Origin of the sequence: Pseudomonas capeferrum (genome assembly GCF_013523055.1) — a bacterium.
GTDB classification, from domain to species: domain Bacteria; phylum Pseudomonadota; class Gammaproteobacteria; order Pseudomonadales; family Pseudomonadaceae; genus Aquipseudomonas; species Aquipseudomonas capeferrum_A.
The window spans coordinates 229769-286156 of record NZ_JAAMQM010000003.1 but is presented as its reverse complement, the minus strand read 5'-3'; the positions used below and the strand labels follow the sequence as shown (position 1 = coordinate 286156).

The window sequence follows — 56388 nt, the reverse complement described above, 5'->3', positions numbered from 1 at the left end:
ATTTCGAGGCTTCGGTAGCTTCGGTACGGCCCGATGACCTGGCGACCATCGTCTACACCTCGGGCACCACCGGGCCGGCCAAGGGGGTGGAGCTGCCGCACTCCAGCGTGATCGCCTTCGCCACCATCGTCGAGTACTGGCTGACGTACTTCCCTGGGCAGCGGATATTGTCGTGGCTGCCGGCGGCCCATACCACCGAGCGGGTCGCCGGGCATTACCTGCCTCTGCTCAATGGCTGCACCATCACCTATTGCGACGACACCGCGAACATCATGGCGGCGGTCAAGCAGGTGCATCCGCATATCTTCTTCTCCCCGCCACGACTCTGGGAGAAGATCAAGCAGGGCATCGAGTCCCAATGGGCTACCTTGCCCGAGGATGATCGCCTGGAACTCCGGCAGGCGCTGCAGCAGTCGCTGGAAAGGGTGCGCCTGGAGCAGGCGGACCAGCCGGTGCCGGCAGCGCTGGCACGGGCTTGCGCGGAGGCCGATGCCAGGTTCTTCGCCCCGGTGCGCCAGGCGCTGGGCCTGGATGCCGAGGGACTGTTCGTCGGTTCCGGCGGTGCCATGGCGCCAACGGCCCTGGTGGAGTTCTTCCACGCCATCGGCCTGCCACTGGACGAAGCCTACGGCATGACCGAATCGGCGGCCCTGGGCACGCGCAGTCCGAAGGGCGGCAAGATCCGCATCGGCACGGTGGGCAAGGCGCAGCCGGGGGTCGAGGTGAAACTGGCTGCGGACGGCGAAGTGCTTATCCGTCACGCCGGGATCATGCGTGGCTACCGCAAGCAGCCGGAGGCCACCGCCGAGGTCATGGATGCCGATGGCTGGTTGCACACTGGCGACATCGGCACCTTGGATGCCGATGGTTACTTCCGCATCGTCGATCGCAAGAAGGACATCATCATCAACTCCTTCGGCAAGAACATGTCGCCATCGAGTATCGAAGGTGCCTTGACCAATGCGGGCAGCCTGATTTCCCAGGCGGTGGTGGTGGGCGATGCCCGCAACTACAACACCGCTCTGCTTACCCTCGACTCCGTGCACGTATGGGCCTGGGCCATGGAGCACCTGCCGCTGGCAGCCCTGTGTCGGCTCCCGGAAGTGCGCAAGGCAGTGGAGGAGGAAGTGGCGCAGGCCAACCTGCAATTGGCGCGAGTCGAGCAGATCAAGAAGTTTCATATCGTCGGCGGCGAATGGGCCCCGGGCTCCGAGGCCGTGACGGCGACCATGAAGATCCGCCGTCAGGCGATCCTGAAGAAATATGCCGATGACATCGAGACGATGTACGGCGAGGAAGAGAAGAACTGAATGTCCAGAGAAGCCAACAACCGTTTCAAGCGCGAGCTTTTCGACGAGGATCACGGCGCGGTCCGCGATGGCTTCCGCCGTTTCCTGCTCAAGGAGGTCCAGCCACACTACGCGCAATGGGAGCGTGATGGCATCGTCCCCCATGAAGTGTTCGAGGCGCTGGGCGAGAACGGCTACCTGTGCATGGCGGTGCCGGAGGAATACGGCGGCCAGGGCCTGGACGACTTCCGCTTCAGCCTGGTGCTGACAGAGGAGTGCCTGGCCCTGGGAATGACTTCTCTGGCTTCGGGCATCGCCCTGATCAACGACGTCGCCCTGCCTTATTTTCTCGACTATTCCAGCGAGGAGCAGAAACGCCGCTGGTTCCCCGACATGGTCGCCGGCAAGCTTGTCACCGCCATCGCCATGACCGAGCCCTGTGGTGGCTCCGACCTGGCGGCCCTGCGCACCACCGCGCGGCTGGACGGCGACGCCTATGTGGTGAACGGCTCGAAGACCTTCATCACCAACGGTATCAATGCCGACCTGGTGCTGACCGCGGTCAAGACCGATCCCGCCAACCGCCATGGCGGCATCAGCCTGCTCGGTATCGAGCGTGGCATGCCGGGGTTCGAGCGCGGACGCAATCTGGACAAGCTCGGCCAGCATGCCCAAGACACCGCCGAACTGTTCTTCAACGATGTGCGGGTGCCTTGCGCCAACCTGATCGGTACGGAGAACCAGGGCTTCGTACACATGATGACGAACCTGTCCCAGGAGCGCCTGAGCATCGCCAACTCCGCGGTGGCTTCGTCCCGCGCCGCGCTGGACTGGACACTCGCTTACGTCAAGGAGCGCACTGCCTTTGGCAAGCCGATCGGCACCTTCCAGCTCTCGCGCCAGGTTCTGGCGGGCCTGCGTACGGAAATCGAGATCGCCCAAGTCTTCATCGATCGATGCACCGGCCTCCATCTTACACACGAACTGACCGCCGAGCAGGCGGCCATGGCCAAGTGGTGGTGCACCGACCTGCAGGGGCGGGTCATGGACCAGTGTCTGCAGTTGTTTGGCGGCTACGGCTACATGACCGAGTTCCCCATCGCACGGGCCTGGGCGGATGCTCGGATCATGCGGATCTTCGGCGGCACCAACGAAATCATGAAGGAGATCATCGGCAAGGCCGAAGGGCTATCCGGCTGAAGCTGTTTTTCTTGCCGAACGTTCTTTGCCAAGCGTTTTTCTCTACAGCCTTTCATACGAATAACAAGGAGGCAGAAGATGCCCATGGCTGATCTCAATCGCCAATGGATCTACGCACAGCGCCCGAGCGGGGCGGTCGGGCTTGAACACTTCCGTTTGCAGGAGACACCAGTCCCGGTTCCCGGATCTGGCCAGGCGCTGGTTCGTCTGCGCGGGCTGTCGGTCGATCCGGCGCAACGCGCCTGGATGATGACCCGCACCTACCGACCCCAGTTGCAGCCTGGCGAGGTCATGGCGGCCTTCGGCATCGGTGAGGTCATGGAGTCCAATGTCCCTGGTCTGGTGCCTGGTGACCTGGTGGACGGTGATCTGGGTTGGCAGGATTTTGCCCTGGTCACGCCGGAAAGCGTGCGGGTGAGGAACAGAAATGAGTCGCTGGAGCACCTGATCGGTGTACTGGGTATCACGGGTCTTACCGCTTACTTCGGGTTGCTCGACGTGGGCCGGCCGCGACCGGGGGAAACCGTGCTGGTGTCGGGCGCGGCGGGTGCGGTGGGGTGTATCGCGGTACAGATCGCCAGGATCGCCGGTTGCCGGGTAGTGGCCGTTGCCGGGGGGGCGGAGAAGTGCCGCTGGCTGGTGGAGGAACTGGGAGTCGACGCCGCCGTCGACTACAAGGCCGGTAACCTGCGCGAGGCCTTGAAGGCAGCCTGCCCCAGGGGGGTGGATGTGTACTTCGACAACACCGGCGGCGAGATTCTGGAAATCACCCTGAGCCTGATGAACGCCCATGGCCGCGTGGCTTGTTGCGGCGCCGTGTCGCAGTACAACCAAGCAGACTGGGGCGGTGGCCCAAGCGGTGTGCCCGGTGTGCTGGTGGCCAAGCGCATCCGTATGGAAGGTTTTCTGGTGATGGATTTCTACAAGCAGCGCAAGGCTGCCGAGAGAACGCTGTCGGACTGGATCCGCCAGGGGCAGCTCAAGCCCTGCATGGATATCGTCGAAGGGCTGGAGAACGCCCCCCAGGCCCTGATCGATCTGCTCCGGGGAGCGAACCGGGGCAAGATGATGGTGCGTATCGGCACGCCGGATTAGAGCTGTGCTGGTTGCATGGCGGAATTGACCTTCAGACCTATCTGCGGAGATTGCAATGAACGCGTTCGAACCGATCAAACCGGAACAGGATCCTGCTGGCAAGCTTGCCGCAATGGTGGTCACCACGGCATTCGAGGATATTCCCGCCGAGGTGATCGAACTGGCGAAAAAGGCCATCCTCGACACCTTGGCCGTCACCATCGCCGGTTCCAACTGGGAGGTCAGCCCGCAGATCGTGCGGCAGGTGGTGGAGTGGGGCGGCGCGCCGCAAAGCCCGATCCTTGTCCATGGCCAGCGGGTACCGGCACCACTGGCGGCATTCGCCAACGGTGTCATGGCGCGTGGCATCGATATGGGCGACGTGCATGTGACCGGTGGCCATGTCACCGAATGGAATATCCCTGCCATGCTGGCCGCACTGGGTATCGCTGACAAGCCGGTAACGGGCAAGGAGTTCCTCGCCGCCTATGTGACGGGTGGTGAGCTGGGTGTGCGGGTCAACACGGCAATGAATGGCACTTCTCATGCTTCTTTTGGCGTGCCTGGCGAGTATATGGGGCCTCTCTGCGCCACAGCCTCGGTAGCGCGGCTGCTGGGCTTGAGTGTCGAGGAAACCTGGAATGCCCTGGGGATCGCCTATTCGAACCACGGCATGTCGGAAATGCAGAAGTACGCCGAGGGTACGCAGATGGCGCGGGTCCAGCATGCCTTCGCTGGCGAGACCGCGATCAAGGCGGCATTGCTGTCGCGTCAGGGCGTGACTGGACCGAAGGGGATTTTCCTCGGCGTGCCGGGCGGCTCGTTCCGGCATATCGGCTGGAGCGACGTGCGTCCGGAGATCCTGAGCGACGACCTGGGCAAGCGCTGGATCTATGCCGAGGGCTTGTCGATGAAGCCCTATTCGGCCTGCAAGTTCACCCATTCGTTCATCGCTGGCGCCATCGAGATCATGCGCCGCGATCGGCTCGACTACCGGGAGATCGCCAGCGTGCGCTGCATCGGCAGCGAGGGTGCGCGGATGACCATCGAGCCGAAAGAAGCGAAATGGAACCCGAAGACCGTGGGCGAGGCGCTGTATAGCACACCCTACACGGTGGCGACTGCGATCATCGGCGGCGATGTTTTCCTCGGCGACTTCACTGTCGAGGAAGTCAACCGGGCGGACAAGCGCGATCTGATGCAGAAAATCAGCGTGGAGACCGATCCGGCGATAACGGACCAGTTCGAAGGCTTCAGCGTCGAGATCACACTGCAGGACGGCCGCGTGTTTCGGCAGTGCACGCCCTATGTCCTGGGGCACACCCGCAACCCGATGAGCTGGGACGACCTGCAGCAGAAACTCGACAAGTGCGCCGCCTATGCTGCCGTGCCCCTGGCGCAAGCGAAGCTGAGCAGGCTCGTCGAACTGTGCACGGACCTCGACAAGATCGAGGACGTATCGGAACTGCTCGGTGCGCTCACACCCTGAACGCTGTCCTGATTGAGGAGGTGCCGCTATGCGTTTTTCGACGATCAATGTGGATATTTCCGCTCATATCGCCACGCTTACACTGAGCCAGCCCGACAGCCGAAACAGTCTCTCGGAGACCAGCCTGCGGGAAATGATCGAGGCGCTGGATTGGCTGCGCACACGGGATGAGGTGCGGGCATTGATTCTCACCGGCGCGGGGCAGGCGTTCTGCTCCGGTGCTGATCTCGGGAAAATGGATGCCGTCGATATCGATGGCCTGTCCCTCGGTGAGCGGGCTGCGGCGACCATGGATGCACTCGCCAATCCGCTCATTCTGGCGTTGCAGCAGTTTCCTCTGCCGGTGGTGGCTGCCGTGAATGGCGTTGCAGCAGGCGGGGGCGTGGCGCTGGCGTTGGCGGCGGACATTGTGATTGCCGCGTGCTCGAGCTATTTCCTCACGCCGTTTCTACCACGTTTGGGCATTGTGCCGGACATGGGGGCAACCTGGTTTCTGCCGCAACGGATCGGGCGTGCACGGAGCCTGGGGTTGCTGCTGCTGGGCGAGCGCCTGTCGGCGCAGAAGGCGCAGGAGTGGGGCTTGATCTGGGCTTGTGTCGAGGATGATGCGCTGTTGGACGAGGCGAGAACTATCGCCGGGCGACTGGCCCGGATACCGCCGCACAGCGCCCTCGAAGCGCGTCGCGCACTGGATGCGGCGGGCAGCCAGGATCTGGTGGCCCAGCTCGGCTATGAGCGCGATCGGCAACGCGAACTGCTGGACTCACCTGCCTTCAAGGAGGGTGTGAAGGCATTCTTCGAGAAGCGCGCGCCCGTCTTCGAGCGTTGATCCTGAACCCCCGCGCATATGAGCGGAGACACCGATGCAACTTGACGATTTGATGTTCAGGCCGGGTCTGATGCGCGGGCAGCGCATCCTGATTACCGGTGGCGGGACGGGACTCGGACGGGTCATGGCCGAAGCCTTTCTGATGTTGGGCAGCGAGGTCTATATCTGCGGACGGCGCGCTGCCGTGGTCGAACTGGCCGCCGCCGAGTTGATGGCACAGCATGGCGGTAAGGTCGTGGCACTGACCTGCGACATCCGCCAGCCCGAGGCCATCGCCAGCATGCTCGAGCGTGTCTGGGACGACGGCGGCGCGCTGACCGGTCTGATCAACAATGCCGCCGGGAACTTCATCAGCCGCACCGAGGACTTGTCGCCCCGGGCCTTCGATGCGATTGCCAGCACCGTCTTCCACGGCTCCTTCTACATCACCCTGGAATGCGGAAAGCGCTGGCTGGCGGCGGGCCAGAGAGCCAACGTCCTGTCCACGCTGGTCACCTGGGTCTGGAACGGCTCGGCGTTCACCGTGCCCTCCGCCATGTCGAAAGCGGGTCTGAATGCGATGACGCAATCCCTGGCGGTGGAGTGGGGTGGGCGCGGTATCCGCGTCAACGCCATCGCGCCGGGGGTCTTTCCAACCGAGAGTGCTGCCGCCAGGCTGGATCCCACTGGGGCCGCCAAACCCGGCGACGATGTGCCCATGCAACGCGCCGGGGAGATGTCCGAGCTGGCGAACCTGGCGGTCTACCTGATGGCGCCGGGCTCCGACTACATCAATGGCGAAACCATCGTGATCGACGGCGGGCTGTACCCGGCGACCGGCGGCAACTTCGCCAAGCTGACCAACTTGACCGACGAAGACTGGCGGCGCACCCGCCAACTGATCGACGAACGCAATGCCGCCGACAAGGCCAAGCGCACGACTTGAGCAGCAAACAGGGTATGGAGGCTGCAAATATGACATACAACTGTCTCGAACTGGACGAGCGGGGACCCGTACTCCGGGTCACGCTGAACCGACCGCAAGTCCTGAATGCGCTCAACCTCGAACTGGTCGACGAGTTGGGACGCCTCTTCACCGGCTTGTACGTGCGCGAGGATATCCGGGTCGTGGTCATGCGCGGTGCAGGCCGGGCTTTCTGTGCCGGACTCGATCTCACGGAACACGCTGCGCAGACCTCGACGCTTTCGGTGTCGGAGGGGTTGGCGTCTACCCGCCGCTACCGCGATATCGTCATCGCCATGCGCCGTTGCCCGCAACCGATCATCGGCCTGCTCAACGGGCCCGCCTGCGGCGGCGGCTTTTCCCTGGCCCTGGCGACGGATGTGCGTATCGCCACATCGACCCTGCGCATGAACGCCGCGTTCATCCGTATCGGCTTCAGTGCCTGCGACATGGGTCTCAGCTATTTCCTGCCGCGCATGGTAGGCAGCTCGGTCGCGGCGGAATACATGCTGACTGGGCGCTTCATCGATGCACAACGCGCTTACGAACTGGGGCTGGTCAGTCGCGTGGTCGCGCCGGAGCAGCTCGAGGAGGAAGCCAGTGCCCTGGTAGAAGATATGCTCAGAACCGCGCCTTTGGGGCTGCGCCTGACCAAGGAGGCGCTGGGTCATGCCATCGATGGCATGAGCTTGGAAGCGGTGATAGCCATGGAGGACCGCAACCAGACCCTGTGCGCCCATGGCGAGGATTTCCGCGAGTCCATGGCGGCGTTCATCGAAAAACGCCAGCCCCAGTACCCTACGGTAGGGTAGGCGAATGCCTGGGCCGAGAGAGGAGGATGTATGTCGATACAACTATCAGCCCTGAGCCATATCAGCGCGATCGTGGATGATGCGGCTGCGGCGGGGCGTTTGCTCGGCGATGTTTTCGACGCCCCGCTGTTGCAGCGTGCCTCTTCGTCCTCGCAACAGGAGAATGCGACGCGGATAGTGCATGCGGGGCTCGGTGACGTCCGGCTGCAATTCATCCAGCCGGGCTTGGTGGATGGACGGCTTCACCGGCAACTCAGGGAACATGGGCCGCAGGTTCATAGCCTGGCGTTTTTCGTCGCGGACCTGACGTCCGCGGAGGCCGCATTCGCGCAGGAGGGGATTGCCGTCCTCGATCGCTCGGACATTGATCTGCAGAGCGCCACGGGCCTCGTCGAGGCATCTGTCTGTGTGTTTGCAACGATGGCGCGTCTCGGTTTCAACATCGAGCTGATCGGGGCCACCGGCAGTTCGAGGGTAGCGGGCGACGATGAACTGCCGGGAGACGCGCTGTTCGGCAATTTGTCTCCCCTTCTGCATGTCGAACTCGCCGTCGATGACCTGGAGGACCCTTGTGCTCTGTTACAGCGGCTGTTCGACTCGGGGAAGGTCGAGGGTAGCTTTGCTGAGTTTCTCGGTGGCCTGGGTTCCCTCGATATCGTCCATGTGAATCTGGGCAATGTGGTTCTTCAGTACTGCCGCCCGAAAACCGAGGATTCCCCCTGGGCGCAACTGCTGGCGCGCCGAGGCCGGGCCATTCACAACATCACCTGGTTGGTGCGCGACATGCCCGAGACCGTGGCGGCGCTGACGCGACAGGGTGTGCAGGATCTGCGCAGTTTCTCGCTCGATTTCGGCCAACTGGTCGGTCGCGAGAACCTGCCGGAACATCTCGCTCCGCAGCGGATCGTCGATCTGATGCCGAGGCTCGGTTTTCATATGGAGTTGACCGAAGCCTTTGCAAGCAATATCGACGACTTCATCTTCAATCCTTTCGGCAACTGGAAAGCGCGTGCGCAGCTTTCATGATGGGGAGCGCAGCATGCTGGACAGGACGCTGATCGGTCATTGCCTGACGCCGCACAGCGTCGAGGTGGAAAAGGGCCGTCTGCGCTTTTTCGCCAAGGCCACGGGGCAGCTCGATCCTGTCTATCTGAACGAGGCCGCGGCGCGGCAAGCCGGTTACCGCAATATTCCGGCGCCACCGACATTCCTGTTCTGCCTGGAGAACGACTCCCCCGATCCCTGGGAACTGCAACGGCTGCTCGGTCTGGATCTGGGGCGTCTGCTGCATGGTGAACAGTCGTTCGTCTATCACCGGATAGCCTGTGCCGGTGATGTACTGACCTTCGAACCGCGGCTGAGCGACATTTATAGCCGTCGCGACGGGGCCCTGGAGTTTTTCGTGCGTGAAACGCGAGTCACCGATGCCATGGGCGAGCATATTGCCGATCTGCGTTGTGTGGGGGTGCAGCAGCATGACGGGAGGCCGGTATGAGTCGGGGTGCTGATAGTCCTGGTCCTCAACCACTTCGTTTGGCACCTATTGATCGGACCATGCTGGCGCTCTACGCAGGGGCGTCCAGTGACCACAACCCGGTGCATATCGACAGCGACTTCGCTCGGCGGGCGGGCCTGCCTGACGTATTTGCCCACGGCATGCTGTCGATGGCCTACCTTGGCCGTTTTCTCACAGACTGGATACCGCAGTCGCGGATTCGCCGGTTTTCCGTGCGCTTCGTCAGCCGGGTGGAGCTGGGTGCGGCGCTGCTATGCAGTGGCGAGATCCTCGATATTAACGAGCATGACGGGGAGCGCCTGGCGCGCGTCGAGGTGCGGGTGACCGGCGAGGCTGGAGAGCTGAAAGTGATCGGCGAGGCCTGCGTGGCACTCGCGCCAGTGGCCGGCACCCGCCTGCGATGAGGTTCAGTGCCCGCGGGCTTGCGTATCCAGCGCCTGCATGGCCCGTATCAGATAGCGTCCAACCGCATTCGGGGCCCACTGTCCCGAGGTGAGCAGGCGCTGGCGCACGAAGCGATAATCTTGGATGGGGGCCTTCAGGGATTGGGCCAGATGGACATCCCGCGCGGATAGCATGGCGAACCGGTGTTCCACCGAAGTATCCAGCCTGATCATGGCCTGGCTGTCCGGAAGCCAGACGGAAGCCAGGTAGGGAAAGGATGTCTGCTGGTATTCCACTAGCAGTTGGCCGATCTCACGGCTGAGATCATGCAGCGCACGGCGGGTTTCCGATGCCGGCGGTAGTTCGTCATGGAGCGCGCCGAGCGCGCTGTCGAGCTGGGCATGCGCATCGAGGACGGGAGGGAGCCAGCGGGCATAGGCTGATAGTGTCGAACGCGCCGCAGTGGCGGACTGCGGCAGGTTCTTCAGCTCGGCGATCGCGGCGCCCAGATTCTGTACCTGCTCGGTGATATCGCCGTGGTCGAACTGCGTGGCCATCCCGAGCAAGCGCGCCATGTCGTTTCTGTAGGCTTCGTCGTTGCCGATGTGGTAGGGAGTGCCGTTGAGGTTGTAATAGATCAACACGTTCGCCGTCACCGAGCTGGCCAGCGTTCGCATCTCCTGGATCTCATCCTGGCGACTTGCCGCGCCGTCGGCCATGGCCAGTGCAGAGGACATGAGCAGGGCCAGGTATAGGCAGCCAGGCAGTCGATGCCATCCATTCTTCTTGTGGTGTGTCATCAGGGTTCCCTCGTGGGTGTTCGTCCATAAGAAATCGATGTTCCAGGGCAATCGCATGAAGCCTGGTCATTCATCGGTGAAACCGGACGGCCTGAGAGAGTTCGCCCCGGTCGACACGGGCTGCGTTCGCTTTCACTTCGGTATCCTCGTAGCCAAAGGAAATGCCCAACAGCAAGCGATGTTGCGCTGAAACGCCGAGCTGCTCGCGCACCAGGTCGGGATACAGGGTCAGGGCGCCCTGGGCACAGGAATCGATCCCCCGTGAGGTCATCGCCAGTAGCAGGGTTTGGGCATACATGCCGCAGTCCGCTGCCTGGCGGATGTCGAAGGGCAACGGCAGGAAAATGAAGGCCACATGGGGCGCATCGAAAAAGCTGAAGTTGCGCAGGAAGGCGTCGTTGCGTCCGGCCTTGTCCTGCCTTTCCACCCCCATGGCACCGTAGAGTTGGGCTGCGGCATCGAATTGCCGCTCGCGGAAGATGCCTTCGTAGCGGGTATCGACGGGCCAGTCCGGGTGCATGTTTTCGGGAAGCCTCGCCGCCGCGAGCAGCTTTTTCCGCAAGGTATTGCAAGCCTGGCCCGACAGTACATGGACGATCCAGGGTTGTACGTTGCAGTTGGACGGCGTTTGCTGGGCGAGGCTGAAGACTTCCTGCAACAGCTCGTCGGGCACTTCATCGTCAAGGAAGCCGCGAACCGAACGTCGCCTGAAGAGGACTTCATCGAACGAGCGGGTGTGTTGCTCAGGGAGCCGGGAGTGCATTTCCATTCGTCTTTCCATGTTATTGGCGGGTGTCTTTGTGGGGCTGTTACCAGTCGAGTGGCCGGACAGTCAGGTCGACGGCGTGGTCCAGGGTGGTGGCGAGGACGGTGGGCATGTCGAGGGTGCTGGCATTGGGCATGGGCTGCCGCTGGTAGAGGGCGATCAGTTGGGCCAGCGCGCCGACGTTGCGCAGCATCGCCAGCAGCCAGTAGAACTTCACCTGCGCCTCGGACATCTGGATACCGGTTTGCCGTTGGTAGGCCTGCAGCGCCTGCCGCCGGGTCCACCATCCGGGAGCACGGCAGGGCATGCAGCACTGCTGTGTATAGACCGGGCTGTCGTTCGGCTCACCCCAGACGACAAGCATCAGCATCAGGTCGTAGCAGGGGTCACCGATGGTCGCCATTTCCCAATCGACGATACCCTGTACGCTCAGGCTGTCCGTATCGACCAGCACGTTGTCCAGCTTGAAGTCCAGATGCACCAGGGTGCCCGGTCGTTCGGCAGGCTGGTGGGCCACGAGCCAGTCCCGCAGTCGCTCGACCTTGCGCATCGACTCGCCCGACATGACTCGCGAGGCGCGCTTGTGCCAGCCGTGGATTTGCCGCGCGATGAAACCTTCGGCCTTGCCCAGGTCGGCGAGCCCGGCCTCGGCGGGGTCGATGCGGTGCAGTTGCGCCAGGGCGTCGACGATCAGCGCGCCAAGTTTGCCGCCGATGTCATCCACTGCGGCGAGTTGCACTGGCAGCTCGCGGGAGATGGCGAGACCCTGGCGGAACTCGCTGATCAGAAAAGGCACGCCGATCACGCTGGGGTCATCGCAATACGCCAGTCCCAGCGGTATGGTCGGTAGGCATTTTCCAAGCCGCGAGAGGATCTTGTACTGGCGGGCGAAGTCGTAGGCACCGGGAGGCGCGTCATTGTCGGGCGGACGGCGGAACACCGCCGACTTGCCGTCGAGCGAGACGAGGTAGTTCAGATTGGCGATGCCGGAGGCAAACTGGCGAATCTTCCGCTCACGGTCGAAGGTCATGCCTTGCCCGGCGAGATAGTGGGCAACGGCGTCCCAGTCCTGTACCGCTGCGCGGCTATTGTCAATGAACATGCTGGCTCTTCCTCGTCGCTGTTGCTGGGTCAGGACGTTCAGTCGCCCGTTGCCGGCGGGATCGCTCCACTGGCGCGCAGCACCGCGATCCGGCCGGCAGCGAAGCCCCAGTCGCGCAATACGCTTTCGGTATCGGCACCAGGGGCGGAAGGGGCACCGGGGTGCGGCGGCGAGCTGCGGCTGAAACGTGGTGCCGGTGCCGGTTGGGTGACGCCGGCGATATCGATGAACAGGCCGCGTGCGCGGTTGTGCGGATGTTCCGGGGCCTCGTTCCAGTCGAGCACGGGGGCGAAGCAGACATCGCTGCCTTCCAGCAACGCGCACCACTCGGCACGAGCCCGGGTCTTGAATATTGCCGCGAGCCGTGCCTTGAGCTCCGGCCAGCGTCGATGGTCGTGTTGCGCATCGAAAACCGGGTCGTCCAGCCCCAGTTTCTGGCGCAGCAGGGCATAGAACTGCGGTTCGGCTGCGGCGATCGAAATGCAGTGACCATCGGCGCAGGCATAGGCGGCGTAAAAGTGGGCGCCCCCGTCATTGACGTTGGCACCGCGCGCGTTGCGCCATAGGCCGGCGGCCTTGAAGCCCCAGTTCATCGCGGCGAGCAGTGCCGAGCCTTCGCTCATGGCTGCGTCGACCACCTGGCCGTGGCCGGATTTCCCTGCCTCATGCAGCGCACAGAGGATGCCGAAGGCCAGCAGCATGCCGCCGCCACCGAAGTCGCCGATCAGGTTCATCGGCGGTACGGGCGCTGTATCCGGCGTGCCTATGGTATGCAGCACGCCAGCCAGGGCGATGTAGTTGATGTCGTGGCCGGCGGCCTGTGCCAACGGGCCCTCCTGGCCCCAACCAGTCATGCGCCCATAGACCAGCCTGGGGTTGCGCGCCAGGCAGGCCTCCGGGCCCAGCCCCATGCGCTCCATCACACCGGGACGGAAGCCTTCCAGGACAATATCGGCCTGTGCCACCAGGTCGAGCACCGCCTCGGTGGCACCCGGCTTTTTCAGGTCGATGGCCACCGAGCGCCGCCCACGAGCCATTACATCGAAGCGCGGCTCGACCCACTTCATGATCTCGCCGCCCCCCGGCCGGTCGATGCGGATCACTTCCGCGCCCATGTCGGCCAGCATCATGGCGCAGAACGGTGCCGCCCCCAGCCCGACGATCTCGACGACTTTCACTCCAGCCAGCGGCCCGCTCATGCCGCGCCCCCCAGTTGCATGAAGCCGAACATATAACCGGCGACACGGCGCATCTGGATTTCCTCGGTGCCTTCGGTGATGCGGTAGCGGCGATGATGGCGGTAGATGTGTTCGAAGGGCTTGTGCCGGGAATAGCCCAGGCCGCCGTGAATCTGCATGGCCCGGTCGGCCGCCTCGCAACACAGCCGGTTGGCCCAGAAGTTGAGCATGGATACCTTGTCGCCTTGCGAGGCCGCTCCGTACCTGTCCATCAGCCAGGCGGTCTTGTGGAGCAGCGCGCGGACCATTTCGCACTGGGTCTGCAACTCGACGAGCGGGAACTGGATGCCCTGGTTGTTCGCCAGCGGCTTGCCGAAGGGCGCCCGCTGTTTGGCGTAGCGGATCGATTCGTTGACGCAATATTGTGCCGCCCCGAGGCTCGCCGCCGCCTGGCGGATGCGGTTTTCGTTGAAGAAGCGCTGGGCGATCGTCAGGCCCTCGCCTTCGTGGCCGACGATATCGTCGTTATGAACCTTGACGTCGGTGAGGCTGACGCTGGCATGATCGGTGGGCATGACGAAGGTCCACAACAGCTCCTCCACCACATGCCCCGGTGTGGCCTCGGGTTTGAGCGGCACCAGGAAGGCAGTGATGCCTTTGGCGTCGCCGGCCTTGCCGCTGGTGCGGGCGAACACCATGTTGGTGTCGGCCCAATTGGCGCCCGAGTTCCAGGTCTTGCTACCGTTGATGATCCAGTGCTCGCCTTGGCGCCGGGCGACGGTTTCCATGTGGGTGGCATCCGAACCGTGGCCGGGCTCGGTGATCGCCATGGCCATGGCCGCGGAACTGTCGAGGAGCGCCGGTAGGTACTTGCGTTTTTGCCCTTCGCTGCCGAACTCGATCAGCAATTGAGCGGTGAGCACCTGTACGGAAACGATGGCGTGCTCGGTGGCTGCGTCGTTGTGCAGGCCCAGACCTCTCGCGTTCAGGTGCTCGCGAATCACCGCCATCTCCAGGTTGCTGCCATCCCGACCGCCATAGGCCTTGGGCAGGGCATAGCGGTAATGGCCGGCGGCGTCGGCGCGGCGCACCGCTTCGGCCAGCAGCGCTTTCCATTCCCTGGCGTGCTGGCCGCCGTTTTCCCAATCGGTCCGCGCATTTTCGCGGCGGTGATCAAAAAAACGGATGTTGTCGTTTTCATTTTCGAGCGGTTTGATTTCACGCTCGATGAAGTCATCCAGCTCGGCGAGGTAATCGGTCAGCTTCTTCGGTAGTTCCAGATCCACGGAATAGCTCCTTCATGATTGGCGAGGGGATTGACATGACCTCAACCGAGGCGGCCGAACGGATGCGTGCTGGATACCCCACCATCTACCGCAATGGCCTGGCCGTTGACGTAGGAGGCATCCTCGCTGGCGAGGAAAGCCGCCATGGCGGCGATTTCCTCGGGTTGTCCGGGGCGCTTGAGTGGATTGACCTGGCCGAGCCGGGAAGCTGCGCCGCGTGCCTTGGCCGCGTCGAACAGCGCCCGGGTGCCTTCCGTCTCGATGAGACCCGGCAGAATGGCATTGACCCGCACGCCGGTGCCGGACAGTTCGTTGGCGGCCACTTGCGCCAGGGAGTTGACGGCAGCTTTGCTGGCGCTGTAGGCCGCATCCCCGGCATTGGCGCGCAAGGCCGCCACCGAGGAGGTGAAGATGATCGAGCCGAAGCCCTGAGCCCGCATATGGCGACCGGCGTGCTTGGTGGCGAGGAAGGCGCCGATCAGGTTGACTCGCAGCACCTCCTGCCATTGGGCGACGGTCTGCTCGAATAGGGAGACGTTGCCGACCCAGGTCGCCGCATTGGCGAAGAATATCTCCAGGCCGCCGAATTCGGCGATGCAGCGGGCGACCATGGCCTCGACGTTGGCCTCGATCGATGCATCCGCCGCCATTGCAATGGCGCTGCCGCCAGCGGCGCGGATCAGCTCTGCGGTTTCCTCGACTCTAGCGACAGTGCGGCCGGCAACCAGCACCTGGGCGCCTTCCTGGGCGAAGCGCAGGGCGCTGGCCCGACCGATACCACTGCCGGCGCCGGTGATGATCGCGCGTTTGTTGTGTAGCCGTTGCATGTGCTTGTCCTCATGGGCCAATGAATGGCTCAGGTACCGGCGATGGTCAGGCCGCCATCGGCCATGATCAGCGCGCCATTGACGTAGCTGCTCTGTGCCGAAGCGAGGAAAGCCACTATCGAGGCAATTTCGCTGGCGTCGCCAAAACGGCCTATGGGTACGTTGCTCTCCCTGGCGCGCAGAGTGGCCTGGTCGAATTTCCCCAGTGAGGCAGGGGTGCCGATCATGCCGGGCGCAATCGCGTTCACCCGGATGCCATGGGGGCCTAGATCGAGCGCGGCAGCCCGCGTCAAACCCGCTACCGCTGCCTTGATGGCGCAGTAGGCGACGGAGTTCCTGAGCGCCAGGACAGCGGCTGCGGAGCTGAGGTTGATTACCGTGCCGGCACCGTGCCGCTTCATCTGCGCCGTCGCCGCCTGGGTTGTCCAGACGATGCCTTTAAGGCCCACGGCGAGCATTTTCTCCAGGGTCTCTTCGTCGATCTCTTCGATCGATTGATAGCTTGCCCAGACGGCGTTGTTTACGAGCGTCGCCAGCGGCCCGCTGAGGTCGGCTTCGATGCGCTGGAATACTTCATGCACCTCGCTGCGTCGAGCGACATTGAGCACATACGCGTGAACGTCCAGGCCATCGGCGCGCATTTGCGCGACGGACGCCTCGAGGCGCGCTGGGCTGATGTCGAGGCAGGCGACGCGGGCGCCGTCGCCGGCAAGGCGTTCGGCGATGGCGCGGCCGATTCCTCGAGCCGCTCCGGTCACGACCGCGACGGTTCCCTCCAGTCCTCGCTTGTTGTGCGCCATGTGAGACCTCCTTCAGCAATTGCTGGGTGCGATTGCGTCTGTTGTCTGGCTGGCGTTGGGCATGCGGTCGCTCAGACGTATGGCAAGAACGGTCAGTGCAGCGGAGATGGCGACGAAACCAAGGCCGATGAGCAGCATGGTGTCGTAGGAACCGGTCAGGTCGTAGGAAGTACCGAACAACGGTGGACCTATGGCGACACCGACGCAGGCGAGGGCATAGGCGACGCCGTAGATGGAGGCGAAGTCCTTGGTCGCGCCGAACATCCGCGATATCAAAAGTGGTGGGAAGATGCTGTTGTAGGCATAGCCGAAGGCATAGGCGATGAACAGCGTCACGCCGATGGTGGAGAAGACTGCCTGTCCGCTCATTCGGGTGAAAAGGAGCAGTGCGATGGCGCCGAAGAACAGACAGACAAGATTGGCGTTGACCGTCCCGATTCGGTCGTTCAGCCAGCCCAGGGTCACCTTGGCGCCGATCAGGGAAAGCATGCACAGGCCCATGAAGGTCCCGGCCTCGACCGGGCTGATACCCTTGCTGGTCAAATGGGCCGGAGCGTGCTGGATGAAACCGATGATGGAAGCATGCCCGAAGAACAACGCCATGCACACGAGCCAGAACGCCGGCGAGCGATAAACCGCCCTGGCGGATATGCCCGCTGGCGTGTCGGTAGGTCCGGATGGGGCACCCTCCTTGGCCCCATAGGGCTGCAGTCCGAGCTTCGACGGATGACTGTAGAGAAACGGAAGCACTGGCAGGGTGAGCGCCAGTATGACGGCTCCCAGCAGCTTGTAGGCAGGCTGCCAACCGGCTTCGATGATCATGCTGGGCAGGAAGGTGCTGCCAATCGCTGCATAGACCCCGGTAAAGGCCATCGCGACACCCATGGACATCCCCCTGCGCTGCTCGAACCAGTTGGTGATGATCACCGATGCTGGCAGGAACGAGCAGGCCGGCAGGGTAAAGCCGATGATGATGCCGGCGACATAGAACTGCCACAGGCTGGTGAAATAGGACATCGCTATATAGGAAAGGCCGGCGCCTGCCCCGGAGATGGCGACCATCGCCCGGATGCCGATCTTGGGCAGCATCCTGCCCCAGAACGGCATGGACACGATGACCATGAGGGACATGATGCTGGTGTAGAGGGTAAAGGCAGCCCGTGGAACCTCCAGTGTCGTGGAGACGGGCAAGGTAAAGAAAGACAGCAGGGTCGTGGTGCCCATGGTCGCCACCAGCAGGCAACAGAACGCCAGCAAAAGCCATGCTCTATGAATCTTTTCTTTTATCAACATGTGAAAGCCTCTATTTATTGTTGTGGCTGTTCTCGATCGAGAAACCGGGCCTGTGGCTCGGGCAACCCGCGATGAATAGGTGTGGTCAGTGTTGGTCAGAGTGTGGGGGCTCCGATTCTGCGGCTACCGCATCTGCGACCTCGATGAGCAAGCCCCCCATGCGTGCCTCGCCGTCGCGGGTATGCGCGCCCAGTCGCATGAATTTGCGCAGCAAGCGTTTTGTCGAGGGATCGCGTATGGCATGAGCGGCGAGCAACTGTTCGTCCAGCAATCCCTGCCGCCAGGGCAGGTCGATGTTGCCCACCGACTCCTTGGCCAGGGCCACCGCGTGGGGCGGCCATTTGGCGATGCGCAACGCTAGGGCATCGACGAAGCGGTTCATGTCGTCGACGCTGTCGAAGATGCGGTTGAGATAGCCCCAGCGTTCTGCCGTCTCGGCATCCAGGTCGTCACCGCCGAGGATGACTTCGAGCGCCCGCCCGCGACCTATCAGCCGGGGAAGGTTCTGCGATCCACAGGCAGCAGGCAGCAGGCCAAGCGGTACCTCCATCTGGTTTATCAAGGTCTTGCCGCGCACGCCGAAGCGCATGTCGCAGGAGGACGCCAGTTCGCTGCCACCACCACCGGCGCGGCCGGCGATTTTCACCAGACTGGGTTTCGGGTTGTCCCGAAGTCCTGCGCACATGGCCTGCAGTGGGCTCAATTCCCTCGGCCGCTTGGGCAGTCCCTCGATGGTTTTTTGTATAACGACGGAGGTATCGAAATGGGCGACAAAGAAATCCGGGTCCTGGCTTTGCAGCACCAGAACTCGCACACTGTCGTCCATGGCAATCCGCTGACCCAGCTCGGTCAGATCCGCCATCATCTGTACCGACATGATGTTGCAGGGCGGATTGTCGATGGTGGCGAACAGGACGCCGCGATCGAGTGTGCCGGTCAGGGTATCGAAGCGATAGGTCACCAGAACCTCCAGAAGAGCCCATCTGTCAGCCTGGGCTCAAATCTGTTTGTGGATGTACGGGCTACGAGCTGGATCGCTCTACGCGTCGTAGCGCGCCAACTCCAGTTTGGCGATGGCGTTGCGATGCACCTCGTCCGGCCCGTCGGTGAAGCGGATCGCGCGTTGCAGGGCATACATTTCGGCTAGCGGCGTGTCGTCACACAGGCCGGTGGCGCCATACATCTGGATGGCCCAGTCGACGATCCGGCTGGAGACGTTGGGCGCCAGTACCTTGATCATGGCGATTTCGCCACGCGCCTGCTTGTTGCCGACGGTGTCCATCATGTAGGCGGTCTTGAGCACCAACAGTCGGGCCTGTTCGATCATGATGCGCGCCTCGGCGATGCGCTCGCGCCAGACGCCCTGCTCGGATAGTGGGCGCCCGAATGCCACGCGGCTCTTGGCGCGTCGCACCAGGAGCTCCAGAGCGCGCTCGGCGACGCCGATGCAGCGCATGCAGTGGTGGATACGTCCTGGGCCGAGGCGGCCCTGGGCGATCTCGAAGCCGCGACCTTCGCCGAGCAGCAGGTTGCCCACCGGTACTCGCACGTTGACCAGTTCCACGGCCATGTGGCCCGAGGGGGCATGATCGAAACCGAGCACCCGCAGCGGGCGTACCACGGTAACGCCGGGGGTGTCGGCGGGAACCAGGATCATTGATTGTTGCAGGTGGCGGGGCGCCTCCGGGTCGGTCTTGCCCATGACGATGAATATCTTGGTGCGCGGATCGCCGGCGCCGGAGATCCAGGACTTGCTGCCATTGATAACGTAGTGGTCGCCGTCGCGCTCGATGCGGGTCTGTACGTTGGTGGCATCCGAACTGGCAACGTCCGGTTCGGTCATGACGAAGCTGGAGCGAATCTCGCCTCGCAGCAGCGGATCGAGCCAGGCGTCCTTCTGCGCCTCGCTGCCGTAGAGCTCCAGGGTCTCCATATTGCCGGTATCCGGCGCCGAACAGTTGAACACTTCGGGCGCCCAGTCCACCTTGCCCATGATTTCGCATAATGGTGCGTAGTCCAGGTTGGACAGCCCTTCCGGCGCCCGCGCCGAATGCGGCAGGAACAGGTTCCACAGGCCGTCCGCTTTTGCCTTGAGCTTGAGCTCTTCGATGATGGCGGTCGCCTGCCAGGCGTTGCCCGCGCGGCGATTGGCCTCTACTTCTTCATTGAAGCGGTGCTCGTTGGGATAGATGTGCTCGTCGAAAAAGCGCAGCAGCCGTTGCTGGAGTTCTTTGGACTTGGGGCTGTAATCGAAATCCATGGTGATTCTCTCTGGAGGTGGTAGCGGGTGTGGCGGAATCAGGGCGTCATCAGCATCTTCAGCACGCCGTCGGTGCGGGCGTCGAACATCCGGTAGGCGTCCGCGCCCTGGTTCAAGGGCAGGGTGTGAGTGACGAAACGTTCGGGGTGCAGCCGTCCTTGCTGGATGAAGTGGATCAGCTTTTCCCAGTGTTCCTGCACTGAGCACACGCCGGCGCGGAACGTGAGGTTGCGGATCAGCAGTTCACGGATGGGGAAATCCTGGCTGGTCGCGGTGCCTGCGCCGACCATCGAGACGGTGCCCTGCCTGGCGACCAGACTGATGGCAAGCTGGATGGTGGCGTCGAGGCCGACGGCCTCCACGGCGCAGTGCGCCATGCGCCCACCTGTGGCTTCGCGGATTTCATTGAGGGCGCTGGCCGGCTCCAGCGCGATCGCACCCAACTGCGTCGCGAGCTGGCGTCGTTCCGCCACCAGGTCGATGGCGAAGACACGGCTGGCACCGAGCACGAAGGCGCTTTCCACCGCCATCAGGCCGATAGGGCCGAGGCCGACCACCGCCACGGTATCGCCAGGTTGGATATCGGCATTCAGGCAGCCGAACCAGGCGGTGGGCAGGTTGTCGGTCAGCATGATGGCCTGCTCGACGCTGATGCCTTCCGGGATCAGGCTGGCATTGACATCGGCGGCTGGTACACGGATGGCCTCGGCCTGACAACCGGGCAACCCGCGGCCGATACCGTAGATGCGCATGGGCGCGTTGGTACAAGCCAGGACATTGCCTATCAGGCAGTTCCGACAGGCGCCGCAGCCCACCGAGGCGGATAGCATAACCCGGTCGCCGGGTCTGAAGCGGCGCACCGCCTTGCCGACTTCCATGACTTCGCCGACGGCTTCGTGACCGACGCTGAAGCAGGGCGTTTCGGTGCCTGGAAAGGGCTGGCCGTGGTAGATGTGCAGATCGCTACCGCAGATGCCGCACGCTTCCATGCGCAGCACGATGTCGCCATCGTCTTCCAGCCTGGCGTCCGCCACCGTTTCATAGTGGATAGTGCGTGGCCCTCGGTAGCAGAGTGCTTTCATCGATCGGTTCTCCTCATTGCAGGCTGGGTGAGCTCCCGGGTCCGTCTAACGTCTCTCCAGCCAGTCCTGGGCGCGTTCGAACAGCCGGAGCGTGGCGGTATGCAACGACAGGCCTACATCCATCGGTGCCTTGCCGGCGCAGGCACGGGCATGGCTGCCTTCCAGCAATATGCCGAGCTTGTAGCTGGCCAATACGGTGTACCAACGCAGGTTCGACAGGTCGCGCTGGCTGGTCTGCGCGTAGCATTCGATGAGCTCGTCGGCGCGGACGAAGTGGTCCCAGGGCGAGGCTTCGAGTTTGGGAACGATGCCGTTGCCGCTCTCGTCGGGCCAGGTGGCAATCAGCCAGCCCAGATCGATCAGCGGGTCGCCGATGGTGGCCAGCTCCCAGTCGATGATCGCCGCCAGTTCCGGACGCTCGTGCTGGAACATGACGTTGCCCAGGTGGTAGTCGCCATGCACGATGCCCGGCTGGAAATGCGCCGGTCTGTTGGCCTCCAGCCAGCTACCGACGGACTCGACGCCGGGGATGCTGGCCATTCCGGGCCAGCCCGGGTAGTCACGGTAGCCTTCGAGTTGCGAGCGCCAGCGGCCCACCTGTCGCTCGAGGTAACCGTCGAGCTTGCCGAAATCGGCCAGTCCCACCGCTACATGATCGACTGCGGCCAGTTCGGCGATGCCTTTTGCCATGGCCGGACCGATGCGCTGGCGGTAGCTGGCATGCTCGACGTAGGCGGCGGGCAACAGCCCGGTTGGGGTGAACCCGTCCACCGGCTCCATCAGGTAGAAGCCGGCGCCGAGCACGCCCTTGTCGTCGCAACTGGCGATCAGTCGTGCATGGGGCACTCGGGTTCCGGCCAGTGCGGCCAGTACCCGGGCTTCACGCTGCATCGTCGCGGTGCCATCGAGGCGCGGATGCTGCGGTGGACGACGCAGTACGAAATAGCGCTGGCCACGCCGAAAGTGCAGCAACAGGTTCTGGGTGCCGCCGGTCAGAGGGCTGGCCTCTTCGATTGGCCCTTGCTCCAATCCCCGCTCGTCCATCCAGGCGGTTAGTCGATCGACATCCACCAGTTGTTTCCAGGCATCGCTCATCGTCTTGATCTCCCGGATCAGCGCAGGGTCAGGCCGCCATCGACCGGGATGGTCTGGCCGATCACATAGGCTGCGAGGGGGGAGGCCAGGAACAGGGCGACTCCGGCGACTTCTTCCGTTTGTCCCAGACGCCCCAGGGGAATCTGCGCGCACATCGCTTCGACACGCTTGGGATGGTCGGTGGTGACCTTGGTCATCTTGGTGGGCACCAGGCCGGGGGCGATGCCGTTGACCCGGATGCCCTCTGGTGCCCAGGCGTCAGCGAGGTTGCGGGTCAGGCCCATGGCTCCGGTTTTGGAGGCGCCGTAGGCCGGGTTGCCGCGGGTGGAGTGGAAGGCGGACGAAGAGCTGATGACGATGACCGAGCCAGCGCTGGCCTTGAGCATGTCGTGGAAGCGTGCACAACAGTCCATCAGGCTGTTGAGATTGACGTCGATCACTTTGCGGAAATTGCCTGGCTGGAATTCGGCCCGGTCGTAGAGCACGATGCCTTGGCTGAGTACCAGGACATCGAGGCTGGCGAAGGTCGGGGGGCAATTCTCGATCGCCTGGGGATCAGACAGGTCCACCTGCGCATAGTGCAGGCCGGCGAGGTTCGAGTCCGGGGACTCGGCATAGGCCTCGGCGTTGGCCCGGGTACCCCAGACGTGGACGCTGGCACCCTTGCCCCGGAAGGCCTGGGCGATGGCGTTGCCGATACCGCTCGATCCTCCTACCACCAGTACCGTCTTGCCGGAAAAGTCGAGTTCCTGTGTCATCTGCATGGTCTTCCCAATATGCGTCGGTCGTTGGCGATGCTCCGGAGGCGAGATACTCCCAAGATGCATACCGCTTGATTGCTTATTGAGTTCCAGTCTGGAGAAAAAGCCTGGGGTGGGCATCGTCGTATCGGACAGTTTCATTTGGCGCCATATATGGGACTATCTTGGGGACGCAACAGACTCCAGGTGACGCGGCGAGCGTTGCCGGTTTCCCTGTCGAAGGTCGTCTTGCGCTGCTGGAACGGGCTTTGACATGGTCGTTGCGCTTGAACGCCAGGGGCTTGGCTGCCTGATATCACGAGCCCTGGCGGAGTCGGCTGTCATCAGACAATAAGAAAAGGTGGGAAACGTATGTCGAATGACTCAGTGACCCAGTCGGTCGGGTTGCAGATGCAATTACCCAACTATGTCCGGCGGGCCAAGCTCATCGCACCGGCAGCGGCATCGCGGACCGTCGCACGAAGGGATATCGCCGAACTGGTAACGCGCGCCGCCGATGCCCGGCTAGTTCTGTTTCGGGCGCCTGCCGGGTTTGGCAAGACCACGGCGATGCGCCAATACCTCGGCCATCTGCAAGCCGTGGGGCGTCGGGTGGCCTGGCTGACCCTGGATTCACGGGACGATGATTTCCGCCGTTTCCTGGCCTACCTGATCGATGCGTTCGATCTGGTGTTGCGGCCGGAGGGGCATGCTGACGAACTGTGGGTCGCGTCTGGGGGGATGTCCGGCGTCGATCAGTTAGCGCTGAAACTCGTCGATAGCGTGGCCGATTGCGAACACCCGTTCACCCTCTTCATCGACGAGTTCGAGTCGGTTTCCAACCGCTCCATTGATGATCTGCTGCGGGTGATCATCAACCACCTGCCGGCTGGCGGACAGGTGGTGATCGCCTCGCGTGAAACACCCAACCTGCAGCTTGGTCGTTTGCGTGCGCAGGGACAACTGTTGGAGGTGGATCAGGCGTGGCTGCGTTTTTCACGAGAGGAAACCGAGTGCTTCTTTCATACCCAAAGAGGTCTGAAACTCTCCGATAAGGGCATTTCCAAGCTGTATGGTGATACCGAAGGCTGGCCCGCGGCGCTTTGGCTGGTGTCCATGGCGCTGGAAGTCCGCGAAGATCCGGAGGCCTTCATTTCCACCTTCTCGGGCTCGAACTCGGCGATGGCAGAGTATCTGGTCGAGGCGATTCTGAGCAGCCAGCCAGCGGATGTGCAGAGCTTTCTGCTCAAGAGCAGCGTTCTTGGCGAACTCAACAAATCACTGTGCGATGCCGTCTGTGGCCGGACCGACAGCGACGTGGTGTTGCAGCGCCTGGAGCGCTCCAACGTGTGCATCACCGCGCTGGATGGCGGCGAACGCAACCTCTACCGTTATCACGGTCTTTTCGCTGCCTTCCTGCGTGGCCAGCTCGAGCGTCTCCATCCGCAGGACATTCCCGGTCTGCATCTGGCCGCAGCCAAGTGGTATGAGTCCGAAGGACGACCCATTCCTGCGATTGAACACGCATTGGCATCGGGCATGAGTGGATACGCCCTGTCGCTGATTGCCTCGCACAGCAACAGCCTGCTGTTCGATGGCCGTTTCCGGCTGTTGGCGCGTTGGCTCGACGCCTTGCCGACCGAGTCGCTGCGGCTCAAACCACGCTTGCGTCTCGCCCATATCTGGGCGCTGACCTTCACCCGGCGCGGCATCGATGCGCTACGACGCCTGGAGGCGCTGGACGGCGACAAGGTGGGACTTGCGGATGACGATGAGCTGTTCAAGGAAGTCGATGCCCTGAGGCCCTACATCCTGGCCATTCTCGACCGCCATGAGGAGGGTTTCTGGCTGGCGGAGGAAGCCCTTCGCACGGTGGTCCGGCGGGACAGCTTCTACTACGCGATACTCACCACGACCCTGGCGACCTGGCGGGTGGCTGCCAACCGGTATTCGGACGCGATTGAGTTGCTCACCCATTCGAGCCCGGAAGGCGAGGGGCAGAGTACAACGTTCCCCACCGTCTACTCGATGTGCTTGCAAGGCCTGGTGAGTCTGGCGCAAGGTCGGGTGAGGGAGGCCATCGCACATTTTCGCGTAGCGCTCGGCGAGGCCGAAGTCGCATTTGGCAGCCGTAGCGTCGGACGGTCGATCGCGGCGGTATACCTCGCGGAAGCCCTGTATGACATCGATGACCTGGAAGAGGCGGAGCAACTGCTGGCGCTCTACATGCCCATTGTCAGGGAGTACGTGCTACCGGATCAGTTGATCATCAGCCATGTCATCTATGCTCGCATAGCCCATGAGCGCGGCGATCTCGATCATTGCTACCACTACCTGAGCGAGCTGGAATATTTTGGCAGGCACAACAACCTGCCGCGGGTCATCGCCTCGGCCCAGTTGGAGAGGGCCCGGATGGCTCTGCTGAAAGGCGACCTGACGGAGGCGAGGAGTCTGTGCGAAGGGGCTGAACACCCGGCGGCGTGGGCCAGCCTGCACGGAATGATCATGCCGGCCAACGATGTGGAAACCACCGAGCTCTGTCGTTTCCGCTTGTTCGTGCATGGTCATGGCGGCGAGGCGGTCGCCGATTCGCTGAAGGCCGAAATCCGTTCGGCGCAGAATAACTTCCGCAACCGGCGCGTCTTGAAGCTGAAGATTCTCTTCGCCAAGACCTTGTACATGTCCGGTCAGGTGAGAATGGCCATGCGGGCGATCCAGGAGTGCGCGGAGATCGCCTGCCGCGAGGGATTGGTCCGTACTTTTCTGGAGGAAGGCCCGCCGGTCATCGAGTTGATGCGGGAGCTGCGCCTTGCCAGTCAGGTGGAAGGCAAGGGGCAAGGGGATGGGTTGACGCTGTTCATCGATCGCATTCTGTTGCGGGCGGGATGCAGCCTGGATCTGGAGAGCGCCGAAGGCGAAATGCTCGATGCGTCAATGTCGCTGTCCACGCGTGAACTGAACATTCTGGAGTTCGTGTCCTTCGGCCTGTCGAACAACGCCATCGCCGATAAGCTGTTCGTCACGGAGAGCACGGTCAGGTCGCATCTGCGCAAGATCAACGCCAAACTTGGCGCCAGCAACCGGACCCAAGCCGTCAATATGGCCAGGCGCCTGGGCTGGATCCGCTGACTGCCATATTCGCCGGGAGAGCAACCGTTTGCCTGATCAGGCAAACGGCGCTTTTTATGGCGCCGCCGCTGGTTTCCCCTAGGTCTGTTGACGTTTCGGCATGGATGGCCGGATCGAGGCAATTGTGGACACTGCAACTGGTGAGCTGAAGCCCACCCTACGTGGGACTCAGGCTCTGTAGGGTGGGCTTCAGCCCACCAATCGGCGCATCATGAAACACAAAAGTCGACTGTCCGCAGTTGCCCCGAAGAGGCCCGTTCGAAGGCCAGATTGGAAATGTACTTCCATCCGGTTCAATGAGTTAAAGCGAAACGTCAACAGACCCTAGGACACAGCGTTTAGTCATTCATGCGCTTGGTTCTGGCTGGTGGCATTGCCGGCGCTGAAACTGTTGTCCTCACTATAGATGCCGCCAAAAGGATAGAGGCCGGGTCCCCAGGCCAGCAGGCCACCATCGACAAGCAGGGTTGTGCCGGTACAAAAGCTCGATTCGTCGCTGGCCAGGAACAGCGCAGCATTGGCGATATCCTCGGGAAGCCCGACTGCCGGCCACGGCAAACGCCCTTTCATGAAGGCATGCATCTCCTGTTCGTTTTTCGCTCCGCGAATCAGTGGCGTATAGATACCGCCAGGTGCGATGTTGTTGACCCGGATACGGGCCGGAGCGAGTTCGACGGCTGCGCTCTGGGTCAGATTGACCACACCTGCTTTGGCTGCCGAATAGGCTGCCGGTCCGCTGCCAGCATTGAGCCCGGCGGTGGAGGAGGTGTTGATGATCGAACCGCCGGATCCTTGCCGTTTCATGGCGTTGCCGGCGTACTTGATGCCGAGGAAGACGGACCGCAACAGCAAAGCGACGGTTCGGTCCCAGTCTTCAGTCGAGGTCTGGGTGATAGGTCCCATGGCGCCTCCAGCGCCGGCATTGCTGAAGAAACAGTCGAGACGAGTGAATTCTTTCAGGGCCAGAGCAACGACCGCTGCGATGTCTTCTTCGCACGAAACATCGGTACGCAGGAAGCGAATCGACGCGCTATGGCCTCTCTGGGCTGCCAGGGCCAAGGTCTCTTCGGCTGTGTCGTCGTTGAGATCGGCGATGACGACCTTGGCCCCCTGGTCAAGGAAAGACAACGCCGACGCCCGTCCGATGCCGCTCGCGCCGCCGGTGATGATCGCTACCTTGCCAGCCAGGCGGCCAAATGTGCTTGCTGCTGTTTCCATGCGGATATTCCTCTGTGGGTCTTGTTGTTGTGTCGTCGGTGGCTGTCTGCCTGGCATCTGGCAGTGCTTCAGATAACACCGGTGGTGGCCAGGTTTGCCAACTCGCTGGATGACAGGCCGGCCTCCAGCAGGATCTCCTGGGTGTGTTGGCCAGCGCTTTCCGGCAGACGACCCGCGCTGCCCGGGGTCCGGCTGAAGCGCGGGGCGGGGGCGGGCTGTGGTATGCCATCTATGCGGGTGAAGGTGTTGCGCGCCTGATGATGCGGATGCTCCAGGGCCTGGTCGAAGTCCAGGACGGGGGCGAAGCAGGCATCCGTTCCCTCGAACAGGGCGCACCATTCATCTTGGCGGCGCAGGCGGAACAGCTTGCGCAGTTTTTCTCGCAGTTCCGGCCAGGCTTGTTTGTGCCATTGTTCGGCAAACGCCGGATCATTGATGCCGCACAAGTCGAGCAGCAGTCGGTAGAACTGTGGTTCGATTGCACCAATGGCGATATGCCGGCCGTCTGCGCATTCATAACAGCCGTAGAACGGCGCTCCGCCGTCGAGGAGGTTGTCGGTGCGCTGCGTGCTCCATTGCTCCTTGGCGCGCATGCCGTAATACATGCTGGCGAGGGTAGCGGTGCCGTCCGAGATGGCGGCATCGATCACTTGTCCCTGCCCCGAGGTTTTCGCCTCAAGCAGGGCGCAGACGATTCCGAAGGCCAGCATCATGCCGCCACCGCCCATGTCTCCGACCAGGTGCAAGGGCGGCGTGGGGGGGCGATCGGCATAGCCCATGGCGCCAAGGGCGCCGCTGATGGCTATGTAGTTGATATCGTGCCCGGCGCTGTGAGCCAGCGGTCCATCCTGCCCCCAGCCCGTCATGCGTCCGTAGATGAGGCGTGGATTGCGCGCCAGGCATGTGTCGGGTCCCAATCCGAGGCGTTCCATCACGCCGGGGCGAAAGCCCTCGATCAGGGCGTCGGCGTTCTCGATCAGACGTAGGGCCAGCTCTGCAGCACCCTCCTTTTTCATGTCCAGCGCAATGGATCGCCGTCCTCTGTCGGTGACGGTTCTTTTCATCTTGTCGAATTCGCTTTGGGGCGCAGTTGGCTTGCGTTCGATGCAGATGACGTCAGCCCCCATGTCCGCCAGCATCATGCCGCAGAAGGGGCCGGGGCCCAGCCCGGCCATTTCGATGATACGAATTCCGTGTAAGGGACCAGCCATATGTACTCCGCTATATATCGTCTGGCTGATGTTTTATGTCGGATGTCCCGTGGTGGCATCGGCGGATGCGACACTTTTTGATCCGGCTGTCGCCTCGGACAGGGAAGATTTGTCGGTTCCGACGATGAAGGGAACGGGGAGGCTGGTTATCGTCTTGGTCACAGGCAAACGATACCGACTTAAGAGGGTTGGTCGGCAAATTGTTCGAAGTGAAGCCGGCAGTGCCAAAAGGCTTCGTGGCGCTGTCTGGCCCCCCCGCTAATCCTCTCCGTTTGGAGATTATCCGGCTCATCGTCCGTTCGATGAGCCGGTTTTTTTACCCTATACAAGTTGCCTGTTACACACGGTAACTCGACTCAGGTGTGCAGGTTCGCCAAGCGGTGACAAGCGAGTTGCACGAATGTCTTTTTGCGAGGTCTTTCCATATGGCTGATTACCAGGCCCCCCTGCGTGACATGCATTTCGTTCTGAGTGAAGTCTTTGCGGCGCCGCGCCTCTGGCAAGCCCTGCCTGCGCTTGCGGATGTTGTCGACGCGCAAACCGCCGAGGCCATTCTTGAGGAAGCCGGCAAGGTAACCGGCAACAGCATCGCACCATTGAATCGCAGTGGTGACGAGGAGGGTTGTACCTGGAGTACCGAGGGGGTGCGAACCCCAAGCGGCTTCCCCGAGGCTTATCGCGTCTATGCCGAAGGCGGTTGGGTCGGCGTTGGCGGCGATTCTGCCTATGGCGGCATGGGTATGCCGAAAGCCATTTCCGCTCAGGTCGAAGAGATGATGCACGCGTCCAGCCTGTCGTTCGGGCTGTACCCGATGCTCACCGCTGGCGCCTGCATGGCCATCAACGCCCATGCCAGCGAGGAGCTGAAGCAGAAGTACCTGCCGAACATGTACGCTGGAGTCTGGGCAGGCTCAATGTGCCTGACCGAGGCGCATGCCGGCTCCGACCTGGGCATCATCCGCACGAGGGCCGTCCCTCATGCCGACGGTAGCTACAGAGTCAGTGGCAGCAAGATCTTCATCACCGGTGGTGAACACGACCTAACCGAGAACATCGTCCACCTGGTGCTGGCCAAGCTGCCCGACGCGCCAGCGGGCTCCAGAGGTATCTCGTTGTTTCTGGTGCCGAAAGTGCTGGTCAACGAAGACGGTTCCCTTGGCGTACGCAACGCTGTCTCCTGTGGCTCCATTGAGCACAAGATGGGCATCAAGGCCTCGGCCACCTGCGTGATGAACTTCGACGGTGCCACCGGCTGGATGGTCGGCGAGCCAAATAAGGGCTTGGCGGCAATGTTCACCATGATGAACTACGAACGCTTGGGTGTCGGCATTCAGGGGTTAGCGGCCGGCGAACGTTCCTACCAGAATGCCATCGCCTATGCGCGTGAGCGTTTGCAGGGACGTGCGCCGGGCGGCCCGGTGGAGAAGGAGAGGGTTGCTGACCCAATCATCGTGCACCCTGACGTGCGCCGCATGCTGCTGACCATGAAAGCACTCAATGAGGGCGGTCGTGCCTTCTCCAGCTATGTTGCCATACAGTTGGACACCGCCAAGTTCAGCGAGGAGGCTAGTGCGCGCAAGCGCGCCGAGGATCTGGTCGCCCTGCTGACCCCGGTAGCCAAGGCGTTTCTCACCGATATGGGCCTGGAAACTACGTTGCATGGCCAGCAGATATTCGGCGGTCACGGCTTCATCCGCGAATGGGGCCAGGAGCAGTTGGTGCGCGATTGCCGCATCACCCAGATCTATGAAGGCACAAACGGCATCCAGGCGCTGGACCTGGTCGGACGCAAAATCGTAGGTAGCGGCGGAGTGTTTTACAATCACTTCTCCGAAGAGGTGAAGACGTTTATTGCCAGCAGCAATAGCGAATTGGTTGAGTTCGTCGAGCCGCTGAAGGCGGCTATCGCCAACCTCGACGAATTGACCCACTGGGTGCTGGACAATACCAAACGGGGCTCTAATGAGATCGGCGCCGCTTCGGTAGAGTATTTACAGGTGTTCGGCTATACCGCTTATGCCTATATGTGGGCATTGATGGCGCAAGCGGCGTTGAGTAAGGCTACCGTGGATAGCTTTTACGGCAGCAAACTCGGTACTGCCCGTTTCTATTTCGCCCGTATCCTGCCACGTATTCAATCGCTAACCTGCACTGTACGTGCCGGGAGTACTACGCTCTATGAGTTGAGTGCTGAACAATTTTGACTCTCTTTAAACTTCGTTATGTGGTACTCCAACGTTGGGGTACCACATTTTTGTAGAGAGACTTAGTGTGCTATTTCCCCAACTTTAACTTGGTTCCTAAGAAAGTATGATTCATTCACCCATTCGCTCGCGGAGGTAGATTGTTGTTGATGAGCGGAAGAGCTCTCGCGGTTCTTGGGCGAGAGACTTAAGCCTTCCACTGCATTGGCCGAAAGGAGGGAGCCAGTGCAATACATGGTCAACCTGGGTCTACCATCTGTTCGATGTGGGCGTGATCCTCAACCTCATGGCCGCCTTGTACCGCACCACCCGCTACGACGAGCCGGACTACTTCCTCGGCCGGCTGCGCGAGGACAAGCAGCATATCTACATCGCCAACTTGGAGATGCCGCGCTTCGCACTGGGCGGGGTTCAAATACACGGACAACCGTAGCAGCATCGACTGGGCATACTCCTATCGCCAGACCGAAGCAGCGCTGAAGTTCGAGAAGAGTTTCTGATTGCCGCGTTTCCACGGGTAGGAAACTCCATCAACCGTCAACGCGCAGCTGTAGATAGGGGTTGTTGGGAGGCACTTCCTCGAACAGCTGCCGGAGTTCTTTCAGCAGATAGCCATGCAGCCGCCGTGACTTCCGCGGCCCCGTCACCTCGCAGGTCCAGATGTTCCGGCCGCTGTCCCGCTTGCGATGCAATTGCAACTGCTCGAAGCGTTTTTGTACCCATTGCCAGTCAGCTATCTGATCTTGCTTGGCGAGCACGGCCGTTTGCGGGTGCTCCTGTGCATAGCGCTGGAACACGCCCGGGCTGACCAGAAACGCCGTGTCGGCCACGGTATGCACCAAGGCCCTGGCGTCATTGATAATGAGTTTGCGGCTCTGGACGCGTTGCTGCAGCCAGGTCATGAAGTGTTCGCCGTCCACTGTGGTCGTATGCACAGGGACTGGCGGTGGCGTTGAATCGCTGGCCTGGTAAAGAACGGACACCTCATTGGTGCCAGTTGCCGGCGGTGGTTCAACTTCCTGCTCCTGCGGTGGCGGTTCGGTATCGGAGGTGCCGAGTAAGGCCAGCAGTGCGTCAACGCTATCGACCGCGGGAACAGGCCATACAGGTGGGGCGGTGGCCTCCAGGGGTGTATCACCGCTATCGGTGGATGGCGTCGAGGGTGCTTCGCTGGACTGCACCTCTACTATGACGGTGCCAGTGAACGGCGCTGGTCGATCGTCTCCTTCCCAGATCAGAGATGGCGCGAGTCGCAGCAGCGTGAAGGTGTGCGACCAGCCGGCGTCGCTCGTGACTGTTGCCCGCCATATCGCCTTGCCATCTGGTGTGGGCTGGAGCATGCCATGATCCTGCAGCACGTTGAAAACCGCCGTGTTGTTCGCGGGGATGCCGTCTATGCCCTGTGCCAGCAAGTGCGCGCGCAACTTGTCCGAAACCGTCTTGCTAACCAGCCACAGAGAGTCCTGTGTCAGCCAGCCGTCTGAAGCCTGGGGCTGGTTGAGTTTCAGCTCTTCCTTGAGCAAGTACCGCAGCCCGTTGAGCAGCTTGCGCTGCAGCGCGTGCTTCGGGGCCTCCATAGCGCGTGCAGGATCGCCGCCGAGTGACTGGGCGACCGAGGCACGGTCGGCCTGAACCACCAACTCGCCGAGCACGCCGGCGTGTTCGTACTGGCCGGCCAGGACGTACAGCAGTGCGGACCAGAGCGGAGGAAAGGTGCTGAGCCAGTCGAGCAGCTCGGCATCGAGCACCTGTCGATACAGCAAGCCCGTGGCCGCGCTGTGCAGGCGGTACTCGCGATCCTGTCGGTAGCGGAATCGGTAGGGGCGGGCCAGTGGGCCGTGCCAGGGGTGCCAAACGCTGCCGTCGGTATGTTCGACGTGCAGATCGACGGCGATCTTGCCGAGGTCATGCAGCAGCGCGGCGTAGGCGATGGCGGCGGTCCAGGCTTCTGCTTGCACGACTTGGTCTTCGGGTGTGGTGCCGGTGGGCAGCAGGTACGACTGCCGCAGTTTGAGCGCATACGCGACGATTTCCAGGCCGTGGTCCAGCATCCCCCCTTGATACGCATGGTGATGCGCTTCCGACGCAGGAAACTGCTGGACCAGCTCGGCATAGCGTTGCAGCGGAGCCAAGTAGAGTGAAGCGAAATGCTTGCGCGAGAGCGAGGTGCGTTGCCAGATGTGCTCCAGCAGTTTCTGCCGGCGCGCTGTGGACAGCAGGGCGGCGACCGACTCCGGTCGCATCAGCCCTTTTTCCATGTCTCCGGTGGAGGAAAGCGAGGCCGTTACTGGTGGGCGTTTTCGTTGGAATAGCGAGAGCATCGACGGCACCTGGAGTTGAGGCAGGCGAGGGCCTTTTTCCTTTTCCGGATAGGCCCGTTTCCCTTGAATCCCATTCCCTTGAGCCATTGCCGGAATCCTTTGATATAGCGGGCGCGGGCGACCATCCGCGAGCGTCTATGCGGTGTGGGTGAGTGCTCTTTGAGGGCGCCCCTAGAAGGAGCACGTTTTGCCGTGCGCTTTGCTCAGTTCAGGCAGGGCCTTTCGCCGTGTTTTCCATTTCCTTGCTCTTTGGCGCGGCACTTGCTCCCTTTGCTGCCGCAGACAATGCGGTAATGATCCAAACCGGATTGTTTGGAGAAGGCAGGCTGTTCCGGATCTACCGTGGTGACCCACACAGCCCATCCGGATGGACACCATGCCGAACCTAGACCATAATGACCATATCAATCATATTGACCGATATAGTCTGAGGTGGGTAATGATTACCGAAGTCAGCGCCGTGAGCTTCCGGCAGAACCTGGGCGAGATGCTCAATCAGGTGCAGTACCGCAACGACAGCATCGTCATCAAGAAGGACGGTAAACCGGTTGCGGCCCTTGTAGACGCCGAGCTGTTCGCCCGCATTCGACGCATGCAGGAGCGCTTCGATGCGTTGAGCAGCCGGATCGGCGAGGCCTATGCCAATGTACCGGTCGAAGATGGTCTGGCCGAGATCGAGGCTGCGGTTGCGGCTGAGCGGAAGCGGGACTGATGGCAGGGCTGCGCGTGGTACTCGATACCAACGTGCTGGTGTCGGGCTTGGCGTATCCGGGCAGCGTGCCGGGGCGCGTTGTGGCGGCCTGGCGCCAAGGCGGTCTGGATGTCGTGCTTTCGCATTATATTCTGGACGAGCTGGCCCGAGTGTTACCGCGCTTGCCCAGGATTGGCATGACCTCCGTGGAGATCCGCGATCTGGTCGACAGTCTTATGTTCCTGGTCGATATCGTCGAGCCCGAGGGCGAACATGCGGCAGATCTGCGTGACCCGGCTGACCAGCTCGTATTGCTCACGCTGGTGGCGGCGCAGGCCGATTATCTGATTACCGGCGACAAGGACTTGCTGGCGCTGGCAGATCGGTATGCCATCGTAACGCCTGCGGAGTTTTGGTTGCGTCACGGTGTCTGACCGGTTGGCGGCGGCGATGCCCGTTGCGCCTGAATAACCACGCGAGCCACGAGCACGGCTGAACCGATGTTGAGAGGGACACAACAGAACGACCAAGAGGTAACCCACCATGAAACCTTCTGCACAGCATTCATTCGCGGAGCGCCTTGGCCAAATACTCGGCCGGATGTGGCGTGGATGCCTGCGTCAGGAGCGGAAGATGAATGGTTGGCTTGTAGAGCACGGTTTACCTGCGGGTGGAGCTACCGCCTTGCTCTGGATTACCAAGTTGGTGGTGCTTGGCTTGCTGCTATACGCCGCATTCTGGATGGTTCTGGTGCTTCTGTTTGCAGTGGTTGCGGCTTCGGTTGTAGGCGGTAATTCCTCTAATGAGGACGAGCCGGAGTGGCGCATGGGGCTGTCTGGGTACGGGCTCTATCGAGGGGATACGCGCGTAGACCCTGGTAGCCCTGACGACCGCTAAATAACCTTGTTAGCCGCTTTACCTCCAGCTGACTTCGCGCCATCTGAGGCGTTAACCATCAACTGGGCGATGTTGCCTGCCTGCACACCAGCCCAGCCCAGAGCCGCAATCCAAAATCCCGGCAACACGATAAACATCGTTGCCATCACGAAGCTGACGACCATATCGCCGAAGGTGTTGTTCAGGCCGATCAGCGGATCGAAGTTCGCATGCGGTCGATTCCAGCCCCAGCCCCAACCATAGAGCGCGTCGAGAATCGTCGAGTCGACCCAGCGCGCGAGCTGGAACCAGAAATCGACGAAAAACAGCGCGAACTGCACGATGCTGATCGTGACTACGGTTTTGAGATCGTAGGTGCCGATAACCAGCACCAACGGGATGCAAATCACCAGTGCCATCTTTAGCGATGCCAGAACCATCGGCAGCGCCTGCCGCACCGCATCCACCGCGGGGAAGAATCCAATGGAGCCGATAGTCAGCCCGGCGTCACTGACGGCACGGGTGGCGACGTTGGGAATGCTCATTTCGATCTGGCCGCCGTAGTCGCTGTAGACCGCACCCTGGTTGAGCTTCTGCTGCCGGGGCGACGCGATAGCGCGAATCACCGAATCGTTGACCTGATCCTGTGACAGGAAACCGGCCCAGCCGCCGATCCGCGTCAGCAAGCTGGGGTCGACCTGGCCGAGCAGGCGCGCACGCAGTCCGTTCGCGCTGCTGGACCACCATTGACTGCAGGTTGGATAACCCGCGCCGCTGGGCACCTCAGTCAACCCAGCATCGCGGGCACTGTCGTAGGCCCAGCCCTCGCGTGGCGTCATTGCCCGGTAGATGTCGTAGTAACCCGCAGTGTTGAGGAAGAAGCGCGAACCGATCCAGGTCACGTCGTACATCTGCTCCTCGTCCAGGGTCGGGCGATTCATGAAGAGCTTGGCGCGTGCAGGTCCATAGCAGTCGTGAGTGAAATCGCTCACCTCTTGGGCGAGGACTGGATCATCGATGCGGGTGGCGTCGACCTCCATGCGCATCTGCCGCAGATCGGTGCCGCAGGGGATCGCCGCCACCGCAGCGCCGGTGAGCGCCCGCGAGACGGTGTGCATGAAGGCCCACCACACCGGCACTTTGGCCGACTGGTTGTTGAGGGTGCTGAAGGACTGGGACCAGCCTGTCTCAGCAGGCACTGGGACACTCACCTGGCATTGAGCTGAGCGGGTGCGATCGAACTGGAGCGTGTTGAAATCCACGTTGATGAACGGCATGCCCGCAAACAGGATAACCACGATGGACACATAGACGCGGCTCTCGATGCGCACGGCTGACAACGCGCCCTTGTTTCCTTCGTCGGCACCTTCGGCGCGGGCCTTGAGCCATTCCTGAATGATGATCGCTAAAAAGGGTACGGCGAATACGCCACTGGCGACGAGAACTGCCCAAATGCCGTTGTGGACGATCCAGGAGACAAGCGTCAGGTAATACTCAAGGTAATCGGTGGTGTAGAGGGTCATTGCAGCCTCCGGTTATCCGCCTTGTACGAACTGGCTGATTTCCAGTGCTGCTATTGCGATGACGGCAGCGATTTCGGCCGTCCGCAGGCGCCGGTAAGTGCCGGTTTCCGCCTCGCGAGCCAGTACACGGCGCCGCATCCAGCACCAGCACCAAGTGGTGCCGGCATAGAGCAGTAGCCGCCAAGCCAGGAAATGGCCGCTATGATCATCCAGCCATTGCTGCCAACCGTCGATGCCGCCGGCCAAGTGGATGCCGACGACATTGGCAGTGATTGTCGCGACCAGTAGCAGAAGGACCCACAGCAGCGTCAAACTTGTGCGACGTAGCCAGTGGCGCCGCCACGCCATGCTCATGGAGTGCTCCCGCTGCTTGGTGGGCGCTGCAACTGATCGAGCCGGTCGCGGGTCGGATCACCTTGATAGATGCCTCGCGAGCCCGCAGAGCGTGCGCTGTGACGCTGGATGATGGCAGTGGGCGAATTGCTCGCCAGCTCGCGGCGCAGCTCCAGCTCGGTTTTCAGGTTATGGATTTCGCGGTCGAGTAGATCGCTTTCGCGTGAAACTGCTTTTTGCGCTAATTCGTTGGCTGCAACGTTCGGTTCTTTGCGTCCAGTCAGCAGGGTACGTTGCAGCAGCAATGCTTTTTCGAGCACGCTGGACAAGGCGATTTCCGAAGCGAGGCGCCGCGCCAGGATGTCTTGATCGGGTTCGTCGCGCAGTGCTTCAATCACGCCGCGCGTGATTGGCAGCGAGGCGCTGCCGACCGTCTGTAAATTGTCGAAGCTTAGGGGCTGGCTGCCGGCGATCAGCCCCTGGAGTACTTCGAGCCTCTCCTCGTATTCCTCCTGGATCAGCGGCGTCAGGCCGACTCCGGGCATCGTCATAGTCTTGGTGCATGCTTCGCACGTGCGCTGCTCTTGCTCGCCCAGCACCCGTACGGCCCAGGCTGAGGCTGCGGTGGGCGAGTTCCAGGTCTGGCAGGTCAGGTTGCCACCGCAACTGCTCGGATCAATCGAGCTCGTGTCGTCGACATCGCGCCCATTAACTAGGTTGTAGCCGGCGCGGGTGACATCACTGACGACGCGAATCGGGCGCTGCCCCATGCCTCCCGCATTTTCACCACCGACCCAGGTCACCCCTTCGTTGCCGCGGCTAGATTCGGTCTGCTCGATGGCTGATACGGCGTCGGTACTTGAAACGGCTTGCCTAAGTACCATGCCATCGGCGAGCTGGCTCCATCCGATCTGGCCGCCGGCCATGTCGCCCATTTTCTCCGCCATTGCGCGACAGGTCAGTTTGGAGCGGTCGAAGTCCAGCCGAGCCTGCAGCACGCCGTTGGTCAGCAGGTTGTATAGCCCGGGGTCCGCCCTCTGAATGATCAGTGCTGGCAACGACGCCACGGCGGCCGTAGCGTTCTGAATGACTGAGGACATGATGGTCTGGAACCCGTTGGTCACGCCGTTCAACTGGTTCTGGATCGTGGTCGAGATAGACATATCGCCGCAGATCAGATTGCTGTCCCAGCCGACGCCGACGCCAATGGAGCGCATATTGGACGCAGGTGTCATCGACACGGCCTGGCCGCCGCCGATCGAATACAGCACATCGTCACCGATCACGGAGCCCTGGTGTTGCACACCATGTTGGTTGACGCTGGTCTGAGCAGATGCATTGGTGCATGCCATCATCAAAACAGCGGTTAGAAGGAGAGGGCGCGGCATTGCAGCAGGAGAGGATATGCAACGGGTCATCATGGCCTGCCTCAGTTGAAATCGACGCTGCCCAGAAACACCTGACCTTCGCGTTCGCAGCAGCTATAGGGTCGCCACAGCGCCCAGGCGTAATCACCCTGCTGCGCCTGCACGCGGTTTTCGGAGTGAGGGAAGACCGCGCACGTGCGAGAGAGCGTCGGTGTCAATTCCTGCCACTTGCCTGTCGTGGCGTCGCTCTCGATCAGATCTCCGGCTGGCCAGTAGCCGTCCGCGGCATCGGCGAGCAGAGGCTGGTAGAGGTGGATTTGGCCGCGGCGGGTGACGACATCCCCGGCACGTTGGGCCACCACCGCGCCGGCCATGTAGTCGTCGCTTTGGTGCAGGAAGCCGCCGCGTGGATAGACGTTGCCCCAGAGGTTGCGGTCAGTGCGGGTGCCGATCTCGCGTTCGCCTGGAGTCAGCGCTTCCGGGTACACCATCTCGGGGATGTTGTAGCGCCACGCGATGGTGTCGAGGGTGCTTAACAGGTAAGGCATGAAGGCGGTGCCAGCACCTTCGCAGATATAGCCGAAGCCGGAGGCGAACTGGCTGAATACATAGCCGCCGGGGTGGCCGATCACGTCGGCGTTCTTGAACTTCGCCAGGTTGTTTTCGTGGTTCTCGTTGGTCGTACCATCGCCGCCGGCTTGTGCCGTGGCGTTGGGTTGGCTCATCGACTGCACATCCACCCATGGATTCGCGCCAGTGTTCGAGTAGCTGGACACAACCGCGTCGGGCACGTAATGCCTGACCTTGACCGAGGTCTCCACGGAGCAACTGAAATACGTACAGAGCAGCCAGAAACAGATCCCGGCAACGCGATATTCCAGACAATCCGGTGAGAGCGTCGAGGATGCGATGGTCGAGGTGTCGAGCGCGAACGACGGGGTCCCCGTCGTCAGTAGAATGGCGGCGATGCCGGCGCGCAGGCGGTGAGAACACATCATGGCTGCGTTCTCTGATGCGCTTTGATGAGGGCAACCGCCTTGGCGACGTCCGGCTCGCCATAAACCACATAGCGTTGATCAACCACTACAGCGGGGATCGTGGTAATGCCCAGGCTCCAGGCATCCACCACGCCTTGGTAAGCCGTACCAAGGCGCGTCTGTAGAAAGTTGCCGCCGTCTTTTAGTCGCCGTTGCACGAGGGCGGTACTGCGCGTGGGGTCGGCAGGCAGATGGGCACCCAACTCGGCCTTGATTCGGGCTGGCTGATCCAGCTCGATAACCCGAACGCCGCGGGTAGCCGGTACCGGGTGCTGGCTATCGGTAACAACGAGAATGTTCTTGGCCTGCGCCAGCGGGCCGAGCAGCGCTGTGCAAAGCGCTGTGGCAAGTACGTACATGCGCAGTTTGGGTGGGCAAGGAAGCGGGGCTGGCATGTCAAGCTACCGTGAAAGTGGATTGTGCCGGCAGTTGACTCGACGGAAAGGGACACGGCGACAAACAAACGGGAATCACGGCCTTCCGATTTAATCGCGAGCCGGAGAACAACGCGGAGCCAAAAGGTTTCTGTGCGGAGATAAGCAGGCGCGGGGCGGCGCGCCCGAGTGGGCGGCCGACTCCGTGCAGGTAGGGAAAAGATTGCGCCGTGTAGCGACGAGGACTACAGCAGGCCATTCGAGGCGAACGAGAACGGTTCGCCCTTGCCGACGATGAAATGATCCAGCAACCGTACTTCCACGCAGTCCAGCGCATTTTTCACGCGCTGGGTCAGTCGTTCGTCCGAGGATGAGGGGTCTGAGCAGCCGGACGGGTGCTGGTGCGCGACGATCAGGGCGGCGGCATTGTGGGCAAGCGCTCGCTGAACAAGCACGCGGGGATGAATTTGAGCTGCGTCTATTGTGCCCCTAAACAGCGTTTCACAGGCGATGACCTGATGTTTTGAGGACAGGAATACTGCGACGAACACTTCGCTGGGTTCTGGCATCAGCTTCAAACGCAGATAGTCGCTGACAGCATCCGGGTTGAGCAGTAGGGGGCCATCGGTGAATAAGCGGCGCTCCAGTAGCTCAATAGCCTGCGCGATGATGCGGTTTTCGTAGTCGAGAGCCGTTGGCGGACAGGATTTTGCCATAGAGTCGAGGCGGACTAAGGATGTGAGCATGGGATGACCTCCGCGGGAGAGTTCGGAGGTGCGCCCATGGAGGGTTTTCCCTCCGGGGACGATGGTTGTGGTGTCTGGATGAGCATGGCATCCGCCAACGCCTTGGCGGTGGCTGTTCGCACAGGGATGCAAGGCGAACGGGAGTGGTCAGCGCGGCAATGCGGCGCCGTAGCCTTGAAGACCGTGGCTACCGACTTGCAACGTCAGTTGAGCGCAGCATGGCTCTGAGCACGACAAAGAATCGGAAACTGATTCGTCCGGTTTAAGTGTCGCTCTAACTGATGCGTCGCAGAGCACGTAGGAATGGCGGGATTCGGCGTTTGGGCCAAGGCGGTTCCGCTCCCAGGATAGCGCCTGGCCGTGAGTTCGGGTGTGCGGGAGGATTTGGTTCCCATCGCTCAATAGTCGGCGAAACACCGATTACACCTGTACATTTAGTCTAATTTAAGAGTTCTTCAACGGACCTTGCTCAGGATGCTCCAGTTCATCGGCAGCGGGGCGATACCGCGCGCCCGGTCAATGTTCTCGGCAACCTTGAGCGCGGCGTCGAGTTCGCTGATGCCATGCTGCTGCATAAGTTGGTAGCGCTCGGCCTTTTCCTCCGGCTCGGTTTGGGCGAGCGCGAGATAGAGGCTGGGGGGCACCGCGCGGAACAATAGCTCCATGCTGCGCGACAGGATTACGCCTTCCGAGAACTTGCCGGTCTCCTTTCTGGCAGAGAGCATCAGGGCTTTCTGCGCCGGGGTGAGTTCGCGGAATTTAGCGATTTTCTCCACCTCGTCCGGTGGCATGCCCATGCACAACCACCACTCCATCATGTTCAGCATTGGCTCGGCGGCTTTGGGCAGATCGTCCAGGTTCTGCGTCGCCAGCCAGAACCAGGTCCCTAGTTTGCGCCACATCTTGGTGATTTTGACGATATAGGGCGCGAGTAATGGGTTCTTGGTGATGATATGCCCCTCGTCGGTGACGTTGATGATCGGACGGCCCAGGAACTGGTCGCGCTCGGCGATGTTGTTGACGGTGTTGATCAGCGAGATATAGGCGATGGAAAGCTGAGCGTTGTAGCCCTCCCTGGCATAGGTAGCCAGGTCGACGATGGTGATGTCGGCTTCCGGCCAGGGCGTGCCGGGGCGGTCGAACATATCGCCATCACTGCCCTGGGTGAACATGTCCATGGCATCGGCCATTTCCATCAGCCGTGCACGGCGAACCTCGGGTAAAGTCGTGTCGCGGCTGCGCTCGCGCAGGGCATCGCGAACGTCCCGCGTGAGCACCGCGCGTTGCTCGGCGACACAGCGCTCTGCCGCGTCGAGGATGCATTGGCGAACCAGGCTGCGATCAGCACGCGTCATGCGCGCTTCCTCGCGTTCTTCTCCTCCTGTGATCATTAGGCGGGCGGTGATCTCCAGCTCACCCAGGACGTCGCGCTGCTCATCGCCATCGTTAGCTGCGTCGTCTTCATCCAAGGCATCGGCGTCGAGCGTTTGCACCTGGCAGGGCGTTTCCACCAGCCGGTGCACATCGGCGAACGGGGCGAGGCTGACGCCCGAGCCGGGCGCGAGTTTCACACGATGCACGGTGAGACCCAGCCGCGCGGCGAAATCGCCGTACAGGCCAAAGGAGTTGCCGGCTTCGACGATGAACAGTCTTGGTCGGTAGATCGCGGTGACTTGGTTGAGCAGATTGTTGAGCGTGGCCGACTTGCCGGAGCCGGTCGGGCCGGCGAGGAACAGGTGCGCATTCATTTGCCGATCGAGGCGATTGAGCGGATCGAAGGTGATGGTGCCGCCGCCGCGGTTGAACAATGTGAGACCGGGGTGGCCGGTGCCCTGGCTGCGCCCCCACAGCGGTGCCAGGTTGGCGGCGTGTTGGGCGAACATCAGCTGGGTGTACCACTGGCGCTTGTCCAGCGCAGGGTCGTAGACGCAGGGCAGCCAGCGCAGATAGGTGTTGAGCGGTGCGACCTCATCTTCTTCGCGTACCGGTTGCAGCCCGGCACCGAGCAGCACGTTGCCAAGTTGCAGGCCGCGTGCGTCCAGTTCCGCCTCGTCGCGGCCGCGCAGGTAAAAGGTGAGTGCGCTTCGGTACAGCTTATGGGCGCTGCCGATCAGGCTGCGGGCCTGTTGCACATCGGCACGGGTCTGTTCCGATGCCAAGGTGTCGCCCACGGATTTGCGGCCAAGGTGGTTGAGGTGCGCTTCGAGCACATCCTGCGGGGTGATGACCAGCGTCAGGCACTGAATCGTGTCTTCCGGCAGTTGGTCGAACAGCGCATTGATTGCGTCACCCTTGCGGGTTTCGCCGGTGATATGCCCTGTGGTGGGTGGGCTGCGCAGGCGGTCGACGGCGATGGCGCGGTGCGGCATGCCATCGAAGTACCACTGGCCCAGGGCGGCATCCGAGCGCGGCTGGCCGAAGAACAGCCGTTGTGCGAAATCGGTGCCGCTGGCCAGCTCGATCTCGCCAGGCTCCTGTTCGTCCGGGTAGCGGGTCAGGGCATAGAAGCGCTCCCGGTTTTTGGCGCTGTTACCGAGCTGGGTTGGATGGGGATTGAACCAGCGCAACAACCAGGCGTGGATATCCGCCGCGCCGAGACGCCGGGCGCGCACGCCAGCATGGGCCAGGCCGCCGACGAGGCGGTCGCAGACCCGATTGAGCGCCTGCTCGGGCGATTGTCCACGGCGCTGCGGTGCCTGGCCGACACGGCGATAGACGACCAGCCGCGTGCGCCGAGTCTGCCCGCGCCAGAGCAATTGGGTGACGGTGTTGTCCTCGAACAGCCCGCCAGGCTTGGCGATGGCCTGCAGGTGGTGGCTGAAGAAGCGCAGGTAGAACTCGGTGAAGGCGCTGCCTTGGGCGCGGGGCTGGACGTAGTGGCGCAGCTCATCAAGGTAGCGATCCCAGTTGGTGTCGTCCTGCGCGTAGAGCTGCACGACCCAGGGGTTGTCCTCCAGCTCGTCGAAGGCATCCTGCAGCACGTTTTCCAGGGTGTCGCGGACCTGCAACAGCCAGGCAGGCTCGCGTCCTTCCGTGCCGACCGGGAGCAGCTCGTAGAAGGCCGCCACCGAGGTGCCGTCATCGAGCAGCATGCACTGCGACTGGGGCAGGTACTCGGCCCACGGCAGCAGGTCGGTGAACGAGGGGGCGGCATCGTAGAGCGCTTGCTCGTCGGCCTGGGTGGCTGGCCGCCGCGAAGTGTGCGCGGTGCCGGGTTCGGCAATGCCGTGAGCGCGCAGATCGGCGACATGGCGTGCCCAGGTGTCCGCAGGTGGCGCGGGTTCCTCGGCCTGGCGCCGGTGCTTGAACAGGGACCAGGCCATCAGTAATCCTCGACACGTTCGCCAGGCAGTGCGTACTGCACACGCTGGTACAGGGGGAACAGTGTGGTGTAGCCGGGCACTGGCACCGGGTCGCTGCCGGCCAGATGCGGGAATACATACATCAGCAGATCGGGATTGGGCAGCCGGTGGAACTGCCGGTGTATTTCGTTTTGCGCCGTGCGGGTGTAGCGAGCCTGTACGGCGGGTGCGGCGTGTACATAGGCCTCGGTCAGCGGTCGGCGCAACGCCTGGCGGGCATCGAGCAGTTGCCGGGCGGTGCCGCCGCCGGTCTCGACGTTCCAGATATCGAGCATGGTGGTGTCGTCGTGAGACAGTAGCGTCTCCTTGCTGGTGGCGCAGCCACCGAGCACCAGGGCTATGGCTAGCGGGGCCAAGCAGTCAGTCCAATTCCTGCGCATGGGGCAGCCCTCCAAGGCGGTGATCGACGCGGCGACCTTGCGGGTCGTAGTCGATGGTCAGGGGTTCTTCGAGATGCACGGCCACCTTGGCGCCGGGCTTGACGTAGACGGCTGCGAACGCTTGGCCGTAGAGCTTGTTGACCCAGGCGGACATGTCCTGCATGCCACCAGCGAGTATGCGGCCCATGGCCTCATTCGAGCCGATGCCGACCGTGCCGATGGAGCCGTCGCTGCTCATGTAGGCGGCCTGGCCGTTGTCGGAGTCGATCAGCGAGGCGACGCCCGCGCCGGCCGCGGTGATCAGGGCCTGGGTACCCAGGTACTGCTGGGCATTGCTGCGCCGTTGGCCACTGACGCAGGGGATGCCGTATGGGTCGCTGATCCAACCTATGCCGTCCTGCGTGTTGCTGCTGTCCTGTTGGCGGTTGCCGCCGCGTTCGTCGTCTTTGGGGATGGTTCGGATGGTGCCGTCGTCGAACACGAAGGTGACCGAACGGATCTGCCCGCGCACGCAGGAGAGGGTCCAGTCGCCCGAAGCCGTGCCGCTGACCACCGCACCGGCCACGTCGGGAATGTCGATGCCGTTCGCGGTGAGATTGTCGCGCCCGATCAGGACTTTGAAGGGGTACGGGTCGTTGACGGTTCCGTCGATCGGTACGCGGCCGATCAGTGCCGTCATGGAGATCGAGCCAATCAGGGTCGCGTTGGTCGGCACGGTGTAGACGGCTGTCGTCTCCGGCACACCAGTCGCGCGGCGGCCGGGATCGACGGCGGAGCTGGCAGTGGTTTCCAGCGTCTTCTGTGCCGGCCCGAAGCGGGTCGGGAAGCCGGGGCTGCTGGCAGTGCCGGTGTTGCGCTGCTTGCCGTCGTCGAGCCGGTCCTCCGGCTCGATCCAGCGCAGGGTATCGTCAGCCAGGCCGTCGCTCGGCTCAAAGCCTAGGCCGACCGGTAGATCGGCGGGGTTATCCTTGCCGATGCCATCGAGCCGCTGCTGCAGTTGTTGGAGCAGGCCTTGGGTTTTTTGCCGCTCACTGGTGACCTGCTGTCGATCCTGATGCATCTGATTGCGTTCGCTGTCGAGCGCGCTCTGGATGCGACGGTCGATGGTGCCTTCGCGTTGTCGCAGCCGTTGGTTCTCTTCGCGCTGGACCTTGTTATCGCTCAGTGCTGTCTGCAACTCGGTGCGAAGTTGACGGACTTGGGCGACTAACGTTGCAACGGTGTCACGTGGGGTGTCGCCTTCGATACCAAGCGCTTTGGCTTCATCGGGCGTGAGCCGGGTAGCTTCTTCCAGTGCACCGGGAACGTCGTTGCCGCCAGAGAACAGCTTGATGCCGAGGAACACCAACAGCAGCGCCGGAGGGATCATCAACCATTTGAGCAGGCCATTGCTGTGCATCAGCGACCTCCGTCATCTTGCGGCACGGGCAGGTTGAGGGAGGCATCGACGGGCGCGATGGTTGGCAGCAGGGCCTGCGCCAGCCCGTGTCCACGGGTGACGAGGTAGACGACGGTGGTGTCGTCCGGTGTGCCGCTCGGCCCCAGCGTCGAATGCTGGAAGGTTGCGGTGAGGAACTGGCCATGCAGCGCGCGCGGGTCCAGGTCGAGCCAGTGCGAGGCGCTGTTGCGCAGGCGCACGGCACTGACCCACAGGTCGTCCAGACGCCATGCCGCGAGCGCCTGGGCCTGTATCGGCAGTGTTGGCAACAGGCTGTCCAGCGGCAGGTCGCGGCGCAGGGTTGCGCGTGTGACGCCCGGCACGGGTTCGACGGTTCGCAGCGGTGCGTAAAGGTTCTGTGCCGCGTAACGGGTGAGGATGACGGGCTGCGGTGTAGCCCGCACGGGCGGGGTCGCTGTGGCACTGCCGTCATCTGCATCGGTTTGAGTGTCGGATGATGCGGCCTCGATGATGCGAACCGCCTCCAGAGGTCGCTGGCCCTCCTGCTCGGGTTCGGCGGCGATGTCGAGCAGAATGACGGTACCGGTATCGGCGTCCTGCAGTTGCAGCCGGGTCGGTTCGATTGGCTCGCTCGCCAGCAGGTAGATGGCCCCGGCGGCGCTCTGCACGCGCAGGCGGCTACCGACCGATGCGGGTACGCCGACGCGGACATTGCGCTCGACGAAGACGATGCGCTCCTGGCCAACCACGAGTGGTACGGCCAGCGGCAGTCTTTCCCATCTCAGGAGTTCGGTGGCAGGGACGGCGCTGAACAGAACCAGGGCGAGCGCCGCAAGAGCCAGTGGCAATAAGCGGTTCATTGCATGTTTTCCAGGGAGGGGGCGGGCGCCGCCGAATCGACAGGGGTCGCAATGCGCTGCGGCGCGCCCTCGTAGCAGTCAATGGCAAGCCCGAACGGGTTGCGCTGAGGGTCGACGTCGATCCGCAGGACCTTGAGCGGATAGCGCACCAGCGCGCGTTTGACTTGCTCCGAGGCGTAGTATTCGTCTGCCGTGACGTCGAGGCTCACGACCCACTCGCGGGTGGAGACGGTGCGCACGCGCAGCGTCGGGTTGTCGCCGTAGCCGCGGCCCGGAATCTCGTAGATGCCGCGCACGCGCTGCCGCAGCTCTCCAGCATTGCGGCGGTACTCGTAGTCCTGCTGCAGGAACGCCTGGCAGGCGGGCGTTAGGTAGGACGACAGCGCATGCAGGTTGCGCGGGTAGTCCTCGTCGCCATTGGTGGGCCAGCGCTGGAGCTGCTGCCAGACGTAGAAGGTGAAGGCGTAAACGCTCTCAGGCGGCACGTCCCACCATTTACGAGTACTGCCTGAGCGCAGGTCTGGCGGTACATGGATGGTCAGGTCGCGTGGCGCGCTCCACCAGCCGACGCCCATAACCAGCGCCAGTGCGACCAGCGCGCTGGCCCCGATACGCAGGGTCTTGATGTGGGCTTCGAGCCGCAGCACTTCGTTCTTGAACCGGCTCACAGCGCCTTGCTCCGGCGTGTCGTCCAGTAACCGGATCGTATTACCAGTGCGTGGCCATCGGTGAAAGGCGCGAGCTGTGGCAGATTGACCGCGATCCACCACTGCAACTGCCGGTACAGCCAGGTTTCGGGGCGGCCGCGTTTGAGCCGGCGCAGCGTGCCGCCACCGATGAAAATGCCAGCGGCGACCGCCAGCAAGATGGCCGTAGGGACGATGGCAATCGTCGCGAACATGAAGGCCAGCGGGATACCGCTCCCGAGTCCGATCATCCCCGATGATCCCGCGCAGACCCACAGTTCATTCGCCGTCAGCCCTCGCACCACCACGGGGTGACGGTTGAGGCGGTGGGGCAGGAACGCCACCGTCCCTTCCGGACGGATGTCTTCAGCCATGTCGGCATTCCTTTGGTTCAGAGAACGCCGATGGCTTCGGTCAGCAGCCAGATGCCAACCACGAGCAGGACCGCACCGACCGCCACGGTCAGGCCAAACTGGCCCCAGGTTGAGCGGCCAATGTGGATTTCCGCATAACGGGTGTAGGCGTGGTAGCAGACGCCGACGAACATCGAGGCGACCACGAGCAGTGCGATGAGCATCACGATGTCGTAGCCGTAATTTTGCAGCGTTTCCATGATGCCGCCGCCCGTGCCGCGCGAAGGGTTTTCCAGAGTGGGCAGCTCGGCGTGGGCGAGAGGTGTCAGCACGCTGAGCATCGGCAATGCAGCCAGGCTAGCGAAGTGGAGGGGTCGGGAAATGCGGGTGAACGGCTTCATCATGGCTACCTCTTACGAGAGCAGGAAAAAGGTCAAGACCAGGTACAGCACGGCAAAGCGCACCACGACGACCAGGAACTGACGTTGGGAAAGTTGTTCTTCTGCCCAACCGACGTAGGCGCTGCGCATCGCCCAAGTGCCCCAAACGAGCAGGACGGCAAATACCGCACTGAGCAGCACGGTCGCCATGTCGGAAGGAGGGATGCCGCTGTTGGCCTGGAACGCGGCGGTCTGCGCGGCGTTCATGGCGCGACCTGCGGTTCGAGGGTGGCGACAGGCTGGCGGTAGTCGCCAAACAGCAGGGCGGGGTCGCGCGGTTGCGCACGCGTTGGGGTGAGGTAGTCGTGGATGCCGGCGCGCACGCGCTCAAGGTCAGCGGTGAGACGGGCGTAGTCGAAGTGGTAGCGGGTGCGTTCGTCCTGTTGCTGCGCGGCTTGTTGTGCGACGAGCCGTTCGATGCTGTCGAGCTGGCGCAGCGCGGCGGCGAGCCTGGCGTGTTCGGGCGTGGCATCGTCCGCGCTGGCGTGGCCGGAAACGCATAGGCCGAGCAGCAGCGCCAAGGTCAGACCGGGCGCGTGATGCCTGTCGGCTGGTGGGGGAAGTCGCTTCGACATTGGCCAATCCGCAATTTGCGAGAAGTGGCTAAATGCTCTCGGTATGTCTGGGGTGGTGCCTTAAACAATGGGAACCTGGGTGTACCCCTATTGGGTGGGTGGCGATGGCCTCTGATGGTTGGGTAAAAAGAAATGGGCTGCGCAGGCCGCGATGGGTGCATAAAACGAGAGAGCGAGAGGTACGACGGTGAATACGAATGGGAGGAGAAGATCGAGCTGGCTGGAGCGGGTATTTCGCCATCGTCTGGCAGAGCATGAAGCGGTACGTCGGGAGCGTTTCGAGCATGTCATGAGGCGGGCCAGGGCGGTGGCGGCGGCTGACCCGCTCGGGCTATCCACATTGGTCCGCCTGATCGCCGCACCATTGCAGGCACGGGCCACGACATCGCTGGTATTCCAGCCTGCGCATGGCGCGCGTAGCGCCTACGATCTGTCCGACTTCTTCGGCTCTCTGCTCGCGCGGTTGACCGCGGACGGGATGACGGCTGACCAGGTTGGCGTTCATTTGAAAGAAGCACGTTACCGCCTTCGTCTGGGGCGCGATCCGATCTTGGCCGTGCCCTGGTCAGAATCCAGTTTGACGAATGCCATTGCCAACATTGGGTATTCGCGCCGCATGGGCGAGTGGCGTGCGGACTTCAACCACAAGGTCGAACTGCTGCTGCCATTCGGGCTGGCCCTGGTGCATGGCGGCAACCATTCGCTGGCGGCCGGAATCACCAATGCCGAGGGTACGGTGGTGGTAGAGACGGTGATCGACCTTGCGCCGCTGTACGCCCATGTGCGCTATGACGGCGTGAGCATGATCAGGACGCACGACGGCTTCAACTTGTGGACGCCGGTCGACGAAGAGCTCGGCATCCTGTTCGAGATCGGGCGGCTGATGCTCGAGCATGGGGTGCGCTACGACGCGCAGGTGGCCGCCGATCATGGGAGCAACATCGATGAAAGCAGCGAGAGTTTTCCGACCTGCTACCGGGTTCTCGTCGATGGCCAGGACACCGGCTATTCGCTTTCCGTTAGCGGTGCCACACGGGCGCTGTTGCAAGCTGAAATCGAGCCAGGCAGTGCCGAGGCGCGCTCTGTGACTGTCGAGGGTGCGGCATTCACGCACCGCAACCGGGCCGGCGAAGACAGGCGGGTGATGCTGGAACACTATGGGCGCAGGCCCCTTGTCGATGACCTGGAGCGTGTCACGCAACTATCGATATACGGAAAGGATTGAGGCCGTTTCGTTGCACTGATCGAAGGTGCTGCTTTCCCATCCTCACCACCAATTACGACTTTACGATCGAGGAAGCCTTCGCAGGACCGCTCTACAACCCGTCCTTCCTTTATCCAGAGTCCCGTTACAGCCTATTCCGCCGCTATCAGGCGGCCACTAGGGACATTTGGCATATTCATGGTGACTCGGCTAGACCAAGTTCGATGGTACTGGGATATGACCAATACGCAGGCAGCTTGCAGAAATCCGCAATTACGTAACTGAAGGCGTGAAGATCAAGGCGCTCGATCACCGGCTTTCATCTCCGGTTAAAAATGGCGTGATCGAGTTCGAAAGCAACCGAAGTATTTACTCATGGGTTGACCATTTCCTCAGGGACCACCTGCACATCGTTGGGTTGGGGAATGGATTTCACGGAGATAGATCTTTGGTGGTTGCTGCTTCACAAACGCAGACGTGCCAACCAGGCTGGCAAGGTTTTCTACTACCAGGCAGGTATAGCATCTAGCATGAGAAATTTACCTTCCAGTTGGCGCTACGGCTTTTAAGTAAGAGGTTCTCTGCAAGGAAGTGAGGGATAAATGCCGGCATCAGCCATCGGGTACAAACCCGGGCGCTATCGGGGGTAAGTCCAACGCGCAAGGGGGGCGCCGACGACATGATGGCACCCTGTTACAAACGCCGGCTTTGACAAAGCGAGGCCGGCATGGCACAGATCGCTGTAACACTCGCCGACCGGCTGCATAACGCAGATGCCCGAAAGCGACTATCGCCACCCGCGTCGCGCAGGCGAGCATCTGCAAGCGTGAGGGGATGATGGGTTTGCTTTAGGCATAGGGCGCCTAGCCAGCGATGTGGACGTTGATGGTGAGAAGTGCCCTTCGTTTCGAGGCACTCACGGTCCGTTCCAAAGCGTCTTCTAGTTAGACATGCCTGTTAGCTTCTCATCCGGTAGCAGTGATTCAGCCTGGTCGGCAAGACGGCTGAGACCACTCAGTCTAGACATGATCCGTTCGACGATTTCCATCCGGTCAACCGCTGCGTCTCGCAAGCCTTGCATTGAAAGTAAGGCATCATCGGATTGGGCTAAGCCGTTGCGAGCCGAAACGCTTAACTGCTCTAAACCTCCGCGTGCATCGCCAGCGGTTCGGTCTAAGCTCTGAGCGATCTGATGGATCCGTGCACTAGAGTCGGCAACACGCCGAGAAAGATTTCGCACCTCATCAGCAACGACAGCAAAGCCCCGGCCGTGAGTACCTGCCCGAGCTGCCTCGATAGCTGCGTTCAACGCAAGCAAGTTAGTCTGTCGTGCAATGTCTTGGATACTGCCAACCAGCGCAGTGATCTCCACCGACTGGCCACCTAGCTCGTTAAACGCCTGGTCCAGTTGGCTCATTGAAAGATCCAGCTCTCTGAAGATTTCAGCACTGTTCTGGATGCTGGTGGAGCTGGCGCTGACCTTGATACTCGCATCGCGAGCTAGCTGGTTAGCAAAGCGCATGTCCTGCTCAGTGTGAGTAATTGAAAGGCCCAGCTCCCCCAAGTGCTCGCGGAGTCGGGGGTCGAGAGGTATGCGCTCAGGTGTGTTGAGGCATTCATTAGCGGGCTCACGGGGCACTAGCACCTCGTAAGGAACCTCGATGCAAATCTCTAGCCGTTCAATTCTCTCAAAGTGGTACAGCCATCCTGCAAGGAACAAGGATCCCACGGCAATCGATAGGCAGGTGCTCAAGTTCTCGGGAAAGAAGGCCGCAGCCAAGCAGGCAATGATGCCGCCGCTTTGAACTGCTGCTGCAAGGTAAAGCCGCTTCGTGATTTTGGACATTTTTGCTCTCCAGCCCCCGTACGGAACTCAAATTATTCTTGTTATTGGATTGCCACTGTCTGAATGGCGTGCAGCTGGGCGGTGCGTCCGCCCCTGGGACGTGCACAGACGTCTGGCAGTTAATGCTATGGCGGGGGCGACATGTAGCAATATCCGAATTGCGCACCTCAGTATCCAATCCCTGTCGGCTCTCCCCCTGGCTGTGTGGCCTTATGACGTCTCTCTATCGTGCGCGCTGACGCCGACGATGAAGGCGCGCATCGATGGCGAGGCAACTGACATCCCATCACGACAGACCAGCCGTCATGGTCCGAATCCGAGTTAAGCAGAAAACGCACAATTATCTCAATAGGATAATTTGTCTTGATATAGGTTTTTTTTAGCATTATTGTCGCCTGGCAATAATTCTGATCGCTCCGCATGTGCAGGAGAAGCAGCCTGTGTCTCATCCAATCTACCCCCTGGAACCCGAGCAGCTCCGACTCAAACGTTGAGGACAGAAGGGAAGGACGTGGCCGCGCGAGTCATTGATACGTTCTACTCTGCCTTAGATATCAACGCCTTACGCTTTCAGCTAGATCGCAAGCTTGATCTCGAAACCGGGAGCCATGTGATTTTTGCAGTTCCGAATGAGCCGTTCACCTTGAGCCGAACGTATTCGGTCGTGGAGTACGATCCTCAAGCTCAGGTCCTGACGATTGCGGTAAAACTTGGACCGCAAAGTCGTGGTGGCTCTGCCTATATGTGGTGCCTGCTTCCAGGTGATGAGGTTCAGATCACCAGTCATGGAAACTCGCTGCCATTGAGCGACGGCGCTATGAGATACGTGTTGATTACCGGAGGAATTGGGGTGCCGCCACCGCGCGTGACTTTGATCCCCCTTTCGATGAAAGGGGTTAGATGGGGCCATCAGTCGTAACGAGCTGAATAGGACCGATGGTCCATGGCTTCGGTTATCCGCATTACTCGAAGCCCCAACACTTACACGGCAAATCACGCTGAAGCGATAATCGTTGAGCATGCACCGATCAGCAGTCCAGCAGCTGGAGGTGGCCAACCTTCGTGAACACAAGCGCCCATACCTGGAAGTTTCAATAATGCCCAAAACACTACTCCACAAGCTATGGAATGCCCATACCGTACGGGAAGGGCCGGCCGGCTCGGCCGTGCTCTACATTGATCGTCATTTGGTCAATGAAGTTACGAGCCCCCAGGCTTTCGAAGGATTATCCGTCGCTGGCCGCCGCCCCTGGCGGGGAGACACAGTGATTGCTACCTCCGATCACAATGTCCCAACTCGTGAGCTGGAGATGGGAATTCGCGATCCATTAGCGAGAACTCAGGTACAAACGTTGGAGCGAAACTGCGAGACGTTCGGCCTGAAGCAGTACCGTCTCGGTGAGCATGGCCAGGGCATTCTTCACGTAACGGGACCCGAACTGGGTGCCACGTTACCAGGCATGACTATTGTCTGTGGCGACTCCCATACCAGCACGCACGGTGCATTTGCTGCGCTGGCTTTTGGTATTGGTACTTCTGAGATCGAACAGGTACTGGCCACGCAGTGCTTACTTGTCTCCCGTATGGCGACCATGAACATCCAGATCGAGGGTACCTTGCCATGGCGTGTAACGGCCAAGGATCTGGCACTGTTCATAATTCGAAAGATCGGGACTGCTGGTGCCACGGGTTATGCGATCGAGTTCAGCGGTTCGACCGTACGGGGAATGTCGATGGAGGCGCGTATGACCCTGTGCAACATGGCCATTGAGGCCGGCGCCCGTGTCGGCCTCATCGGTGTAGATGAAACCACTCTGACCTATCTCCACGGTCGCTCATACGCCCCTAAAGGTGAAGCGTGGGATGCAGCGTGTCTGTACTGGCGCGGCCTTCGCAGCGATGAGGGAGCTATTTTCGACAAGACGCTTCGCTTAGATGCCCGCGAGATTACTGCGCAGGTTTCATGGGGTACATCTCCGCAAATGACATGCGATGTGACGGGTCAAATTCCCGACCCCCTAGATGAACCTGATATGAGCATTCGCCAAGCCATGGTTCATGCCCTGAAGTACATGGGATTGCAAGGAGGTACCCAGATCCAAGCCGTGGAGCTTGACAAGATTTTCATTGGCTCGTGCACAAATGCACGACTGGAAGACCTTCGGGCAGCTGCACGCATCGTCGAGGGTCGGAAGATCTCCAAGCGCATTCGCCAAGCTTTGGTAGTGCCCGGCTCCCAGGCGGTCAAGGCGATGGCAGAGGCTGAGGGCTTGGACAAAGTCTTTAGCGATGCTGGATTCGAATGGAGAGAGCCAGGATGTTCGATGTGTCTTGGCATGAATGAGGACAGATTGTTGCCAGGTGAGCGTTGTGCTTCCACATCGAATCGTAACTTCGAAGGCCGACAAGGCCAAGGTGGAAGGACACATCTCGTCAGCCCGGTTACCGCTGCGGCAGCAGCTCTGGCGGGTCACTTTGTCGACCCTCGAACCTTATGAGCACGGAGACTTCAGCGTTGAAAAATTTTGAGACGTTCAGCGGTGTAGTGGCCCCGCTTGATCGGGCCAATGTGGATACCGACGCCATCCTGCCTAAGCAGTACATGAAGCTCATCAGCAAGTATGGCTATGGAGATTATCTGTTCGACAACTGGCGTTATGAGGACGAAGGCCAGCCGGGAGATGACTGCTCCCTTCGTCCTCTCGCCAAGGACTTCGTGCTCAACAAGGCCTCGTTCAGATCCGCGCAGATACTGCTATGCCGCGATAACTTCGGCTGCGGTTCAAGTCGCGAGCATGCCCCTTGGGCCTTGCGTGACTTCGGAATCAAGGTCTTGATAAGCAGCAGTTTTGCGGAAATATTCCAGGGCAATTGCCTTAAAAATGGACTTCTGCCAGTCGTATTAGCCAAGTCGCGTGTTGACCAGTTGTTTGACCTGGCAGAAGCAGAATTGCCCCTCACGCTGACGGTTGATCTGCTGGGACAGCGGGTAGTGAGTCCAGATGGTGAAGTCGACATATTCGAGATCGATGCCTTCCGCAAAAAATGCCTGCTAGAAGGATTGGATGAAATCAGCGTTGCTCTGGAACACGCAAATGACGTCAGGGCTTACGAGCTGCGCCGGCGGCTGAGCGAGCCTTGGCTGTTTCCTGAATAAGTGATTGAGCTTGGCTGCGATCAGCTATTCAAGCTGAGTGAGCCGCCAGCTCGGCCATCGCCCGGCTCATGGTATGACCCGCAGCTGCGACCACGGGAGCGAGTCTGTCCTTCAGTTGATCCGAGGCTGCTGCCACTGGGATTACCAAGCTAATGCTGCCAATGACTCGTTTGTCATCGAAGATGGGCGCTGAGATCCCCGCCGCGCTGTGGCCTAGATCGCCTGCCGTCATAACTACTTGCTGCGATCTCAGACGACGTAGGGCCTGTTTGACCTCGGTCCAGTTCGAGCCTAAGTGGAAACGTTGGAATTCAGCGGGTACATCTTCGTAGTAGGCTTTGACCTGCCGCAGGGGCAGATGGGCGAGGATGGCTTTGGACGCCGCGCCTTGGTAGAGGGGCCTTGGCAGTCCGCGCTCGTAGCTGATCTCTTGAGCGAAACGAGTTTTGAATTCCTCGTGCACGCACATCACCTGCTCTCGGTAGTAGCGGCACAGTATCGCTGTGCAGCCGTCCGGCCCCGAGGAGAGCATTTCATTCATCACCGCTCGGGCGGCCTGAATCATCGGGTCGCCAGTCCTCATTTTTCTGTCCAAAGCAATGATGGCTGGGCCAAGAACATAGCGTCCAGGTGTGAATGCGCTGATGTAGCCCGCACCCGAGAGCGTACGGGAGTAGCGGTAGGTGTGGCTAGCCGACAAGCCAAGCTCGACCGCCGCCTCGTCTACAGACCAGTCATTTTTCCCATCACTACTGAAGAGCTCAAGCAAACGCATCAGGCGGTCGTGAGAGCTGCCTTTGCCTTCTTCGAGTGGTTTTCCTGGCACATCGATCTGCTGCTGCCGACTCACCGCCAACCCCTTTTCGCGTTGCTTCTGAAGTGAAAAACCCGAGTGTACAAGCAAAGGGGTCACCTCGGGATAAGACAAAATTATCCTAATGAAGTAATTTTGTTGGAACACAATAAAAAACGCACAATTATCGTTTAGCGGTAAAAATAACAAAAACCAGCCTTGGACTGCTTGCCATGAATCAGCGTGCATTACCAGTCGTGGACATTGCCCCCCTTCTTGATCACGGGCAGTGGACGCCTTTCAGGCGCACGGTTCTTCGGCTTCCTCGCCGCCATGATGGTTCTGGCCTTCTTCGCGCTGCAGTTGTTTCGCCGCCATATCGCCCAGCCCAAGCTTCAGCGCAAACACGGACTGTCCGCGGACTGATTTTTCCACAGCAAGTTAAAGGAGATACCCCATGACCACCTCTGCATTCAGGGAACTGATCGCGAGCGACAACATGACCCCCCTCTGGGAGGTGCTCAGAGGACTCACTCCGCGTGAGCCCAAGCAGGTCGATGATGTCGCCGTTTGGAGAGCCGACACCATCCGCCAGAACATGAAAATGGCCTGCGAAGTTATCTCTGCTGAGGATGCGGAGCGACGTGTGCTGGTGCTTGAAAACCCTTCACGTCGCGGCAAGTCGCAGGCCACATCATCGTTGTACGCCGGGATCCAGATGATTCTGCCTGGCGAGGTTGCGCCGAGCCACCGACATACGGCCTCTGCGCTCAGGTTAATTCTCAGTGGGCAAGGCGGCTACACCACGGTTCGTGGCGAGAAAGTCATGATGCACCCAGGGGATTTCGTGATCACCCCTACCAACGTGTTTCACGACCACGGCGCCGAAGGTGACGACCCGGTCATGTGGCTGGATGGCCTTGATGTGCCAGTGGTGCAACTTCTTAACGCCGGCTTTTCAGCTGACGATCCACAAACCCGCCAGGCTTTGAGCCATCCAACGGGTGATGCGAGCGCTCGTTTTGCATCGGGTCTGCGTCCCGTTAACGATGAGCCGTCGGGACCTGTCAGCCCGCTGTTCCACTACCCGTACACCCGAACACTCGCAGCTCTCGAACAACTTTCGCTCGCTAAGGACGTGGACGAGTGCTCGGGCATCAAGTTGATGTTCACCAATCCCACCAACGGCCTATCGCCGATTCGCTCTATGGGGGCATTCATGCAGATGTTCCCTGCGGGCTTTAGCGGTCAGCGTTTCCGCGAAACCGATGGCGCCGTTTGCTGCGTCGTGGAAGGGAGCCTGCGCTTGCAAGTTGGCGATCAAGAATTCACTGCCTGCAAGGACGATGTGTTCGTGATTCCGGGCTGGGCATGGCGCTCATTTGAAACAGACGAGCGATGCGTGCTGTTCAGCTTCTCCGATCGACCGCTGCAAGAGCATTTGGGCTTCTGGCGCAGCGAGACAAACCACCCTGATGAAAAAAACCAGGAGTAAATATGAAACTCTGCTTTTTTAACGACAATCGCCTCGGACTCGT

At 61.5% G+C, this 56388-nt stretch carries 57 protein-coding genes and 1 pseudogene (2 of these 58 only partly in view); 25 read left to right on the top strand and 33 right to left on the bottom strand.

Going from position 1 to position 56388, the window contains the following annotated elements:
• From G7009_RS05275 to G7009_RS05230, 10 genes are all read left to right on the top strand, one after another.
• Window positions 1-1310, top strand: the 3' portion of a protein-coding gene (locus G7009_RS05275) for an AMP-dependent synthetase/ligase (protein WP_071557739.1). The gene continues 517 nt to the left of window position 1, outside the view; 1310 of the gene's 1827 nt are visible here — the last part of the coding sequence; the start codon falls outside the window, past its left edge; it ends in the stop codon at window positions 1308-1310.
• Complete coding sequence (locus G7009_RS05270; RefSeq protein WP_058171437.1) at window positions 1311-2489, top strand: acyl-CoA dehydrogenase family protein; 1179 nt, start codon at window positions 1311-1313, stop codon at window positions 2487-2489.
• An 84-nt stretch (window positions 2490-2573) separates the two neighbouring features.
• Entirely contained in the window at window positions 2574-3584 is a 1011-nt protein-coding gene (locus tag G7009_RS05265; RefSeq protein WP_181128950.1) for an NADP-dependent oxidoreductase, read from the top strand.
• Between the two features lie 55 nt (window positions 3585-3639).
• Window positions 3640-5052 (top strand): MmgE/PrpD family protein, encoded by a 1413-nt coding sequence (locus tag G7009_RS05260; RefSeq protein WP_058171439.1) that lies wholly within the window; start codon window positions 3640-3642, stop codon window positions 5050-5052.
• A gap of 28 nt (window positions 5053-5080) precedes the next feature.
• On the top strand, window positions 5081-5881 hold the full coding sequence (locus tag G7009_RS05255) for an enoyl-CoA hydratase-related protein (protein ID WP_058171440.1): 801 nt from the start codon (window positions 5081-5083) through the stop codon (window positions 5879-5881).
• Between the two features lie 34 nt (window positions 5882-5915).
• Window positions 5916-6806 (top strand): SDR family oxidoreductase, encoded by an 891-nt coding sequence (locus G7009_RS05250; protein WP_058171441.1) that lies wholly within the window; start codon window positions 5916-5918, stop codon window positions 6804-6806.
• A gap of 29 nt (window positions 6807-6835) precedes the next feature.
• A complete protein-coding gene (locus G7009_RS05245; protein ID WP_058171442.1) occupies window positions 6836-7636 on the top strand; it encodes an enoyl-CoA hydratase/isomerase family protein in 801 nt (266 codons plus the stop codon).
• Between the two features lie 30 nt (window positions 7637-7666).
• Window positions 7667-8662 (top strand): VOC family protein, encoded by a 996-nt coding sequence (locus G7009_RS05240; protein WP_058171443.1) that lies wholly within the window; start codon window positions 7667-7669, stop codon window positions 8660-8662.
• On the top strand, window positions 8646-9131 hold the full coding sequence (locus tag G7009_RS05235) for a MaoC family dehydratase N-terminal domain-containing protein (RefSeq protein ID WP_308813312.1): 486 nt from the start codon (window positions 8646-8648) through the stop codon (window positions 9129-9131). Before G7009_RS05240 ends, G7009_RS05235 begins: the two co-directional genes overlap by 17 nt.
• 59 nt (window positions 9132-9190) lie before the next feature.
• Entirely contained in the window at window positions 9191-9556 is a 366-nt protein-coding gene (locus tag G7009_RS05230; protein ID WP_235583925.1) for a MaoC/PaaZ C-terminal domain-containing protein, read from the top strand.
• Window positions 9557-9559: 3 nt separating this feature from the next.
• Here G7009_RS05230 and G7009_RS05225 read toward each other — a convergent pair whose 3' ends face one another.
• From G7009_RS05225 to G7009_RS05165, 13 genes are all read right to left on the bottom strand, one after another.
• A complete protein-coding gene (locus G7009_RS05225) occupies window positions 9560-10336 on the bottom strand; it encodes a hypothetical protein (protein ID WP_181128920.1) in 777 nt (258 codons plus the stop codon).
• 70 nt (window positions 10337-10406) lie between these two features.
• On the bottom strand, window positions 10407-11105 hold the full coding sequence (locus G7009_RS05220) for a nitroreductase (RefSeq protein WP_201024771.1): 699 nt from the start codon (window positions 11103-11105) through the stop codon (window positions 10407-10409).
• Window positions 11106-11145: 40 nt separating this feature from the next.
• Window positions 11146-12204 (bottom strand): phosphotransferase family protein, encoded by a 1059-nt coding sequence (locus G7009_RS05215; protein ID WP_058171447.1) that lies wholly within the window; start codon window positions 12202-12204, stop codon window positions 11146-11148.
• Window positions 12205-12242: 38 nt separating this feature from the next.
• On the bottom strand, window positions 12243-13403 hold the full coding sequence (locus G7009_RS05210; protein ID WP_058171448.1) for a CaiB/BaiF CoA transferase family protein: 1161 nt from the start codon (window positions 13401-13403) through the stop codon (window positions 12243-12245).
• On the bottom strand, window positions 13400-14668 hold the full coding sequence (locus G7009_RS05205; protein WP_058171449.1) for an acyl-CoA dehydrogenase family protein: 1269 nt from the start codon (window positions 14666-14668) through the stop codon (window positions 13400-13402). Before G7009_RS05205 ends, G7009_RS05210 begins: the two co-directional genes overlap by 4 nt.
• Before the next feature lie 41 nt (window positions 14669-14709).
• Window positions 14710-15495 carry an SDR family NAD(P)-dependent oxidoreductase gene (locus G7009_RS05200; protein WP_058171450.1) on the bottom strand — a complete coding sequence of 262 codons (786 nt, stop codon included), beginning with the start codon at window positions 15493-15495 and terminating at the stop codon, window positions 14710-14712.
• Between the two features lie 29 nt (window positions 15496-15524).
• Entirely contained in the window at window positions 15525-16295 is a 771-nt protein-coding gene (locus tag G7009_RS05195) for an SDR family NAD(P)-dependent oxidoreductase (RefSeq protein WP_058171451.1), read from the bottom strand.
• Between the two features lie 12 nt (window positions 16296-16307).
• Window positions 16308-17588, bottom strand: coding sequence for an MFS transporter (locus tag G7009_RS05190; protein ID WP_058171452.1), 1281 nt, complete (start codon window positions 17586-17588; stop codon window positions 16308-16310).
• An 85-nt stretch (window positions 17589-17673) separates the two neighbouring features.
• Window positions 17674-18549, bottom strand: a complete 876-nt coding sequence (locus G7009_RS05185) for an enoyl-CoA hydratase/isomerase family protein (RefSeq protein ID WP_058171453.1) — start codon at window positions 18547-18549, stop codon at window positions 17674-17676.
• A gap of 78 nt (window positions 18550-18627) precedes the next feature.
• Complete coding sequence (locus G7009_RS05180) at window positions 18628-19848, bottom strand: acyl-CoA dehydrogenase family protein (protein ID WP_058171454.1); 1221 nt, start codon at window positions 19846-19848, stop codon at window positions 18628-18630.
• Window positions 19849-19886: 38 nt separating this feature from the next.
• Entirely contained in the window at window positions 19887-20930 is a 1044-nt protein-coding gene (locus G7009_RS05175; protein WP_058171455.1) for an alcohol dehydrogenase catalytic domain-containing protein, read from the bottom strand.
• A gap of 45 nt (window positions 20931-20975) precedes the next feature.
• Window positions 20976-22025, bottom strand: coding sequence for a phosphotransferase family protein (locus G7009_RS05170; RefSeq protein WP_058171456.1), 1050 nt, complete (start codon window positions 22023-22025; stop codon window positions 20976-20978).
• Window positions 22026-22042: 17 nt separating this feature from the next.
• Complete coding sequence (locus G7009_RS05165) at window positions 22043-22783, bottom strand: SDR family NAD(P)-dependent oxidoreductase (RefSeq protein ID WP_058171521.1); 741 nt, start codon at window positions 22781-22783, stop codon at window positions 22043-22045.
• Between the two features lie 354 nt (window positions 22784-23137).
• Here G7009_RS05165 and G7009_RS05160 point away from each other — a divergent pair, with 354 nt between their 5' ends.
• Window positions 23138-25894: a LuxR C-terminal-related transcriptional regulator gene (locus G7009_RS05160; RefSeq protein ID WP_181128919.1), complete on the top strand. Its 2757-nt coding sequence runs from the start codon at window positions 23138-23140 to the stop codon at window positions 25892-25894.
• A 342-nt stretch (window positions 25895-26236) separates the two neighbouring features.
• On the opposite strand, the gene G7009_RS05155 is transcribed toward G7009_RS05160, so the two are convergent.
• Window positions 26237-27112 carry an SDR family NAD(P)-dependent oxidoreductase gene (locus tag G7009_RS05155; protein ID WP_058171458.1) on the bottom strand — a complete coding sequence of 292 codons (876 nt, stop codon included), beginning with the start codon at window positions 27110-27112 and terminating at the stop codon, window positions 26237-26239.
• A 68-nt stretch (window positions 27113-27180) separates the two neighbouring features.
• Window positions 27181-28323, bottom strand: coding sequence for a CaiB/BaiF CoA transferase family protein (locus tag G7009_RS05150; RefSeq protein ID WP_058171459.1), 1143 nt, complete (start codon window positions 28321-28323; stop codon window positions 27181-27183).
• A gap of 425 nt (window positions 28324-28748) precedes the next feature.
• Between G7009_RS05150 and G7009_RS05145 the strand changes: the two genes are divergently transcribed.
• Complete coding sequence (locus G7009_RS05145) at window positions 28749-30527, top strand: acyl-CoA dehydrogenase C-terminal domain-containing protein (protein WP_058171460.1); 1779 nt, start codon at window positions 28749-28751, stop codon at window positions 30525-30527.
• Between the two features lie 271 nt (window positions 30528-30798).
• On the top strand, window positions 30799-30960 hold the full coding sequence (locus tag G7009_RS05140; RefSeq protein ID WP_181128918.1) for a hypothetical protein: 162 nt from the start codon (window positions 30799-30801) through the stop codon (window positions 30958-30960).
• Window positions 30961-31057: 97 nt separating this feature from the next.
• Here the strand turns inward: G7009_RS05140 and mobH are convergent, their stop codons facing one another.
• The gene (mobH, locus tag G7009_RS05135) at window positions 31058-32848 is read right to left on the bottom strand and encodes a MobH family relaxase (RefSeq protein WP_181128949.1); all 1791 of its coding nucleotides are present in this window, start codon (window positions 32846-32848) and stop codon (window positions 31058-31060) included.
• Between the two features lie 439 nt (window positions 32849-33287).
• Between mobH and G7009_RS05130 the strand changes: the two genes are divergently transcribed.
• The 3 genes from G7009_RS05130 (at window position 33288) to G7009_RS05120 (ending at window position 34436) form a co-directional block, all read left to right on the top strand.
• On the top strand, window positions 33288-33560 hold the full coding sequence (locus G7009_RS05130) for a type II toxin-antitoxin system Phd/YefM family antitoxin (protein ID WP_181128917.1): 273 nt from the start codon (window positions 33288-33290) through the stop codon (window positions 33558-33560).
• Window positions 33560-33973 (top strand): putative toxin-antitoxin system toxin component, PIN family, encoded by a 414-nt coding sequence (locus G7009_RS05125; protein WP_181128916.1) that lies wholly within the window; start codon window positions 33560-33562, stop codon window positions 33971-33973. Before G7009_RS05130 ends, G7009_RS05125 begins: the two co-directional genes overlap by 1 nt.
• Before the next feature lie 109 nt (window positions 33974-34082).
• Window positions 34083-34436, top strand: a complete 354-nt coding sequence (locus tag G7009_RS05120; RefSeq protein WP_181128915.1) for a DUF3742 family protein — start codon at window positions 34083-34085, stop codon at window positions 34434-34436.
• On the opposite strand, the gene G7009_RS05115 is transcribed toward G7009_RS05120, so the two are convergent.
• The 6 genes from G7009_RS05115 to radC form a co-directional block, all read right to left on the bottom strand.
• Window positions 34433-35938 carry a conjugal transfer protein TraG N-terminal domain-containing protein gene (locus tag G7009_RS05115; RefSeq protein WP_181128914.1) on the bottom strand — a complete coding sequence of 502 codons (1506 nt, stop codon included), beginning with the start codon at window positions 35936-35938 and terminating at the stop codon, window positions 34433-34435. The genes G7009_RS05120 and G7009_RS05115 overlap by 4 nt on opposite strands.
• Window positions 35939-35950: 12 nt before the next feature.
• Window positions 35951-36292: a hypothetical protein gene (locus tag G7009_RS05110; RefSeq protein ID WP_181128913.1), complete on the bottom strand. Its 342-nt coding sequence runs from the start codon at window positions 36290-36292 to the stop codon at window positions 35951-35953.
• A complete protein-coding gene (locus G7009_RS05105; protein ID WP_445677000.1) occupies window positions 36289-37692 on the bottom strand; it encodes an integrating conjugative element protein in 1404 nt (467 codons plus the stop codon). Before G7009_RS05105 ends, G7009_RS05110 begins: the two co-directional genes overlap by 4 nt.
• Window positions 37693-37700: 8 nt before the next feature.
• Entirely contained in the window at window positions 37701-38636 is a 936-nt protein-coding gene (locus G7009_RS05100) for a TIGR03756 family integrating conjugative element protein (RefSeq protein WP_180983605.1), read from the bottom strand.
• Window positions 38633-39070, bottom strand: coding sequence for a TIGR03757 family integrating conjugative element protein (locus G7009_RS05095; RefSeq protein ID WP_181086345.1), 438 nt, complete (start codon window positions 39068-39070; stop codon window positions 38633-38635). The genes G7009_RS05100 and G7009_RS05095 overlap by 4 nt, the downstream gene beginning before the upstream one ends.
• A gap of 224 nt (window positions 39071-39294) precedes the next feature.
• Entirely contained in the window at window positions 39295-39795 is a 501-nt protein-coding gene (radC, locus tag G7009_RS05090) for a RadC family protein (RefSeq protein WP_375139533.1), read from the bottom strand.
• 78 nt (window positions 39796-39873) lie between these two features.
• On the opposite strand from radC, the gene G7009_RS05085 reads away from it, so the two are divergent.
• Window positions 39874-40023: a hypothetical protein gene (locus tag G7009_RS05085; RefSeq protein ID WP_219856441.1), complete on the top strand. Its 150-nt coding sequence runs from the start codon at window positions 39874-39876 to the stop codon at window positions 40021-40023.
• Between the two features lie 227 nt (window positions 40024-40250).
• Here the strand turns inward: G7009_RS05085 and G7009_RS05080 are convergent, their stop codons facing one another.
• The 9 genes from G7009_RS05080 to G7009_RS05040 are packed head-to-tail and all read right to left on the bottom strand — an operon-like array spanning window position 40251 to window position 47850.
• Window positions 40251-43118 carry a conjugative transfer ATPase gene (locus tag G7009_RS05080; RefSeq protein ID WP_181128911.1) on the bottom strand — a complete coding sequence of 956 codons (2868 nt, stop codon included), beginning with the start codon at window positions 43116-43118 and terminating at the stop codon, window positions 40251-40253.
• Complete coding sequence (locus G7009_RS05075) at window positions 43118-43537, bottom strand: TIGR03751 family conjugal transfer lipoprotein (protein ID WP_041771759.1); 420 nt, start codon at window positions 43535-43537, stop codon at window positions 43118-43120. The genes G7009_RS05080 and G7009_RS05075 overlap by 1 nt, the downstream gene beginning before the upstream one ends.
• Complete coding sequence (locus G7009_RS05070) at window positions 43518-44936, bottom strand: TIGR03752 family integrating conjugative element protein (RefSeq protein ID WP_181128910.1); 1419 nt, start codon at window positions 44934-44936, stop codon at window positions 43518-43520. The genes G7009_RS05075 and G7009_RS05070 overlap by 20 nt, the downstream gene beginning before the upstream one ends.
• A complete protein-coding gene (locus tag G7009_RS05065; protein ID WP_181128909.1) occupies window positions 44936-45796 on the bottom strand; it encodes a TIGR03749 family integrating conjugative element protein in 861 nt (286 codons plus the stop codon). The genes G7009_RS05070 and G7009_RS05065 overlap by 1 nt, the downstream gene beginning before the upstream one ends.
• Entirely contained in the window at window positions 45793-46464 is a 672-nt protein-coding gene (locus tag G7009_RS05060; RefSeq protein ID WP_181128908.1) for a PFL_4703 family integrating conjugative element protein, read from the bottom strand. The genes G7009_RS05065 and G7009_RS05060 overlap by 4 nt, the downstream gene beginning before the upstream one ends.
• Entirely contained in the window at window positions 46461-46856 is a 396-nt protein-coding gene (locus tag G7009_RS05055; RefSeq protein WP_181128907.1) for a TIGR03750 family conjugal transfer protein, read from the bottom strand. Before G7009_RS05055 ends, G7009_RS05060 begins: the two co-directional genes overlap by 4 nt.
• Window positions 46857-46873: 17 nt before the next feature.
• A complete protein-coding gene (locus G7009_RS05050) occupies window positions 46874-47236 on the bottom strand; it encodes a TIGR03745 family integrating conjugative element membrane protein (RefSeq protein WP_153375596.1) in 363 nt (120 codons plus the stop codon).
• A 12-nt stretch (window positions 47237-47248) separates the two neighbouring features.
• Window positions 47249-47482, bottom strand: coding sequence for a TIGR03758 family integrating conjugative element protein (locus G7009_RS05045; protein WP_178954749.1), 234 nt, complete (start codon window positions 47480-47482; stop codon window positions 47249-47251).
• A complete protein-coding gene (locus tag G7009_RS05040) occupies window positions 47479-47850 on the bottom strand; it encodes an integrative conjugative element protein, RAQPRD family (protein ID WP_153375568.1) in 372 nt (123 codons plus the stop codon). The genes G7009_RS05045 and G7009_RS05040 overlap by 4 nt, the downstream gene beginning before the upstream one ends.
• A 187-nt stretch (window positions 47851-48037) precedes the next feature.
• Here G7009_RS05040 and G7009_RS05035 point away from each other — a divergent pair, with 187 nt between their 5' ends.
• On the top strand, window positions 48038-49075 hold the full coding sequence (locus tag G7009_RS05035; RefSeq protein ID WP_153375570.1) for a DUF6710 family protein: 1038 nt from the start codon (window positions 48038-48040) through the stop codon (window positions 49073-49075).
• Window positions 49072-49335 (top strand): SIR2 family protein, encoded by a 264-nt coding sequence (locus G7009_RS27655; protein ID WP_258197864.1) that lies wholly within the window; start codon window positions 49072-49074, stop codon window positions 49333-49335. Before G7009_RS05035 ends, G7009_RS27655 begins: the two co-directional genes overlap by 4 nt.
• A gap of 659 nt (window positions 49336-49994) precedes the next feature.
• Here G7009_RS27655 and G7009_RS28140 read toward each other — a convergent pair.
• A pseudogene (locus G7009_RS28140) lies at window positions 49995-50441 on the bottom strand (methyl-accepting chemotaxis protein); the annotation flags it as partial.
• Between the two features lie 970 nt (window positions 50442-51411).
• On the opposite strand from G7009_RS28140, the gene G7009_RS05020 reads away from it, so the two are divergent.
• From G7009_RS05020 to leuD, 3 genes are all read left to right on the top strand, one after another.
• Window positions 51412-51819, top strand: coding sequence for a hypothetical protein (locus G7009_RS05020; protein WP_153375573.1), 408 nt, complete (start codon window positions 51412-51414; stop codon window positions 51817-51819).
• A 175-nt stretch (window positions 51820-51994) separates the two neighbouring features.
• Window positions 51995-53398 (top strand): 3-isopropylmalate dehydratase large subunit, encoded by a 1404-nt coding sequence (gene leuC / locus G7009_RS05015; RefSeq protein ID WP_308813313.1) that lies wholly within the window; start codon window positions 51995-51997, stop codon window positions 53396-53398.
• A 17-nt stretch (window positions 53399-53415) separates the two neighbouring features.
• Complete coding sequence (leuD, locus tag G7009_RS05010) at window positions 53416-54057, top strand: 3-isopropylmalate dehydratase small subunit (RefSeq protein ID WP_153375578.1); 642 nt, start codon at window positions 53416-53418, stop codon at window positions 54055-54057.
• Window positions 54058-54085: 28 nt separating this feature from the next.
• Here the strand turns inward: leuD and G7009_RS05005 are convergent, their stop codons facing one another.
• The gene (locus tag G7009_RS05005; protein ID WP_219856439.1) at window positions 54086-55099 is read right to left on the bottom strand and encodes an IclR family transcriptional regulator; all 1014 of its coding nucleotides are present in this window, start codon (window positions 55097-55099) and stop codon (window positions 54086-54088) included.
• On the opposite strand from G7009_RS05005, the gene G7009_RS27475 reads away from it, so the two are divergent.
• The 3 genes in view from G7009_RS27475 to G7009_RS04995 are tightly spaced (at most 31 nt apart) and all read left to right on the top strand, a layout consistent with a single transcriptional unit that may run on beyond the window.
• Window positions 55094-55276 (top strand): hypothetical protein, encoded by a 183-nt coding sequence (locus tag G7009_RS27475; RefSeq protein ID WP_219856438.1) that lies wholly within the window; start codon window positions 55094-55096, stop codon window positions 55274-55276. The two genes, G7009_RS05005 and G7009_RS27475, sit on opposite strands and share 6 nt — an antisense overlap.
• A gap of 31 nt (window positions 55277-55307) precedes the next feature.
• On the top strand, window positions 55308-56345 hold the full coding sequence (locus G7009_RS05000; RefSeq protein ID WP_181128905.1) for a cupin domain-containing protein: 1038 nt from the start codon (window positions 55308-55310) through the stop codon (window positions 56343-56345).
• Window positions 56346-56347: 2 nt separating this feature from the next.
• On the top strand, window positions 56348-56388 hold the 5' portion of the coding sequence (locus G7009_RS04995; RefSeq protein ID WP_181128904.1) for a fumarylacetoacetate hydrolase family protein. Its footprint extends 817 nt past the window's final position; only the first 41 of its 858 coding nucleotides appear in the window; the start codon lies at window positions 56348-56350; its stop codon lies beyond the right edge, outside the window.

Bases quoted from the DNA above. Each gene is read 5' to 3' on its own strand.
- G7009_RS05045 (WP_178954749.1), bottom strand. From the start codon at position 47,482: ATGAACGCCGCGCAGACCGCCGCGTTCCAGGCCAACAGCGGCATCCCT.
- G7009_RS05100 (WP_180983605.1), bottom strand. From the start codon at position 38,636: ATGATGTGTTCTCACCGCCTGCGCGCCGGCATCGCCGCCATTCTACTG.
- G7009_RS05145 (WP_058171460.1), top strand. From the start codon at position 28,749: ATGGCTGATTACCAGGCCCCCCTGCGTGACATGCATTTCGTTCTGAGT.
- G7009_RS05055 (WP_181128907.1), bottom strand. From the start codon at position 46,856: ATGGCTGAAGACATCCGTCCGGAAGGGACGGTGGCGTTCCTGCCCCAC.
- G7009_RS05230 (WP_235583925.1), top strand. From the start codon at position 9,191: ATGCTGGCGCTCTACGCAGGGGCGTCCAGTGACCACAACCCGGTGCAT.
- G7009_RS05170 (WP_058171456.1), bottom strand. From the start codon at position 22,025: ATGAGCGATGCCTGGAAACAACTGGTGGATGTCGATCGACTAACCGCC.
- G7009_RS05220 (WP_201024771.1), bottom strand. From the start codon at position 11,105: ATGGAAATGCACTCCCGGCTCCCTGAGCAACACACCCGCTCGTTCGAT.
- G7009_RS05050 (WP_153375596.1), bottom strand. From the start codon at position 47,236: ATGAAGCCGTTCACCCGCATTTCCCGACCCCTCCACTTCGCTAGCCTG.
- G7009_RS05195 (WP_058171451.1), bottom strand. From the start codon at position 16,295: ATGGCGCACAACAAGCGAGGACTGGAGGGAACCGTCGCGGTCGTGACC.
- G7009_RS05070 (WP_181128910.1), bottom strand. From the start codon at position 44,936: ATGCACAGCAATGGCCTGCTCAAATGGTTGATGATCCCTCCGGCGCTG.
- mobH (WP_181128949.1), bottom strand. From the start codon at position 32,848: ATGCTCTCGCTATTCCAACGAAAACGCCCACCAGTAACGGCCTCGCTT.
- G7009_RS05260 (WP_058171439.1), top strand. From the start codon at position 3,640: ATGAACGCGTTCGAACCGATCAAACCGGAACAGGATCCTGCTGGCAAG.
- G7009_RS05085 (WP_219856441.1), top strand. From the start codon at position 39,874: ATGAGCATGGCATCCGCCAACGCCTTGGCGGTGGCTGTTCGCACAGGG.
- G7009_RS05075 (WP_041771759.1), bottom strand. From the start codon at position 43,537: ATGCGCAGGAATTGGACTGACTGCTTGGCCCCGCTAGCCATAGCCCTG.
- radC (WP_375139533.1), bottom strand. From the start codon at position 39,795: ATGCTCACATCCTTAGTCCGCCTCGACTCTATGGCAAAATCCTGTCCG.
- G7009_RS05095 (WP_181086345.1), bottom strand. From the start codon at position 39,070: ATGCCAGCCCCGCTTCCTTGCCCACCCAAACTGCGCATGTACGTACTT.
- G7009_RS05270 (WP_058171437.1), top strand. From the start codon at position 1,311: ATGTCCAGAGAAGCCAACAACCGTTTCAAGCGCGAGCTTTTCGACGAG.
- G7009_RS05165 (WP_058171521.1), bottom strand. From the start codon at position 22,783: ATGACACAGGAACTCGACTTTTCCGGCAAGACGGTACTGGTGGTAGGA.
- G7009_RS05250 (WP_058171441.1), top strand. From the start codon at position 5,916: ATGCAACTTGACGATTTGATGTTCAGGCCGGGTCTGATGCGCGGGCAG.
- G7009_RS05190 (WP_058171452.1), bottom strand. From the start codon at position 17,588: ATGTTGATAAAAGAAAAGATTCATAGAGCATGGCTTTTGCTGGCGTTC.
- G7009_RS05200 (WP_058171450.1), bottom strand. From the start codon at position 15,495: ATGCAACGGCTACACAACAAACGCGCGATCATCACCGGCGCCGGCAGT.
- G7009_RS05155 (WP_058171458.1), bottom strand. From the start codon at position 27,112: ATGGAAACAGCAGCAAGCACATTTGGCCGCCTGGCTGGCAAGGTAGCG.
- G7009_RS05105 (WP_445677000.1), bottom strand. From the start codon at position 37,692: ATGATGACCCGTTGCATATCCTCTCCTGCTGCAATGCCGCGCCCTCTC.
- G7009_RS05255 (WP_058171440.1), top strand. From the start codon at position 5,081: ATGCGTTTTTCGACGATCAATGTGGATATTTCCGCTCATATCGCCACG.
- G7009_RS05175 (WP_058171455.1), bottom strand. From the start codon at position 20,930: ATGAAAGCACTCTGCTACCGAGGGCCACGCACTATCCACTATGAAACG.
- G7009_RS05005 (WP_219856439.1), bottom strand. From the start codon at position 55,099: ATGCACGCTGATTCATGGCAAGCAGTCCAAGGCTGGTTTTTGTTATTT.
- G7009_RS05120 (WP_181128915.1), top strand. From the start codon at position 34,083: ATGAAACCTTCTGCACAGCATTCATTCGCGGAGCGCCTTGGCCAAATA.
- G7009_RS05000 (WP_181128905.1), top strand. From the start codon at position 55,308: ATGACCACCTCTGCATTCAGGGAACTGATCGCGAGCGACAACATGACC.
- G7009_RS05130 (WP_181128917.1), top strand. From the start codon at position 33,288: ATGATTACCGAAGTCAGCGCCGTGAGCTTCCGGCAGAACCTGGGCGAG.
- G7009_RS05225 (WP_181128920.1), bottom strand. From the start codon at position 10,336: ATGACACACCACAAGAAGAATGGATGGCATCGACTGCCTGGCTGCCTA.
- G7009_RS05180 (WP_058171454.1), bottom strand. From the start codon at position 19,848: ATGGATTTCGATTACAGCCCCAAGTCCAAAGAACTCCAGCAACGGCTG.
- G7009_RS05150 (WP_058171459.1), bottom strand. From the start codon at position 28,323: ATGGCTGGTCCCTTACACGGAATTCGTATCATCGAAATGGCCGGGCTG.
- G7009_RS05245 (WP_058171442.1), top strand. From the start codon at position 6,836: ATGACATACAACTGTCTCGAACTGGACGAGCGGGGACCCGTACTCCGG.
- G7009_RS05125 (WP_181128916.1), top strand. From the start codon at position 33,560: ATGGCAGGGCTGCGCGTGGTACTCGATACCAACGTGCTGGTGTCGGGC.
- G7009_RS05080 (WP_181128911.1), bottom strand. From the start codon at position 43,118: ATGGCCTGGTCCCTGTTCAAGCACCGGCGCCAGGCCGAGGAACCCGCG.
- G7009_RS05065 (WP_181128909.1), bottom strand. From the start codon at position 45,796: ATGAACCGCTTATTGCCACTGGCTCTTGCGGCGCTCGCCCTGGTTCTG.
- G7009_RS05215 (WP_058171447.1), bottom strand. From the start codon at position 12,204: ATGTTCATTGACAATAGCCGCGCAGCGGTACAGGACTGGGACGCCGTT.
- G7009_RS05110 (WP_181128913.1), bottom strand. From the start codon at position 36,292: ATGAGCATGGCGTGGCGGCGCCACTGGCTACGTCGCACAAGTTTGACG.
- G7009_RS05265 (WP_181128950.1), top strand. From the start codon at position 2,574: ATGGCTGATCTCAATCGCCAATGGATCTACGCACAGCGCCCGAGCGGG.
- G7009_RS05240 (WP_058171443.1), top strand. From the start codon at position 7,667: ATGTCGATACAACTATCAGCCCTGAGCCATATCAGCGCGATCGTGGAT.
- G7009_RS05115 (WP_181128914.1), bottom strand. From the start codon at position 35,938: ATGACCCTCTACACCACCGATTACCTTGAGTATTACCTGACGCTTGTC.
- G7009_RS05160 (WP_181128919.1), top strand. From the start codon at position 23,138: ATGTCGAATGACTCAGTGACCCAGTCGGTCGGGTTGCAGATGCAATTA.
- G7009_RS05040 (WP_153375568.1), bottom strand. From the start codon at position 47,850: ATGTCGAAGCGACTTCCCCCACCAGCCGACAGGCATCACGCGCCCGGT.
- G7009_RS05210 (WP_058171448.1), bottom strand. From the start codon at position 13,403: ATGAGCGGGCCGCTGGCTGGAGTGAAAGTCGTCGAGATCGTCGGGCTG.